Origin of the sequence: Chlorobium phaeovibrioides (assembly GCF_003968655.1) — a bacterium.
In the GTDB taxonomy this organism is placed as follows: Bacteria; Bacteroidota; Chlorobiia; order Chlorobiales; family Chlorobiaceae; genus Chlorobium; species Chlorobium phaeovibrioides.
Window position 1 is genome coordinate 1 of sequence record NZ_RXYK01000005.1, and the last position, 57,542, is coordinate 57,542.

Sequence of the window (57,542 nt, forward strand, 5' to 3'; positions counted from 1 at the left end):
TGACTTCAGCGATGCTCCTGCCTTCCGGTGGCAGCACTTTCTTTAAAACACTGTGCCTTACGGCATGCGAGTAACCCATAGTTCGCCTCCTTGTTGGACGCGACATCTATGTTAACACATAGGGATCGATTATAAAACAGGCAATCTGTAACCCTGTTACCTCTTCAAACCATGACTCAACCTGACCAGCAGACCCATCATGAAATCCAATAATTGCTACTTTATTTTCGGAACTCATGTATTAAAGCGATCACTTTACTTATATTTTCAATCGGCTGTTCAGGGCCGGATGGCAAGTATACTCCGGCACGTCCGAACGGCAACGATTGTGGATAATTACCATCATTTTTTAAATAACTGGCATAATTCAAATCAGGATAAAAAGGACGACACTGAACACCCTTATCCGCGAGAAAATCAATAAGCTCTTGTCGAGATTCGCACAAGGCCTCTACATAAACAGGAATTTCACCTCCGGCAAGATCAACAGGAATAAGCTTGATGAATGAAAGCCCGGCCAGTCCTTCCGCATACATCTGATAAATTGCTTTAACTTTTTCTATCCTTTCTGGAAGCAGCTTCAGTTGCTGTATCCCGATCGCCGCAAGAATGTCGGTAAATCGAAAGTTGAAGCCCGGTTGTTCCCAAGACGCATTGACAACATCACCAACTCCCTGGGTGCGCATTGCAACAAGTTTTCGATAAATCACATCGTTTCTTGTCGTAATAAAGCCTCCTTGACCTGTAGAAATGATCTTTGCAACAGAGAACGAAAAACACCCCATAGCTGACTGGGTACCAAGATATCCATCAGCATTCCGTGAACCAAGGGCTTGAGCAGCATCTTCAATAACCACAAGATTGTTCCGCTGAGCTATCTCGTTGATAGCACGCATATCCGCTGATCGGCCACACATATGCACAGGGATAATTGCCCGTGTTTTTGCAGTTATAGCCCTCTCGATCAAAGCTGCATTAATAATTGGACGACCTTCTTCAACATCTACCAACGTCACTGTAGCTCCAAGTAAATGAGAAGCATGTGCAGTAGCAATCCATGTCCTGTTTGGCACAATGACCTCATCTCCCGGACCTATTCCCGCTGCCAAAAGACTCATCAAAAGAGCCATACTTCCGCTTGTGGTTGCTACGACATAAGGCATTCCAAGATATGCCGACAACTGGCGCTCAAATTCTGCAACTATTGGGCCTTGGCTGACATACTCGTTTGCAATCGCCTGAGCAATTGCTTCAGATTCACCATTGTTGAAAGTTGTTCTCCACCAAGGTATATTTAGTCTTTCCTCTCTACTCATTGATCCATTACTGTTTATAATTTATTCATTTGAGGCTGTTGTCGATTTTCAAACATGTTCACTCACAACCTTAAATAGCGGAACCGGAACCACAAAAGCCCCACCTTCCATTACATAAGCTTGATTATTCTTGATGAAAGGTTCCGCAAATCGCCAAGCCAGAATAACTACATAATCAGGTTTACGCTCATACAAGGCCGATGTCGGAAGAACAGGGAGATGAAACCCAGGGCTGAATCGACCCTGTTTGGCAAGGTTGTCATCAACCAGATAATCAAGATATTCACCAATTTCAAAGTGATAAATCAACGTTGTTCCAGTGATTGATGCACCAAAACCAGCGATACTTTTGCCTTCACTTTTAGCCTGAATCAAAAAGCGCTTTGTTTCATCTTTAAGGGCATTCACCTTGTCAGCAAAGGCGATATACGTCTCTTTGCGATACAGTCCCATGCTCTCTTCCTCTTGAAGCAACTTTTCAACCGAACCATCGTTCGCTATAGGCCCACCGGGGCGCTGAACGAAATAGCGCAATGAACCACCCTTTGTTGCCACACGCTCTACCACGACTAATTCTAAACCTATACTTTGAAACAATGCCTGAATTGGCTTGACTGAAAATGCTGAAAGATGTTCATGATAGATAAAATCGAAGACCATATTATGAACCAAGTCCGCAAGGTAGTAGCTTTCAAATACAAATACACCGTCAACAGCCAAGAGTTGATTGACACCCTCAACCCAAGAACGCAGGTCATCAATATTGGCAAAAACGTTATTTGCCGTGACAAGCTTTGCAGGTCCGTAGGTGGCAACAATCTCCCTGGCAAGATCGGGTGTGAAAAACTTGCCTATGGTTGTTATACCGTTAGCAGTTGCTTGGGCGGCGATGTGAGAAGCTGGTTCAATGCCCAAGACATTCATACCTGAGGCATGAAAGTATCTTAGAAAAGTACTATCGTTCCCGCAGCGAAGACCACCCCTGAAAGCATCATTACTACAAATATTAATAACATGATCTCCCGCTGAAAGTCTGCATCTTTTTATGACACTTGAGGCGTACTCCTGAAAATGCTGTAAAAAACCCAATGAAGAGGCCTTGACATCAAGGTATTCTCCATACAGAATCTCTGGTTTTATGATATCAATGATTTGAGCTAAACCACACTGAGGACACATAAAGAGATCAATAGGATAGCTTAGCTGTGGCTCAGTCAACCGATCAGATTGCACGTAAGCATCACCGATAGGAGATGGCTTTAAACGGAAAACTAGCATAAGATTTTTACACCCACAAGCCCTGCAATCGGTACGTCGATGAATTACATCTGACATATTTTTCTTTTTCTGATTTTATGTAATATTTGCGACCTTTTCGCTCAACTCAGACATAAATACCGATACGGCTGCTCTATCATCATCGGCAGGCGCCCAAGGAGCAAACACTGTATCCTTGCGGTTAAAGGGACCATTGGTTGCTTCGTGAAATACTAAAACCTCTGACCGAATTATCAATGTATGAAAGATCGGTGCTGCCATTCGATAATAAAAAGCCCTTCCAGATGAGTAGTCGCCCATTCGAATGATACTATCAATCCCGCCAGTGTTATCAAAAACAACTACATCGGCGATCCCCTCTATAATGTGTGTTGACTCACTTTTTCCGGGATGCATATGTGGGCGCACATAAGCTTCACACCCATGAACGATTATCATTTCATGCAGCGAATTATCAGAACTAAGATGGGTACATAGCCTGACTCGATTTCTTAAATTATTCGACGACAACTGTTTGAAATAATTAACATCAGACTGGTCAACCTTAGTAATTGCATCTTTTGCATATAATACTTCAGAATTCTCTATGAGATATCGATCAATCATTTGAAATGTTCGCCTAACAGTGAAAGGTAACTCAATTATCCTCTATACTTTGGTGTAACACATAAGGCTAACAGATAATGTGCCATTTTAGAAAATCCAGTATGTACGACCTCATCATTCATCGAGAATAAAAAAACATGTTCAAAATATTGACATAAAAAATCTTGGAATTCATTTCCACTCTTACAGTTAACATGACCAGCCCGACTACCGAAGGAAGCATATTTTTGGGACTCCAAACTTGGCATACCAATTATGGCGGAACCGTTATCGCGTAATGAAAGGCAAAGGTTATTGATAAAAATTTTTTCTAACTCTTGATGTATATGCTCTATTACATCAAGAGAGTAAATTGCATCAACTTTTTTGTGCAATGGTCCCGCAAGTATATCATGCACTTTAGCTTCAATTGGCCATTTTTCTGATATTTGTTGTTTAAATTTTTCGATAAAAAATGAATCATAATCCGTAATAAGCAATTTTTCTACTTCTTGCCGAACAATACGTGCGCCAAAACCATCGCCACAACCAATTTCGGCAACATCTGATTTACCTGAAAACATCTTAGCTATAAATTTGTATCGGGCAAGAGTAAAAACCAATCTTTTTGGATCTTCGTACCAAACAGCATTGTTCATAACTCCTAAAGATTGCAAACCAATTGTTTCTTCAAGATCGATTAAAGATTGATTTACAGGGTCTTTTGTATGCTTTGGCATTCTATATTATTTTGTAAACTTGAAAAGTTTTTGAATATCAATATCACTCAAAATAGATAAACTCATAATCGCTACGATATCCAAAATGCTTGTATAACCATATCCACTCCTCTTTATCAAAAAACGATTCACAGGTGAGTGCCCAGCACTGCAGATTGAAGAGTTCCTGTTCATTCCGGTAGCTTTCGAGCATCACATAGCCCTGCTTGCCAACCCGTTCAATCTCATACAACGCTGCTTTGAGTTCAAATAAACGCAAATTGTGCAAGGTACCCAGTGAAAGAACAAGGTCAAACTCCTTGTCAGCAAAAGGATAGGGTTCTTGAGCTTGATGCAAGAAAAGATGTGGCCTGACAAGATCCGTTGAACTGTTCATGCCATGCTCTGAAATATCAAAACCTGTTACCTGCAATTCTGGCTCAAGGAGAAGCATTTCATGCAGCAGAAACCCTTTCCCACATCCAACATCAAGCACCTTTGAGCCTGCGACAAGCCCGTAGGTTTGAATCAAGGCCTTAGCAACAGGTTTCCATCGACCTGGCATATAGCTATAACCGCCGTACCCATACCTGCGATCACCATCCCAGTAGTCTGGACCATACTCTTTGGCAACTTTCATGCAATGCACTTTGTCATCAACCATGCGAGCAAGGTAATCGCGTTTCGTTGCCTGGTGAAGAGATGTTACGAAATTTCGAAGTTGCCCCATTACTTTGCTCCTGTAATAGAGCGACTGAGAACAGGATCGCTTTTAAGACTGATGAAGGCGGGCCCTTCAGATGCGTATGCTTCCGTGAGCATTGCCTCGGTTTCATCACCATCAGCGGGAAAATAAGCGGTGATGTTGCGGAACAAACGCATCAGTTCCTTGCCGTTCAATTCCGTATGGGTAGGACCAAGATGTGGGTAGTCGGCAAAACCAACCAGCTTTACATTGACCTTTTGCTGATCAATATCAAGCTTCACCTGCTCAAAAGGGCGCTCAATCAGAAACGGCGTAATGGTGTAGACCCATGGCTTTAAGCCCTCAAGCGCCATGCCAGCGGCCACACCAATCATGCTCTGTTCACAGATGCCCATATTGATAAAGCGATCCGGGAACCTTTCACGAAATTCGTCAAAGACCCGATACCCAATGTCACCTGCTATCACATAGATTTTTTCATCCCGGGCAGCAAGCTCCGCAATAATTGTTCCAAAGCGTCTTCTCATATCATCCCCAGCTCTTTTTTTCCTGTTTCCATCTCTTCACCTTTAATTTTTCGCGCGTGCCAAGCCGGGTCGTTCTCAAACGATTTGATTCCTTTGCCTTTAACCGTATGAGCAATAATTACTAAAGGTTTCCCTCTTTGAGGCTTATGACGGAGAGCAGGAATGAGTTTTTCATAGGAATGACCATCATCCACTTCAACGCACTCCCAATTGAACGCCCTGAATTTTGCCGCCAAGTCATCAAGTGGAAGCACTTCGCTGATTGGGGCCAAGGCCTGGATTTTGTTGTAGTCGATGATCACCCGAAGGTTGTCGAGCTTGTGGGCGGCGCCGATAAGCAGTGATTCCCATGTGGTGCCCTCCTGACACTCTCCATCACTCATCAACACCACAATATTTCCCTGTTGTTGCTGAAGCTTTCTGGCAAGAGCCATTCCTGTTGCCATCGGAAGGCCGTGACCAAGGCTGCCGGTTGTACAGTGAATGCCATTCGCTGGATCACGTTCAAGATGTGTGGTCAGCGCAGGATTGAACCCTTTCTCTCTAAGTAGAAGGCAAAAAGGAAATGATGCGTGGGCCTTGCTCAGGATGAATTTATCCCTCGGCTGCAGGACTATCTCATAGAGGGAAATCAGCGCCTCAATAATGGAAAAACTGCCACCAAGATGCGCCTCTCCATGCTCAATGAAGGCCTGAAACGTATCTCTGCGCAACTGTACGGCTTTTTCGACAAGCGAATTGTAATCAATCTGCATTGGCTTCACATTTGTAACCCCCGTCAAACAGTCGGGGCAGAATATTTCAATGCCTTCACGAGAGACAAATACTCTCGAGCCTTCTCCAGTTGCCTTGAGCGGAGAAGCTCCTCTTCCCGCATATCGGCACCCGTCGCAACGAGACGCTTTCTTGCGACTCCCGGCAAGAATTCATTGAGCAAAATCATAATCCAGCGCATCCCATAAAGGGGCATAGCGGCATCAAGACGAGCGGAAAAGTCATCATCATTAGTTTCAAACAAGCGAGTCATTGCTTCTCGCCACATTCCGGATAGGTCTTGACTAAGTTCGAATGCCGGATGCCATAAAAAGTCTGCGGTAAGCTTGACCGGATCATCCCACCCAAAATACTCGAAGTCCAGAAAGTAGAGCTGCCCTTTACTCTTTATTGCATTGTGAAATCCGAAATCAGAGGGGCTGAGTATACGGAGTTCAGAGTTCAGCTCCTGATAGCGCGAGCGTTCAGGCCAAGCAGTCAAACACTGCCCTTTACCACTATCCCATACAGGGAGAAATTCATCATGAAGAAATTCGGACAATGCACGGCTACCGGAACGAACATCACGTAACCGTTGCAACCGCCTCTCTATTTGGGATATCAGCTCAGAGCCTGAAAGGCAGGCTTCAGTAGCCAACCCGGCGTACTTTACGCCAAAATCACGGGATACCCGATACAATGAACGGATAAAGCGAATTGCCTGCGAAAAATCATCATGAGCAGGAGTCCCAAGACCATCACCATCGATCCATGAGTAGAGTCCATAACCGTAATCATCGTTGCGACCCAGGGGCTCCGGAACATTCAGGATTCCATTCTGGCGGAGAAAAAGCAGCGCATCGAATTCATTCTTCAGCCGTGACCCCTTACTACCACCCTGAAGAGGATACAACTTCAACGCACAGTCGTTTCCCTGCTGAGCACTGAGCTTGAAAATCCGGCTGTTTCCACGACCCGAAACAGGCTCAATGGCATCAATGGGAAAACCGGTCATGCACTTAATAACACGGCAATTCTCTTCCTCATCGGTTTGACCAAGGAGATGCTCGGCAATGGCTTGCCATGAGTTGAATGAGAGTTGAGCACAACTCCCATCATGCGATCCGTGTTCATCGAAAAGAATCTTTTCTACTGAAGCCGGGAAGCCCTTCTCAGCGAAAACCTCCGGAAGATCATCAACAAAGCAGTCCAGATCAAGCCCGGCTATCCGCGCCACCTTTTCCTCCCTGGTGGCACAATAAAACACATTGTCTTTTTCAAGGCCAAGAGAGGCCTTGTCAAAAAATCCTTTTGATTCCATCCACTGTGTTGCCGCATCACGCAAGGAGATGCAGGCCTCATCAAAGTGGCCGAACTCGGTCTTGTGGCTGACAATGAATACCTCAACACCCCGAAGCCGGCAGCGAAGGAGAAACTCAAGAAATCCAGACATGGCCTCAGCCTTACACATGTACCGCCCATATACCTGGCCCTGCAAACGCATCCACAGCCTTTCGCCATTGGGCATTGCCAGCAAGTCCCCCTTTAAAGCAGTCTTGCCACAATACTCGTACTCATCCGGAATCAGCCCGTCACCTCTTGCAGCTTCGACAAACACACGATCATAGCGAGCGATCGTATTATCGAAATCCAGACCGATCTTCATCTGGAAACACTCAGATGATGCACATAATGGCATTCACACGAAATACCCATGCTCTTCATCAAGATTCAAATAATCAAGGATGGCAAGGTTCTTCGTGTGACTGACACAATGGTGGCCACAACTGGCTGAAGGATTGAACGACTTCAGAAAATCCCTATTCCTGGAAGAAAACCAGAAGTCTCTGAACGAACGCCCATCAAGAGAGCCCATTTTCCCGGAAGCGGTATAGGCCTTGTCCTGACAGGTATACACCTGCTGGTCTGCACCGACAACTACCAGAAACTGTAGGAACGGGCAGGTCGTGTAACGCTTTTCAAACAGTTCCTCAAGATCATGGTAATGGTTCAGGACGGCAAACGACTCATCCTGAAGATCATTGGCCCTGGTGATCTGACGTGCGACTTCATCCTTTATCGAAGCATGATAGGCATTGTTCCCTGCCGCATTGTCGCTGACCACCGCGCCTGAAACCTTCACATGGTTAACACCGCAACGTTTAAGCATGGTAACCACATCAAAAATATGCCCATGATTTTCATGGGTCACAATGAAGCTTATCCCAAGGACACAGTTGCTTTTTCTGGCAATAAAGCTCTCAATATTACTCACAAGCGCCGAGAAAGCCCCAGGCCTTGCCCCTCGGCTCTTGACATAGCTTGCATCGTTCCATGCATCCATGGAGATCCTGACCCAGGTTCCATGTTCAGCAAATGAATCGGCAACAGCATCCTTGAGAAAGGCTCCATTGGTCAATGCCGCGACCTTTACCCCACCGTTAGCCAAGACATCAATCACTTCCGGAAGAGGCCGATAGAGCAGTGGCTCACCCCCACCTGAAAAGGTTACCGCCTTGACACCCATCTCGACAAACTCATGGGCAAGCTCGATCATTTTCTCTCCAGGAATGCTGTCCTGCAGGCTCATCTCTTCGCCTAAGGTCAAATCGCCCGTTCGATAGCAGCAATACCAGCAGTTGTGGTTGCACCGATTGGTTGGCTTGACACGGATATGGACCGGCGCTGCCAAGTCACCCTTTTTCAAGGCTTCGAGCCTGTCCTGAAATCGCAGAAACTTCAGAGAACTGTAATACACCGACATTGGTTCGATCAGATAAAATTCACATGCGGGACCCGCTTTTCAACAAGGTCGGCAAGATAGACATTGATATGATCCATGTGACAGTTCCTGCGACACTCGGAAACATCAAGACCGTGACGCACGAACTCCCAATTCTCCCTTCGCTTCTCACTTTCCCATACTTCCTTGAACCCTGATTCGAAGACATTGCCGAGCGAAAAAAGCGGATCCTCCAGATAGGAGGGGCAGGAGCAAAGTTCTCCTGAAGTCATGATATGGGCCTGAAGAAATGGGATCGAATAGCAGGTATTGTAGCGCTCACCGATCGACTGGGAATACTTTTTCATGGTATTCGCCCGGAAAATGACCTGGAAGTCTTCGGTAGAATAGGCCGTCAAAACATCTTCGAGATACAGGTACTCGCTGTAATCAATATTCTCGTATTCCTTTGTGCTGCTTCCCATATGCTGGGAGTATGGCTTGATCACAAGGTAATCAAGCCCGATCTCATCACGGCATATTCTGGCAAGGGCTTCCATGCCATCGACATTGTCAGGAAGAAGCAAAGACTGGGCCCCTATCGTGGTTTGCAGCCCATGCGATCTCTTCCATTTGACCGAGCGGGCAAGGTTATCGATGACTTTCGAAAACCCGCCGGCACCACATCGATGAATCCGCTCATAATCCTCTGCCGTTCCGGCATTGATAGAGACTTTCATCCATGTGACCTGATGAAGGGCCTCTTGAATAAAGCGGTCGGAAATCCTTGATCCATTGGTCGTAATCCCGAAGTCGAGACCTGCCTCATAACCGGAATTGATAGCCTCTACAATTTGTTTGTGCAAGAGAGGCTCTCCCTCACCGGCTAGGTGGATGCTCTTGACACCCAGAGACGCCATCTCTTTCAGCAAAGAAATCATGGCCGCCCCGTCCATCGCCCCGCCCTTATAGCCTACGTAATCATAGGCACAGAATTTACACCGGTAATTGCAAACGCCGACAGGTGACAATTCCACATAAATGGGATACATGGAACGAACATTGTCCCAGTGGTCATATCCTTTCAGGAAATCCGCAACCCAAAGCGGGTGATAAATGAGCTTGTGGCTGTCTATTCTGAATTTATCCGACATAGATGAACAACTTAGAAGCAAACGAGTTGATTAACCTTTCGCTGTACGGGATGCTGATGAAACACTTGAAGCCAGGCATCATCCGTATCGGCTATCCGAGAAACCTTATCCCTCTGCGCCACTGCTAATGATTCCGGCGTACCGATGTCCCTGTGTATCCCGTCGTTATGCCATGTGGCAATCCTGCCGATGAAATGCGGAATGACCTGCGTGCTGAAATCGCTGACGTCCGGTCGTTCAACCACCCACTTCACCACTTCAGGCTCCAGAATATAGACCGCCGCATTGGCATGGGTACTTTTTGGATGTGAGGGCTTTTCCTGATATCCAACGACAACCCCGCCCCCATCCTGTTCAATGATTCCGCAGCTCTCCGGCGTATCGGTCGTAAAGGTCATCATGGTCATGACCGTTCCTTCCGGCCGGTTACACCTATGGTAATCGGCAAACGCCCTGAAATCGCAAACGCACCAGTTGTCGGCATGAACCAGTACAACAGCCTCGTTCCTGTAATGCTCGCGGTTGGCACGGAGCGTACCGGCGGTACCGAGCAGTTCCCCTTCATAGACCGGATGGACAAACTCTTCGAATTTCGGCCTCGCAAGAAATGCGTCCACAACATCCGCCATGTAATGGGTGTTGACGATTGCCCTGTCTGCCCCCATCAACCGAACGGCATCGATCCAGTATTCAAGAAGCGGAACCCCGCCGATCGGCATGAGGCATTTCGGCCAGATATCTGTCAGGGGTTTGAGTCTGGTGCCGAAGCCGGCAGCAAGAAGCAGGGCCTTCATCGCTGAATTTCCTTAACCAGTTCCATCTGATTGAGAGGTGTGTTTCCAACACGGCCGACCTGTACAGCTGCAGCAATGGAGCCAAGCACGGAGGCTTCCCAGATATCCGCCCCTGCACGGAGTGCCATAGAAGCAACTATAAGCATGGAGTCACCAGCACCTGCTACGTCCCTTGGTGCAGCGTTCAGTGCGGCAATGCGGTCGGTTTCGTATCCCCCAACCACAGAGGGCTCATCTGCATGAATCAGCACACCCTCCTCTGCCAGCGTCAGGAAAAGATGTTTTGCTTTTGAGTACTTTTTCAGTTTGTCGGCAAGCACCACAAGACCCGATTCCTTGTCCCTGACTGCCAGCCGGGCTTCGTGCTCGGTGGGGGTCAGCAGGTCCATATCGGCAAACCTGCCGACATCACCAACCTGCGAAGAGCTCTGGCTGTCGGCTACCATCATGACCCGGTGTTCCTTTGCCAGCCTTGCAATGCTGTTGATGAGGGTAGTCGGGAGACAGCCATAGTTGAAATCCGAGAACACCAACAGTTCCGTCCGGGGCAACAGCTGCCTGCATGTATCCAGTATCTTTGTCTGTATGGATTCAGGGATGCTCCCTTCATGGAGATGATTGACCCTCAGGAGTGTTTTCCCCCGGCTGCGGAACCGCTGCTTCAATGTTGTGGGACGGGATTCATCAATAAACAGTGTTGCCTCCACCTTCCGGTTACCGAGGACTTCAAGCGCATACTCCCGCATCGCATCATTTCCACCAACACTGAGCAGCTGCACTTGTGCGCCAAGGCCTGCCGCATGGGCGGCAACGATGCCCGCCCCCCCGACAAAAAGCTTCTTGTCGACCGGAGAGACCACAATGGTCGGATCTTCCTGCGACATGCCCAAAGGGTCGCAGGTGATGTATTCGTCGACGATGCTGTCTCCTATGACAAGAACATTCTGACCGGAAAAACCTTGTAAACGATCAATCAATCCGGCACGGGTAATTGCATGCCGCGCCATATAGTCCTCCGGAAGCCTGACTGAAGCATCGGCAAGTTCACTGAACTCCCTCCTCAAGACATCAATAGAGGAAAACATCCGTTCGCCAGAACTGAACAGCAACCTGCCGCCATATTCATCAAGCACGGCCTGTTCCGGATTACTGTGCGCCTCATGCTCGCGGCCCTTGACCACAATGGCCGGCTTGAGCCGCCTCAGCACATCTTCCAGGGGTTCATCGATGATAAAGGAATCGTCAACAAACACATTGCTACGGATACCCTCAAGGCGATAGTTCTCTGCTATATGCGCTGCGTTGCCGGCAATCCTGTCGGAAAAGACGCCCACCGTCAATGCATTGCCACACTCACGGGCAAAGCGGAGAAGACGTAGATGGCCCGGATGGAGGATATTGAACACGCCCGATACAAAAACTTTCGTCATACCTGCTTACTTCAATTCCTGCCGCTCGGCAAGAAACCGGTCGGAAATGTTGTGGAGAAGAAACTGATGGCCGACTTCGACGATGCCGTAATCGGCAGAGGGAAGCCAGAAGTTGAGGTCACCGAGAGAACGCAGAGGGTTGCTTTCAGTGAACCCGCTGAGGGTTATCACGCCGGCAGACCGCTCCTTCGACTTGGCGACAGCGTTGAGGATGTTCGCCGACTTGCCCGAACTGCTGATGGCAATCAGGATGTCTCCATCAGATGCGAAGCAATCCAGCACCCGAGCAAAACCCTGCTCATATCCATAATCGTTGGCCATGCAGGTCATCACGGCAGAATCATGAAGCGTATGGGCCGCAATACCCGCAACGTTGAGGAAATCAATGACGGCATGGCTCGCGATCGCAGCACTACCGCCGTTGCCGATGATGAACAGCCGGTTACCGCTGGAGCGCAATTGCTTCAGCATACCGAAAGACTGCACCAGCGCATCTTCAGTCTGCAGACTACCGCCATTCTGGTCAGTGGCAACGGTTTTCTGAAGAACCTCCTGAAAAGCCCTCAGTCTCTGCTCAAACTCCATACGTTCTATGAATCCGGTTAATCAAGGTATTTGAACCATGCCTCGGTCGCCTTGCCGATTGACTTCTGGTCCCAGACCGGAGCCTCCCGCCAGAGATCGAGGTGCTCAAGCATCGTAGCCACGCCCTCTTCGAATGTGACCCGGGGCTCCCAGTCAAGGGCACTTCTGATGCTTGCCGTATCGGCAAACGTGCAGTCCGGCTCTCCCGGCCTTTTTGGCAGGTGAACCACCTCACCCTTAAGCAACTCGACAAGTCGGTTGACGCTGTAGTGGTTGCCGCTGCCGACGTTGAAAGCCTCATTCGAAATATCCGACTGTGCCGCAGCGATGAAGGCCCGAGCCACATCGGTCACGAAGGTGAAATCCCTGGTTTGGGTACCGTCCCCGACAACGGTGAACGGCCTGCCGTTGATCTTCTGGGCAAGGAAGACACCGAACACGGCACCATACGCTCCGGTCGTCCGGGAACGCGGGCCGTAGACGTTGAAGAGACGAAGCGAAAGCGCAGGCAGTTTATAGACTTTCGCCCAGTGCAGCACGAGCTCCTCTCCCATGTACTTGGTCAGGGCATAGGGGTACTGTGGCTGGATCGGGGCTGTTTCCAGGGTCGGATAGGTATCGGGTATACCGTAACTGGACGATGACGCCGCATAGACAAGCCTCTTGACACCGGCATCCTTTGCACATTGCAGCACATTGAAGGTACCCTGCACGTTGACCGAGAAGTACTGTTCCGGCTGCTCGATTGATGGCACGATATCGGCAAGACCGGCAAGATGGAAGACCCAGTCGGCACTCTCGAAGCATGGCGTGATATGCTCCATATCCCTGATATCCGCCTTATGGAAAGTCAGGCGGGGGTTGTCCCGAAAGCTCTTGATATTGTCGAGCCTGCCGCAGGCGAGGTTGTCGACAATAACGACTTCGTGGCCCTGTTCAAGCAATATTTCAGAGAGGTGACTGCCGATGAATCCGCAGCCGCCGGTTACTATGGCTTTCATCAAATGCGTAATTTGGTTTTCAATTGGATTATTGCGTCGAGCTCCGTCACGCAACTATACTCGGGAATGCCACGCCCGCTAACACCCAGACTTACGTAAGGAACAGCCGGGGTCCGAACAGCCGAAGTCCGGAACAGCCGGGGTCCGGTGAAGCTTTCGTGATGCTGCATACGGGGACGGACTACGGCTGTTCCTTACATTGCATCACGGCTTCGCCGCATTCAGTCACAGTGGATGGAGGTTTGCCCTTATGAACGCTCTCTTCACGGCAGGGAGTGGGAGTATGGCATCCGGCTGAGCAGAGCGGGTCACTTCCCCTCCCTGGCCGGGTAAAGTGTAATATAGGAAATCCAATGGTAGTAAGTATGCTGAAAGAGTACAGATAGGTGTTTTTTTTTAGGCGGGGCCAGAAGGCCCCTCCATTGCTACCTTCAAAGCCGAAAGCAGATTGGTGTCAAGAATGATCATTCAACATCATCCTCACGCTACCTGCATCAACCCTGGTCACCGTCTGCGGCAGGCTCGCTTCCCGGAGCAGCTGAGCGATTTTCAGGATCCCCCTCCCCCAGGCCTCAATGAGGCCCCGACGGTAAAAGGCGGTGGCAATGAGCGGGTTCCAGGGCTTCGACTCATGCGGCTGCAGGAGCTTTTCGAGGCAGTCTGACCGAAATGAAAGATCCAATTGAAGGAGATCAACACTCCCACGGGTTGACTACTGCGACACTCAAGTCGCTGAAGTGGCGGATATTTCGTGTAGCAATCGTAGCACTATTGGCCAAAGCAATGCCTGCAATAAAGGTATCACGCATATCTATAGGCCGACCGGCTTCTTTTCGTTCAGCCGCCAACAGGGCTGCCGCTTTAGCAGCATCGGCATCAAAGAGAAGGATGCGGTGCTGCATTTCATCACTCAATAGCTCTTCAAATCGATTTTCCAGCAAGCTTTTTCGCTGGCCCGATGGTAAGAGAGCCAAACCATATCGGGCTTCAAACAGGGTAATGCTAGAGAGCCAGATTGATTCAGAGGGCTGACTGTCCACCCATTTCACAACCTTCGGGTCGGGCTGCTGCTGCATCAAAGCCGAAAGCACATTGGTGTCAAGAATGATCATTCAACAAAGCCCATTGGCTCAATTGTCTGACCGTGCAGTTCCGGAAGTGGTCCCTGCAAACCAACACCTGCAAAACGGGCAGCAATCCTAGAGCCAAGCATTTGGCGTTTTGGTGAAGTTTCAGTGACCGCACTGCGCAATATCTGGTATACTTCCTCCTCAAGGCTACGGCCATGCTGGCTGGCGCGGACTGCAAGACGGATTTTCAAATCCTCTTCAATATTGCGGATAATCATAGCTGCAATAGTCTTTTCTTTAGGTTACGATATGTACTGAAACAAACCGTATTGAAGGAAATATTCGTTCACCTATGCCGGCATTATGCAAAAGGGTTCATGATTGCCCCCTCAACTCATCAATTTATACCGCTCTTCGGACAGCGTGTACTATAAGAAACCAGAGAGCAGGATGCTCTCCCAAACAGCCGAGAGAGATGTATTTTCAGGGAAAGAACAGCCGCGTTCAAACGACAGAGAAGCTCTCGAGAGGACATGGAACCCGCCGGTTTTCGGTGCACCGCGAAACTCGATCGATCCCACAGCCCTGAGTTTACCGAGCCTTCTGGTCGCGGTCCTGATGCTGATCCCGAGAGGCGCTGCCCGCGTTTTGGCAATGATACCGGGGTGCTGACTGATAGCGGTCAGCAGCTCATTTACTCCCTCACGCCGGTCCGGAAAGGCAAACATCACCCTCACGCTACCTGCATCCACTCTGGTCACCGTCTGCGGCAGGCTCGCCTCGCGAAGCAGCCAGGCGATTTTCAGCCGATCGTCGTAGAGCGTCAAACCATATCGTGGTCACCTTTCCGGTAACGAAAGCGGTTTCGTTACCAACGACGCCCTGAAACACCAACTCCTTTTTTTTGTGTCAGTTGTGACTCATACCACCATAAACCCCAACAGCAGTGCATCTCAAAGCTCTATCTGAAAACGGGGTGCGAACGATAGCCCGCTCACACGCGCCGACACCATGCCTTCAACCCGCAAGACGCGGTGCCCATCCTTCTCTATGTCATGGACATGCAGGAGCACCTTGCCCGCCCTGCTGCGCCGCAGCGAATAGGGTTCAACCAGCCGCCGGCTGAGGGTCCCGTTCAGGGCGCGGTAGTCGATTTCGACGCACATGCGGGGCATGCTGTCGATAGAGATGGATGACGTCATAGAGGTCGCGCGGCCGGGTCCGTTCCCCCAGCGCCCGGACTTTTTCACCGAAAACCTCGGCATAGGAGTATGCCAGCACACGGATACCCTCTCGAGGCATATCGCTGTATGGATGCAGAACCGGCATCCGCTGAGGCTCCTCGACCACGCACTCGTCTGCACTCAAGTCAATCTTGATGCGGGGAAGGTTTTTCCCGGTCGGAGAAATCGGCCCCCGATAGGAGAGTTTTCCCTGGCAGACAAGTTTGCCTCGTGGATTTCTGTACAGCTCGATAGACTGCATGGCCTCAGGAAATTCGATACCGGTCTCATCATAGATCCAGCGCCCGAGTGAGGCCGGGATTTTCCGAAGAAAGACTTCATCAAGATGCGCCGGATCAAGCAGCGTGAAATCGAGATCCTCTGAAAACCGATAGGTCTCGAACAGGCATTTCTTCAGGCAGGTCCCCCCTTTGAACACCCAGGAATCCGCAACCTCTTCCTGACAGGCAAGTCCGGCAAGCACCCAGCCAAGAACGTAGTCCTTCTCGACAACATGAGGCGAGAGCGATACGCGTGAGGCCATATCAAGGAGTTCAGCACGTCCGATCATCGCTCGCCCCTCTTCAGCCAGTGCTCCGGAACACGGAGGCGCCAGCGGCTGACGACCTTGGGACAGGGCGCTCCCGGGTCGAGCTTAGCGAGACCCTGCGTCATGCGCAGATGTGCCTCACGCGGCAACTGGCCGGCAAGAGGGTTGCCCTCAAGCAGGAATCCGAGCCGTTTGAAAACAGCTCCGTTGCCCAGGCGCAGGGCGTACTCCAGCAAGGCTCCGTCATCACGGTCCGGATGAGCCAGATAGGACTGCAGACAATCTGCGACATGCTGCACCCCGCCGCCAATCTCCGGCAGGGCGAGCATATCGACAATGGTACGCGGCACGTCAGAGACCATGATGCGGGTACGGTGCCGCCAGACCGGTCGCAGCCCGAACAGGTGGCCTTCAGGAACATGCGTCAGCAAAAACCGGGCTCCATGAGCACTCAGCTCTTTCCTGCCGACCCGCCTTGCGCTCAGTACGACAATGTCGGTAAAAATCTGCTCGGTCAGGTCCCAATGCTCGGCGGCAGTCCGACCACCGATATAGGCCGGAGCGAACAGTTCGGGAACAAGAACCCATGGATCGTCAAGAACCTGCGCCTTGCCGAGCGACTCCAGCGGCACCGGAACATACCGGCCGGGACCCACCCGGCTAAGCCATCCCTGCTCCCTCCATCGCGACAACTGCTGCACCGCGGCCTTTCGCGACATTCCCAGAACAGCTACGGCGTCATCGATGGCAATAACATCACCGCCTGCTGCAACCAATCTGGCCAGCAAAGCCTTCTTTCCCTTCGGAACGGCTGATAGAGAAGCCTGTACCATCATCGGACAAAAACCTGGTGTACGTATTCATCGACCACTTGCATACACCAAGATACAATAAAAACGCAAATAATGCGATTTTTTAGTAACTGAGTATACTGGACAGAGAATCACATCGGATAGATCGGAAGCGGGTCTGGCCATGCACGGAACCACTCGGGCAGGGTGAGTTTTACTCCCTCATTTACTCCGCAATTTACTCCGCCATTAAGGAGCCAGGCAAGGACATAGTCCCGCTCGATGACACTCTCAAGAATGCGCCGCCCTCCAGTGCGCATAAGTCCGTTTGCTACGAGGGAGATGTTGCGTTGCGGGATCATCAGCTGCTCCTCACCATGTCAAGCTCTTCCTCACTCACATTCAACTGCAGCCTCCATCGCGCCAACGAAGATCCCTCTTGAGGAAGCAGCGGATCAAGGCGCTGATAGGTATCGGTGAGGCTCTCACGCAAAGGCTGCAACACATCCTCTTCAGCCATTCCGTAGTATTCAAGCAGGTAACCGAGCCGGCGGACAACCGCCCCGACATCCAGCTGAAGAGCGTACTGTACAAGCTGGCTGCTGTTGATTGCCGCCCTGCGCATCCACATGGCCTTGGCCACTTCGGTGATACCGCCCGAGAAATCGGGGCGGCGGAGGCAGTCAACAATGGTGCGCTCCCTATCGCTCACGATGACGAATCGTTCCTTGTCGACCCAATACTTCATGACACCGAAGAACTGTTCTGGACGCAACTGCACAAATCGGAAATCATAGCCACCGACCGCTTTGACACGAAGGCGCCGCGTACAGGAAACGGTGATGGTAAGGCTCGGCTGTGTCACCATGCGATGCAACTCCATCGCACTGCCATGCGAGATGAAGTAGGGAGCCTCACCGGCCAGCTCGCGCGCAATGATGTATGGACTGTCGACATGTTCGGTTGCCCGGCCGAGCTCAAAGGGCACCAGGCAGAAGAGCCCGGGCTTGAGTCGCGTCACAACGCCCCGCTGCTGTGCTTTGTGCACCAGACTTCGTGAAGCTGAAGCGCTAAGGCCGGTGATAGCGGCTACATCACCCAATGTGAATGTAGACCGCTGCCGTTCATGCAATCCGGTGAGAAGTTGAGCAACCCGGGGCCCGAGAGTTTTGGCCATTACATGATATTTTTTGGTCTATTCGTTACCCATAAAGGAACGAAACTACCAAAAAATATCAATATCCGCAATACATGTTGTTTATGTGCGCAGCCGTTCTTGCCGACGGTGGCGGAAGTATCAAGAGGCTTTCCTGACGCTATGGATGGTCCGTGGCAGGATTCCTTATGCGCTTTCTGCAGCTCGTCAGAAAAAACCGCACTCATAAGCGGCAATGATATCGAGCACCTCCGCATAAAACATATCCCGCACGGAATCAGTGCGTCCCAACTTCAGTACCTTCCGGTATTCCCTGGTTTTTTTACGGAGTATGTCAGCCAGTCGTCATAGAGCGCTATAGCGACCACGCCGGCAGCGAGCATGGTCGACAAATCGAGACCCGACTGCAACAAGGCACCGATATCCAACAAATACCTATATTGTCCCTACGAACACCGTACTTCCAGAGAAAAAAACGCGCCTGCATGCAGAAAAGCGATGAGACACGCCAACGGTTCCTGGAGCTGATTGAACGGCTCGACGGGGCCTATGCACCCAATACCATCCGGGCATACCGTGCCGATATGGAGGAGTTCATCGGGTACTGTGAACTGCACGGCCTCCCTGCCCTTCCGGCCGAGCCCTCAACCATCGCCCGGTTTCTGGAGAGTGTCACCGACATCGGCATCAAGAGCAGCTCCATCAGAAGAAAATCCTGCTCGATCAGCATCATCCACCAGCTCAGCGACCTTGAAGACCCGACGAAGAGTGAGGCGGTGAAGATCGCCCTGCGGAAAGTATACCGCAAACTCGGGCGGCGGTTCACAGAAGCCCGGCCCATCACCCGCCCCATGCTTGAAGCGATGCTTCCGGAGCCGGACGGTGACCTTCGCTCGAAACGCGACCGGGCCCTGCTCCTCATCGCCTATGACAGCCTGCGACGCCGTCAGGAACTCACCAGCCTCCGCACGGAAGACATTGCCTATCATGAGGACTTCGCCATCGTACAGCTCCGTAAAAACAAAGACGACCGCCTCTGCACCGGCCACTGGATCCGGCTCGGAAGCGAGGCCACCCTTGCCCTGAAAGCATGGCTGGAGGCTGCCGGAATCGAGGAGGGCTACATCATCCGCGGCGTCACGAACAAGGGAGAGATCACCCCGGAGCTCGGTGCTCGCCAGATAGGCCGCATCGTCAACCGCCTTGCCCGTGCCGCCGGGTTCGAAGCGGAGATGGTGCAGTCAATCAGCAGCAACTCCCTCCGCATCGGCGGCGCCCAGGACCTGCTCCGCAGCGGAGCGACATTCGCCCAGATCATGCAGAAAGGCGGCTGGGATAAAACCGACACCCTCCTGCGCTATCTGGAACGGATCCGCCAACCGGGCATGATCTGCGAAGAGGGCATACCATACAGGACGGCAGCGGGCGGAGCGGAAGACATTGGGGACGGAGCAGACAACGGGGAGCAGTGTTCATGCCCCGGATACCGGGACACTCTGGCGCGCCGGCGGTTCCAGTCGACGCTTGAGCAGATGGAAGGGGCGTACGCTCCCGGCACCCTCGTCGGCTACCACTCCGGCATGGAGTCGTTCATCCGCTACTGTGAAGAACACCGCCTGGCGGCCCTTCCCGCCTCGCCGATGACGGTCGCGGACTTTATCGGAAGCCTTTCGGAAAGCGGCATGAAGAGCCGCACCATCCAGAAGAAAGTTGAAGCCATCAGCGTCTTCCACCGGCTCGGCGACCACGACGATCCCACCAGAGCCTCATATACGCGCATCGCCCTGCGGAAAGTCTACCGCAAACTCGGCCGTCAGGCCCGGCAGGCATACGGCATCACCCGTCCCATGCTGGAAGGAATGCTGCAGGCTGCCGGAGACAGAGGCATACACACCCTGCGCGACCGTGCCCTGCTTCTTCTCGCTTACGACAGCCTGCGCCGCCGTCAGGAACTTGTAGGACTCAGGATAGAGGATCTCGAGTACACAGAGGACGGCGCAGTCCTGCTGCTCCGCAAAAGCAAGACGGACCAGTACGGCGTCGGCCACTGGATCCACCTCAACCCCCAAACCGCTCTTGCCCTGAAGGCGTGGATTGAGGCCGCAGGCCTTACGGAGGGGTTCATCCTCCGCACCGTTGATCGGAAAGGCGAAATCAAAACATCACTCCGCAACGAAGAGATCTCGGCGATCTATAAACGGCTGGCCGAAGCGGCCGGTCTGGATGCCGCCATCGTCGGCCGCATCAGCAGCCACTCCATGCGGGTAGGGGCCGCACAGGACATGCTCAATAGCGGCGCAACCCTTACCGAGATCATGCAGAAAGGGGGATGGATGAAATCCGATACCGTCATGCGCTATATCGACCGTACCCGCCCTCCGGGGCTTGTCTGCGAGGAGGACGACAATGACGGCACAAGATAACCGGGCGGGGCTCTGTTCGGTTCAACCCGCCGCACTGACGCCCATAACACCTTCGGCCCCGACTATCTCCCGGTAACTTCCCATCCGCCCGACCCTTCCATGCTCAAGCTCAACGACCCTGTCGCAGTTCCTGAGGGTTGTAAGCCGGTGGGCGATGATGAGCACGGTAAGGTCTTCATGGAGGTTTTCGATGGCCTGCATCACGGCCTCTTCGGTTTTGTTGTCGAGCGCACTGGTGGCTTCATCGAAGATGATGACATCCGCCTGCTTGTAGAGCGCCCGGGCGATGCCGATGCGCTGGCGCTGGCCGCCGGAGAGGCGGACACCCCGTTCGCCGACAAAGGTCTGATACTGTTTCGGCCAGGACTCTATGATGCCGGCAATCTGAGCCTGCTGTGCTGCACGCCTGACCCGTTCATGGTCAATCTCTTTCTTCGGCACGCCGAAAGCTATATTCTCTTCAATGCTGGTATCCGCAAGAAAGATCGCCTGGGGGACATGCGCTATATGAGCCTGCCATGCGCGGTGGTTCGTGTCCGTGACCGGCACTCCATCGATACGAAGTTCTCCGCCTGTTGGCTTGAGCAGACCCATGATGATGTCGAGCAGGGTGCTTTTGCCGCTGCCGGTGGCTCCGATAAAGCCTACCCGGCTGCCCTTCGGTATCGTAAGATCAACACCATCCAGCACCATAGGGGCTTCTGGCACATACCGGAAACTGAGATTGCTGAGGGTTATTGAATCAGCAAACGCAATGGGCTCCGCAACAGGTTCGTCGGCATGAGCCGGCATCGGCTGCTCAAGAAGGTCAAGGGAGTCCCGCAGAGATGCCTCACGGGCCAGAATGCCGGACCATGATGCATAGAGCGCCTGCAGTACCGGTAAAAGGCGTTGCGCCCCGAGAGCAAGCGCACCGAGCACTGGAATGGCCTTTGCGATGTGCTCGGAATCATGGGCAAGGATATAGGCAAGAGCCGCGATCAGCATCACTGCAAACGCCTCGATGGCGAAGCGCGGGCTCTGGCTGATGAACTCGCTCTTGGCAATGGCCTGCCGGTAAGCCCCGTCAGCTCTCCGGTAGATGCCGCAGTATATTGGCTGCGTACCATCAATGAGGACATCCCGTATCCCGCCAAGACCCTCCTGCAGGGACTTGACCACATGCACCTGTTCTTTGGCGATCACTCCGCCATACGCCCTCTGGCGCTTGCGCGTTGCCTTGATGATGATGGCATAGATGGCGCCGAACCCTCCGATGCCCACAAACGCAACAAAAGGATCAATGACAAACAGTGCGAGCAGGATGCCCGAAAGAAGAAACAGCGAACTCAGGATGGTCAGTACATCGCCAATCGAAGCTGTCACGGAGTTAGTTTTCGAGGTGATGCCGCTGATGAGTTCGCTGCTGTTGCGGGACACATGCATCGCATAGGGCTGGTAGAGCGTCTTCCGGTAGACATCGATGCTGAGATCGGCACCTGTTGCGTGTGAGAGCCGTGTCCTGACCCATTGGAGAAGTAGCCTGATAGCCCCGGAGATAAATACCGCCCCGGCAAACCCGATGGTAAGCGGAAGCAGCAGCTGGCCCGGAGAGGTGAAGCCGAACAACCCGATGATGGGCTGCATACGCGAATGGGCGAACAGGGTCTCGGGATCCATCAAGACGCCAAGGAACGGCAAAAGCGCTCCGATGCTGATGATTTCAGCAAACGAGCTCACGATCATCAGGATGAACAACAGTCCGAACTGCACCCTGCGCCGCTGGCTGATGTGGACCCAAAGCCGACTAAAAAGCCTCAGGAGGCCGTCTTTCTGTCTATCAGTCATCAGAAGAGTTCATGCATGAATCAGGAGTACCCGTCAACACCCAATAGAGAGCACTGTAAAGCAGGAACCCCGCGATAAAACACCCGACAAGCATCATCTTGTCAGCGTAAAACGATACTGCCGCCGCAGACAAAGCCAAAGAGAACAGCCAGCAGAACGGTGACACCATCGCATTGCGAAGACCCGGCGGAAAGCTGCCGAACAGGCGCCGGACAACCTTCACCTTGATCAGGCTGTGCAGGTGGTCGCTGTCGGGCTGGCCGGGGTCGGAGTTGTTCAGGTATCGGCGGCCCATACTGAAAAGAGTCTCTATGAGCGGGTAGCCGCAGGCCACCAGGGAAGCCCATTTGGATACCGAGAGGTTGCGCATGGGAAGCATGACAGCGACCCATGCTAGCAGGAACCCCATGAAGTAGGCTCCCCCGTCTCCCATGAAGAGTTTGCCGAACGGAAAGTTGAGGAGCATGAACCCCGCGAGAACGGCAATCATCAGTGAACAGATCCAGACCAGCTCAAGGTCCCCTACCCGGAACGCGATCATTCCGAGGGTCGTAAAGCCGATGATAAGCGTTCCGCCTGCAAGACCGTTGAAGCCGTCGATGATATTGATGGAGTTGGCGATTCCTCCCACGGCGAATGCGGTGAAGGCTATGGAAACCGGCAGATAGGCAAGAAGCAGGTCAACGCCGAGAATCTCCACCCTGTTGAGTGCATAGCCGGTAAGCCACCATGCAAAGAGACCGCTGAGTATGGTGGCCAGCAGGCGCTCACGCACGCCAACCTTTTTGGTAAGGTCTTCAAGCAGACCCGCCGCGAATGCAGGCAATCCCGCAAGAAGCATGAGGGCAAGGAGAGTTCCTGAAGGGCCGGAACTAAGCCGCCAAGCCACAAGAAGGCCTGCAAAGAGAGCAACGCCGCCTATCCTCGGGGTTGGGGCATGGTGAAACTTCTGCACCCCATCAAACGAATCAAGGGAGTGCCGGCCATGCCATGACTTCGTCAGCACCAGCAACAGCGAAACAGCTGCCGTGGCGATAAAGGGAATAAGTACTGTAGGATTAAGAAGTAGGGAAAGGGGCATTGTTGAATGGCAGGCAAAGAGAAAGAATTATACGGCTTCGCCTCTTCCAGTCACAATAAATAAGTAAAACCAGAAGGGCTCTATCGCTCCCCCATGGGAGCAGGTGACTGAAATATAAACAAAACGGGCTGAACGGTCACAAAAAACACACCAGAAAGGTGGAATTGCGTCAGCAACACAGGAATATGCCGCTGATGAACAGCGGCTCAATATATATTTTTGACCATGCTGCGTATAGACTCTATATATTTCTTTATTACAATGTCTTCATCAAACACCATCTCAACTTTCTGTCGCCCTGCAGTGCCCATAGCGCGTCTGTCGTCAGGTGAGAGCGCCAGCATAGCCATCATCCTGCCGGCAAGATGCTGTGAGTCCTGTGGCCGGCAGAGAAAGCCGTTCAGTCCATCGTCAACCACCTCCCGGCATCCTGTCGTATCGGTGGTAATGATGGGGCAACCCATTGCTGCGGCTTCGAGAAGGCTCTTTGGTACACCCTCTTTGTAATAGGAGGGCAGCACCACGCAATCGGCGTTGCGCAACTCACTGCGCACATCATCCGAGTGGCCGAGATAGCGAACGACTCCTTCGTCAACCCAGAGTGCTATTTGATCAGTGGAAATAGCTCCTGCCTCATTGCCATCAAGAAAACCGAGTAGGCTGCATTCAACATCGGGAAAGTTCCGTTTGAGGATTCTTGCTGCGTCAACATAAACGCCGACCCCTTTTTCCCAGAGCATTCTGGCATGAAGAAGAAAACGGAAGTTGCCTGAGGGTGAGGGCGACTGCGCCTCAAACTGAAATTTTTTGAGATCAATTCCCGAACCCGGAAGGCGATCGGTTTTATCAGGGTTAACAAGACGCCTTGCAATGAACTCTCCCCGGTCTTCCTCGTTCTGGAAAAACACTTTCGAGGAGAATGAGAGCGAGAGACGATACAGCCGGCCGGCAAGGAAGCTCAACCAGCCAGACTCTGAAAATGCCCTGCCGAGCCCGGAGATATTGTTGATGACAGGAATACCGAGCAGGTGGGCGGCCAGAGAGCCGTATATATTGGGCTTTATGGTATAGCCAAGGAACACTGCCGGGCGTTCTTTCCGCAAAATCCGCACATAGCCGATAAACAGCCGAAAGTCCCTGCCGGGATGCATACCATGGTTGTCCATGGGGAGAGGGATATAACGGCACCCAAGATCATTGAGCCCGCTGCCATAGTTGTCGGAAGGGGCAACTGCAACAACATCAAATCCTTCTTCAATAAGGCCACGAATGAGCCCTGCACGGAAGTTATGGAGGTTCCACGCGGTGTTGAGCGCTATAAGAATTTTTGGTTTCATGTGTTCTGCTCCCTTTCAAGCCATGCCTGAAACATTACTATTGCCCAAAGCTGGTGAGGATGGCTTCGCCGGCCTGAAACATGCTCCTGCCATAAGGCTCTAACAGCCTCGGCGTCAAAGAACCCTTCGTTCCTCAGACGGCCGGCCCGAAGCAGATGCTCAGCCCACTCTTTCAGGGGGCCGCTCAGCCAGTTGCCGATGGGTACGGCAAATCCGGTTTTAGGTCGTTCAATCAGCTCATCGGGAACATAGCGGCCAAGCACCTTACGGAGCAGCAACTTTCCCCGGCCCCTGCGGATTTTCATGTAGAGCGGAAGGTGCAAGGCAAACTCTACAACTCGGTGATCAAGGAAAGGTGCCCTGGTTTCAAGACTTGCGCCCATGGAAGCCCTGTCGAGCTTGACGAGAATGTCGTTGGGGAGATATGTCAGTGCGTCACATGCCATCATTCGAAGTTCGGGGTCATGCAGAAAATCGGAAATCGCCAAGCAGGGGTTCTGGTTTGCAGGCGTATCCCCTCTTGCCTTAAGGAGATGATAAGGGTTCCGTATTGTTGTTATGAGTCGTTGATAATACTCATCGGCATCACGGGCGGCAAGCACATTGGCAAACTTTCTCATTTTGAGTGCCGTTTCCGCCATACCGAGAGGGCGACCAAGAAAGTCAAGTGCGGTATCGGGCAATGCGTTGACCTTGTCTGCCACTCTCCGCCTTATTGATAAAGGGATACGGGCGGTTTTCGACAAGATGGAGCTGGCTGCAAGGTACCGGTTATACCCCCCAAAGAGCTCATCTGCACCATCGCCAGAAAGCGCCACCGTCACATGATGGCGGGTGAGGCGGGCAATCAAAGCGGTTGGAATTTGTGAGGAATCTGAAAACGGTTCATCATAGAGTTCCGGAAGCTCGGGAATGATAGCGAGAGCATCCTGTGCTGTGACCAAAAGTTCAGTATGATCCGTTCCAAGATGACGGGCAACATCCTTTGCATGGTGAGCCTCATTGAATGCCTGCTCTTGGAATCCTACCGTAAAAGTTTTAACGGGCCCTCTGGCCTGCGCCTGCATCAGCGCCACGATTGTTGAAGAGTCGATACCGCCCGAAAGAAAGGCTCCAAGCGGAACATCTGATTCCATCTGCCGACCCACCGCATCAGTAAGCAACCCCTCCAGCTGAAGGGCGGCTTCGACTTCATCAACAATAAAGGAGTTGCCGGCTGCTTCGGCAATAACAGCACGGAGCGACCAGTATGGAATAGGCTCTGGAAGTTCCGTTGCTCCTGTGCCAACGCCATGGAGACTGAGGCGGGTGCCGGGCATCAGTTTCCACACCCGGCGGTAGATGGAATGGGGGGCAGGGATAGAGGAGTACCGCAACTGCATGGCAACAGCGCCAGAATCAATCACACCCTGAAATGCCGGGTGTGGTTTCAAGGCCTTGAGTTCGGAACCAAAGAGAACGATGCCATTCTGCAAGCCGTAGTAGAGGGGCTTTTCACCCATCCGGTCGCGGGCGAGTGTAAGGGTGCGGGAAGCTCGGTCCCAGAGGGCGAAAGCGAACATGCCCGTCAACCTCTTCAGTGTATCTTCAATACCCCACCTCTCCACACAGGCAAGAAGCACTTCAGTATCTGAATGGCCGGCCCACTGCATTGCAGAGGAAGAGGCTCTCTCAAGCTCTTTTTTGAGGTCATGGTGGTTGTATATCTCTCCATTATAGGTAATCGCATAGCGACCCGAACGGGAGTGCATGGGCTGATGGCCTGAGGGGGAGAGGTCAAGAACGGAAAGACGACGATGCGCCAATGCAATGCCGGCTTCCGCATCAACCCACACTCCAGAATCATCGGGGCCTCTGTGCCTGATTGCGTTCGCCATCCTGTTGGCAGTGGCTGCAGCTTCATCGGCGTTGAAGCCTGCTGGATCAAAAAAACCTGCAATCCCGCACATGCTCAGCCACACTCCTCAATCAGCGAAAGGGCCTCATCAACAACTGCTTCCGGGCTGATGCTGCCAAGGCACTGATACTGTTCATGGTTATTGCATACCGGACGGCTGAAACCATTGTAACAGGGGAAACTGCTGCAGGAAGAACCGCCACCGAGCACCCTGATATGTGCCGCCAGTTCTGAATCAAGCGGTATCCGCTGCTTTCCTCCCACGCATCCGAAAATGACAACAGAAGCTGGGGCGGAAAGGACAGCAATATGGGAAAGTCCGGCATCGTTGCCGAGAAAAATCCTTGATTGTGCAATGATACCTGCTACCTCGGCAATGGTGGTTCTTCCCACAAGGTTAACTGCTCCACCTTGAGCAAGTTCTTCCGCCATAGCCAGTTCAGCAGGAGCTCTTCCCCCTATGAGCACAACAGGAAAATACTTCTGGAGAGCTTTTATCACCTGAGCCCATGAGTCTTTGGGATACTGGCGTTCAGGCCAGTTGGAATATGGGGCAATACAGCAATAGGTTTCAGGAAGTTCAACTGCCCTGAACGGCTCTTGCATGATTACCGGATATTCGGGGCCGGCTGAAGGCGAAGCCCATAGGGCATCAAGTATGGAGGAAATCGGAAATGTCCTATCAAAATAATGGCTCTGCCGTGCATTATAGCGAACCGTGCTCCGGGTGAAGTTGCACATAAGATGGTCGGAGAGGAAATACCCCAAGACCCATCCTGCATGCAACAAATACCGGGCATGCTTCCATGATAGTGTCGGGGAGAGGACCAATGCATGTTCGCATCGCCCGGCCGTCAACTCTTCAGGACCAATCCACTGTGCATTGGGAATGGTGAAGAACTCAGGGTATTCAGTCACGATGAAGACGGGAAGTGCATGGGAGCGGGCGGAGAGTTCCAAGAGAAACGGGGAGAGCATGAGAAGATCTCCCAGTCCGAGAGGCTTTTGGAGTAGAACATAGATGGCCTGCGGGCTGAAATGGCTCTTTTGTCGTAAAGCCAAAAGTGGGGCCATGCTGCGAGCACATAGGAGAGCGGTAGATTTCAAAAAGGGATACACCCTCGTCATGAACCGTATTTCTTGTATCTTTCGTTTATAATTCATAATCCTTGCTCCTTTAGCCAAACGCTCCCCAGCATGTCCAAAAACAATCCCCTTACTGAAGAAGAGTTTGCCGGCTTCAAGCCGGCCAGACGGATTCTGCAATACATAGAAACATTCCGCCTGAACAGCGGACTCAGTAAAGAAGATATCAACATTCTGGACTGGGGATGCGGAAGGGGAAGAAGCGTTCTATGGCTACAGGATGAAGGATATAACGCATTCGGAGTAGATGTTGACCAAGGCCCGATTGACAATGCGTCCGCCCTGTTTCAATCAAAAGGGCACAATCCATCCGTACTGCAGTTGCTTACACAGGAAGGGAAAACGGAATTTCCTTCCAACTATTTCCATATCACCTTTTCGAGCCAGGTTTTGGAGCATGTGGAAAACCTTGATGCGGTGGCAGCTGAGCTTTTCAGAATCACCAAGCCTGAAGGCATCGGCTTTCATACCTATCCTGCCCGAAAACACCTGGTAGAAGCCCACTTGAAAATGCCGTTCATCCACTGGCTGCCAAAAAACATACTGCGCCATCAGCTGATTGCGCTTTTTGTGCTTGCAGGCAGGGAACCCCGCTGGCCGGGGCTCCGGTCCCCGGCTGAGAAAACTGAAGCCTATTACCGCTACAGCATCGGGAAAACCTTTTACAGGAAACAGGCCGAAACAAAAGCCGTGTTCAGCAGAAACGGGTTCAGGGTCAGCTTTGAATGCATCAACGATCCTCTGTTGGCCCGCTATGTTGGCTCGAGTGCCAAAGGAAGTGCGATGAAAACTGCCATAAACCAGTTACTGACAGAATTCCTCAAGGTTGAGCTACTTATCACCAAACCTTGAACGAACTACCAGAGCCTACAGAAGTAGGAGTTGCTCTTGGTAAACAGGAATGAAAGCTTGCGGGTCAGCATGCTGCGTGAAAGCAACCACCCCTTAATTGAAACCGTTCGGCTTGAAGAGACCCTGCCGCTCAACAGGCTCATACCAGCATCCTGATGGGAAGCAAGAAGGGGAAACGCCCCATAACCCTCCAGCAAACCGATAAAAACAGCCCTGCCGAGCAGCGCATCGGCAGCCAGCCTGAGAGGACTGGCAAGATCAACCAGCTTGCGGGCGGCTGCATTGGTCACAACATAGGAGACCGCACTACCCGGAACTGAACGGAATGATACCAGGTTATTGTCAGCTCTCTCTATATCTCCTCGATGGTAAAGATAGAAGACATCCCAGCCATCCGGCAATGAACGAATGGCCTGCAACAAAGCATCCTGCTTGCACAGAAACACGGCATCATCTTCAGAAACCACGGCAACATCAACCCCGTCTTCAATGATCTGCCTGTAGACCTTCAAGTGTGAGAGGGCGCACGCCTGTTCATTGCGACTGAGACCTCGCTTCCCGTATATGTTCCGCAGTTTTCGTCCCTGCTCTTCGCTATAGCCTTCAAGAACAAAATCAGACGGTGACTTCGCCCCATCAATTGCCGCTATGGACTGAAATGGCAGTCCAAGGCGTTCCTGCTCAACAAGTGCCTGACGCCGTCTCTCGCTGGCCCGTTCAAGGCTGATGACATACGATTTGATGTTCATGAGCGCCTATCTGAATTCATCATATACCGCAATAACGGTATCGGCATACCGTTGCCATGAATATGATTTCATATGTTCCCGTGCGTTTTCTCCCATTTCGGCTATGGTTGCAGGGCTCCTCTTGAAACTGAGCATCCGCTCCTTCAATGTGGCGCTGTCTCCCGCTTCAATACTATAGCCGTCAATGCCCTCACGCACCACCGATCCGGTGCTACTTGAAACAATTGCAGGCAACCCCATAGCCATTGCCTCAAAAACTGCCTTCGAAGAACCCTCCATCCATGAGGGCATAACGAACACATGGCACCGGTTCAGGTAGTCGGCAGGGTTGACAAACCCCGGCGTGAGGACATTCTGTCCCGCCCTTTTCAAGAGGGCGCTGACTTCCGGGTTTACCCGGCCGCAGAGGTGGAGGGTATCTTCAGCGAAAACGGGATCGCGCCATACTTCAAGGAGTTCACCAACCCCTTTACGGTAGTTGACATTGCCAAGCATCACCCAGTTGATACCGGTGGCCAGTCCATCCCGCTCCTTCATGCCGGGTTTCGGAGAAGGACGCAAAGAGGAAACATCTACCCCGAAATGTACAACCCGCATCTTTTGCCGATTAACCCCGAGCCGCTCAAGTTCATCAGCAACAAAATCAGATGGAACCAAAAGCCGATCTGCCAACGCATAGGCCTCCTGCTCCACAGCCGCCTGAGCGGGATTGGGTAGACAATGAGGGCACCTGCCTTCCAGAAAAAGCCTTTCCGCATAGGCTGTAGGAGCAATGGGAACATCCAGGACCACGGGAATACCCCGAGCTTTGAGGTTGCGGATAAGGTTCGGAGCGACATCCCACACATGGGCAAGCCTGATCCGCCTCCCTTTGACAGGCAGCAGGGCAACCCGGCAGAAGGTGCTGAAGAGGCTGATATCCAGTGCCCGGTGGTTGAAAGCGGGAAATAGAAAAATCCGTATGGCGTTGAGAATGCGGGGCAGATGGCCAAGTGGTCCCATACCAACAATCCTGATCCCCTCCCGGTCAACCACCTGCCCTCCTCTGGCGATGCAGTAAACCTCGCCGTCTCTCTCCGGGTCAATCGCCCGGAGGACTCTGGCCGTCCGGGTACCGATGTTGCCGGGACGGTCAAGGAAGGAGTTGAGCAATTCGAGAATCACGGTAGTGCCTGCTTTTTCTCTGCAACCACTACGAACGAAAAAAAGGCGTCCGGCAAATAGGTTATAGCGAGAATAGTATACCCGAAGCGGTTTTTAAGCTCATCCTCAACGGTGAGCGGATCGGGATTCCATTTGTGGAACGGCAGGTTTTCTGTTGTCCACATCTCGCAGGCGGGATGGGGAAGGTAGAGCATCAGAATTCCGCCGGGGCGGAGCACTCTGGTCCACTCCCCAAGGGCATCCCACGGACGGTCGAGATGCTCAAGTGTATGGGAGGAAAACAGGAAATCAAGACATCCATCCGCTTCATGGATGCGATATGCGTTTTCATCAGGGCCGTCATCGATGGCCCGTGCCCCTTCAAGCGGCCAGCGGCTTGCACCGACATCTACACCCTTGCCCCGGCAGTACTTCCGGGCCAGCGGCCTCACTGCCTCAATCGCCGCGCCGCTTTTCAGGTAACCGGGATAATGCGACATGGCCCTGTACGCGGCAAAATCTTTTGCTGTTGCACGAACCCGAAGAGAATCAATGACAAACAGCCGGACATCATGAAAAAAGCTCATGAGGATGCGCAGCATACCACGGATACGCTGAAAGGTACTATGCATTGCGTTCAGACCGTTCCACCCTGCCTCCGATTATGTTGATGTTCTCCCGAATCTTCTTTACCCACTCCTCCGGGTCTTCGATAGCCTCTACCAGCATCGAGGGGTCGGCTATAGCCTCCGGAAGGCCCCCTCTATGTGAGGCCACAACGGGAATGCCGAGCGCTTGTGCCTCAACAACAACCCTTGGAAATGCCTCGTTCACGCGGGAAGCCACCATGACCATATCAGCGTAGCGATACAACACACCAGCCTGAGACTGCCAGGGCATGAAGGTCATGTTGCCATCAACAACAGGTACAGTATACTTGCGGTCAAAAAGGTAGAACCGCCGCTCGGGCATAAGCCGTGCAACTCTGCGGACAATATCTCCCCCCTTGAGGATATTGTCGCCTACGGCGACAACGCCCCGGCGGCCGGGAGGAATCAATGGGGCTCGCTCATATTCATCAGTAAGCTGCGCTGCATCGATCTGCGGCGGAATGATTCTGATGCTGGAGGCGGGCGCAAGCTGCTCAAGACCGGCTGCGATAAAGCACGAGTTTGCTATCAGTTCAGATGAACTGGCGACTTTCCGCAGGTCCCTCATCCATACCATACGGAACGGAACCTCAACCAGGAAATAGAGGCGCTGCACGAGGGCCCGGAATCCTTTATAGTAGTTCCTGTTCCACCCCAGACCGTACTCATCGCGGACAAGGTACACCCTTTTCCGTGGAAAACCCCGAAGGACTCCCGGAGCCAGTGTCCCATAGGAATACAGCTGATCAACATCCTGCATACCGCGCATGATGCCCTGCAGGGCAACACGGCAGAGAAGGTACTCCACAAACCTGAAGCGCGTCCAGTCGACCGGCAGGGAAAACTCCCTGACAACCCAGCTCCCGGGCAACTCGAAGCGCCTCTCTCCGGCACCGTAGTGCTTCGGGGTGCGGTTTACATAGGCCACAATCTCATGGCCTTCCGCTTCAAGAGCACGCATCAAGGCAAGCATGCTGCGCTCGGCACCTCCAACATTGTAGCCGAAGTATTTCGAAAAGACTGCAATTCTCGCCATGCTACACTATCGGGGAATCAAGGTATGCCAATGAGTACCAAGCATGACAGCCGCAAAAACAGGCACCTTCACCAGTAGAAGCACCCGAAGCCCCTGTTCGGAGAGAAACAGCGGAAGCAGCATCATGGGAAAAACGAAAAGCCGTTGAGCAAGACCGAACTCCGGAAAGAAGAGAAGCGCACAGCCTGTGACAACAAGCACAATGTCAAACATACAGCGAGGGGAGGCGATACTCTTCCCTGCAACCTCTCCGCTCTTCTCATTCAGGATGACCGAGCGCATACCGCCAGCTATCAATGTAACTGGAACGAGAATGGCAAGCAGAATCTGGACGAGCATGCTGAACGAGAGGGGAAAGCCTCGATGCACCCCTTCGAAGATATTGTCGTAGGGATAGGCGCCGACAGTCTCCGGCTGAAGCCCAAACAATGCCAACAGTGCTGTAATGGGATACGGATACACCAAACGGAGCAGAAAGACCGTTACGGCAATGAGAAAAAAAGAGAGGAGCCACTGCCGCCTGATGCGGACGAGCAGGCTGAGCAGGGCTGCTGCCGCCGTCATCAGGAACATTTTCCCATGGAATCCAAAGGAGGCGAGCAGGGCAGGCAGCAGTAACGGCCACCCTCCGGTAAACAGGCCGATGATGAACATGGAAGCGCTGAGGGTACCGCGGGTAGCATTGAAGATGGCATCGACAAACAGCCTGTCACAAAAAACGCACAGCAGGACAAGCGGAATAAGCTTGAGCTGAAGAAACCCATGTCTTGCTACCAGGAGCAGGACCCCGAGATAAAGCAGCACGACAGAAGCCATAAAGACAGCAGAGAACCACATAAAGCTCATGCCGTCAGGCAGGATCAGATAATGCAAAACGGAGAGGAGATCATCGAAAATAAGGTCGTGCGACCAGGCAACATGCCGCCATAACCATCCCCAGTCTGCTGCCTGGTAAAATCCGTAATAGCTTGTCCTGTCCTGCGCAACCTGCGGGCTGACTGTCAAGTACATGAGCACATAGCCAATAGAGAGCGCCGCTATGGCCGCAACGGAATCTCTTGAAGAGGGCGCCCTCTTCAGCGCAAGGAATCCACCAACGCCGAGAAACAGTATGGAAAACATAACCATAATTGCCGGAAAAACGCTCATGCTTGAGATATCAAGAGTGTACGAAACATGGAGGCATACTCGCCCGCATCCACTTTCCAGTCTCGTAGGCCACTGTGTGCAGGCATCAATCGTTCGGGACTGTCCTCCTGCATTGTTGCTGTAACGATGCCTGCGAGTGTCTCCACATCACCGTAGTCGACCAGATAGCCGTTGCCTGAGAGAATGGCCTCGGCGTTTCCCGAATCACGCGTTCCGACCGTAAGGGTCCCGCAGGCATTGGCTTCAAGGTGAACAAGCCCGAACCCTTCGAAGTATTCAGGTTCTGAGAATGAGGGGAGGATGTTGAGCTTCGCCCGCCGGTAGTACCCGACAAGCTCTTCTGTTGACACCGGGCCTGTCAGCTCGATATCAAGTCCGGCCTTGAGCCCCTTGTTGATCAGACCTTCTTCGTCATTGCCGATGCGACCCACCACCGCAAGACGAAATGCGGCACCGTCCTGCCGGGCCTTCAATAGAGCTTCAAGCAGAAACGGAAAGCCTTTCCTCCGCTTCAGGTTGCCGATAAAGGTAATCGGGTTCTCTTTTTTTGCTGGGTTACCTGGACTGAACACGGTGGTATCAACCCCATTATGGATAACCTTATAGTGAGCGTTTATACCCTCATTCTGCACCCGCTGAGCGGTATAGTCGCTTACGCAGATAAGCGCGGCCGCCCGTTCAAAGGAGGTCTTGAACATGCGTTTTCTCCGCGGGAGGACCACTCCGTAGGTACCGTGCACGGTAACCGTATAGGGAACACGCCAGCGCGTTGAAAGCAGCATCGCCACAGGGGCGAAATGCTCGACATTGCAATGAATCAGATCATACTCCCGCCCCCTGCATTTGAAAAGGAGCAACAAGACATCATGGAGCGTGGCAACCCACCCGAAACGAAGGACGGAAATCGATCCGAGGCAGTTGCGGTCAGTAATGGAGGGATTGTTGACGGCTAAGGCATAGGTATCGACCTCCATACCACCATCTTTAACAAGGCCGCGAGCGACATTGGCGCCGACTACATCGTAGCCGTTGTCGGGGCGACCCGAGTATGTGAGAAAGAGGATCCTCATGCTACCTCTACCCTTGCAATAAGGGCCGCACCGAACAGTGCCGGCCAGATCCTGTTCAGGACCGGAATCCCCTGATAAGCATTAATGCGTGAGCCTTTGAGCAGCCCCAGCTCGCCAAGCCACCAGTGAAGGTCGCGCCATGTCCAGAATCGCAGGTGCTCACCGGGATTGACCCTCCATTGCACAGGGAAACGCCCGAACAGCATCCTTAGCCGATAGGATATATAGCCCGTATTGGGTACACTGAAAATGACCGATTTCCTGGCTTTCGCCATGACATTAAGCAAGAGCTCTTCAGGCTGGGGAAGGTGTTCTAGAGTCTCCAGGAGAAGGATGTGGTCTACTTGGGGCAGTGTCTTTAGGGCGGCAGGGTCTGACAGGTCGCATTTAAGGGCATGGATGCCGTTGTCGCCCAGGTGGCTGAGGGCATAGTCGGAGATGTCCGCCCCTGAAACCTCAACGGCAACGAGTTCGCGAAGTGCGATAAGAACGGCTCCGTCCCCGCAACCGAGGTCGAGCACCGAATCCCCGGGTTTGACGACTCCGGCAATCCACCGAGCCCGGTCAAGCTGGTACTCATTGGCGACGCCCATGCTCACACCGCGTTTTTTCAGCCAGTAATCATCGTAGGACCAGCTCTCCGCATTGAACGACGGGGTGGTGACAACCTGCAGGACGAGTTCCTTCAAGGGGGAGATGATGTTCATACCAAGGAAAATCCTTCTTGTGCAAGAATTGACGATACAAATCCGGGATTGAATGGGGCTAGCTGAGCCAAGGGCGAAAGCTGCACTTGCTCTTTGTGTTCAGGATGCCCGTCCAGCAATCCATTCAACAGGCCAAGTAGTTCGTCAGGGCTGTCACATGCATGAACCAGACGATCTGCCACCAATTCCTCACCGTAACCCAACCCTGTCCGGATGCTGACAGGAACAGCGCCGAACAGATGAGCTTCAAGTAGAGCCGTTGAATGGCTTCCTACAACGGCCATTGCACGGTGGGTTACAACCGACTCGTAAAAGCTTGTTGCAGTGTCCAACTGACAGCCCATTTCCATAAGTGCTGCTTCGGGTCGCCTACCGGGCTTGAGCCTGACGATAACCGAAAGATCCTGCGCCACGGCCATCGCCTTGAGATATGGGGCTACTTGTGAAAACGAGATTAGATCCTCATCAAGCCAAAGCACACAAGGGCGAGGCGGAAGTCGCTTTGCTGCCCAGCCGGCAGCATCGGCCCTGATCAGACCTACAATGCCGATCTGCCCTGGATACTGCCCACCCCAGAGTTCCTGGATTTTTCCTGCGAAATATCCATTCCAGACGAGGTAGTAATCAAACGGCTCGACCAAAAGGCCCACATGAAAGCGGTTGAACTTGCCATGCATGTATCCAACCGTTCTGATGCCCTGGCGGCGTGCTGCTAAGCAGAGCACTGCAACATTGCGCAGGTCATCAATCATCAGGAGTCGCCGGAGACGAACATAGCGGAATACCTGTTCAGCAACAGCAACCGACAATGCACCCTGCAACCCCTCACGATGCATGAACTCCGGAAGTCCACTCTTCCGGGCCAAACTGGATGCCTGGAAGCGGTGCAAGGGACGCAGGAAAACCAATACCAATGCAACAAGGGACTCAATATAGACCGGTGCCTCCTTCCTCCTCAGTGACTTTACGCTACCCCAAAGGTTACCTGAATGGAAAAAAACAGCTGTGCGGCTGGGAGCAAGGAGGTTGTCAATGGCAGCCGACCGGTAATCAATCCCTGTTGTTGCAAGCAGATCAACTTGAAAATGGCCGGAACAGTCATGGCAGGAAAGCCGCAAACGAATCAGTGAAACCATTGATACCAATGCGAGCACCATGTGCGCAAGGAAAGCAGACACAGATTTCAACCGCACCCAGGATGCTGTGGCTCCCGACCCATTAGTGCGGATGAGATGGAAAATTTGATGCGAACGAACCCGTATACCGTGATTCGTGCATCCGACCATGAGTGACTGAAACCGCTCCAGCGCTTCATCATAGGAAAGGCTGGCCACTATCTTTCACTACCTTCGTTGCAGAAGTCGATGATCCGTTGCGCCCTGACGCCCCAGGAATACTTCTTGCGAGCCTGTTGCAACGCTGTTGCGGACTTCCGATTCGCTAGCGCTGTATCCCTCCGAAAGTCAGCAATGGAGGCTCTGATGCCATCCGGACGCTCCGGGCTGAAACACCATGCATTATTCTCATTGAGTATTTCCTTTATTGAACCGATGCAGGAACCAAGAATCGGGGTTCCACTCGCCATATACTCAAACAGCTTCAACGGCGAGCAACACCAGTAGGTTGGGGTATCAGTAGTGATCATGTAAAACAATAGGTCGGCAGCCACCTGATAGCGTCTAACAGTATCGGACGGCTGACGGTCAACAAACTGGATGTTTGAAAGCCCTCGCTGTTGATAGTAGCGTTTCCAGTAGAAAATATCATCCGGCTCGCCACCAACCTGCACGAACAGCACATCCTCGCCGCTACGCACCACCTGCTCAAAAAGCTCTGCTCCCCGTCCCCGGTAGAGGCTTCCGGTATGAACGACGATGAAAGCGTTCAACGGTAATCCGAGATCGGAACGCAGCACGGACTTTGGGATACTCTGAAGGGATTCATAAGACCCAGGAAACACGCCCGAATGTGCAACAAGGAGTCGGGCGTCAGGAATGCCGTAACGCTTTGCATAATAATCCGCAAGGACCCCGGAGATTACCACCAGGCGAAAACGCTTTGAAGCACCGAGCCAGCGGAGTATGCGGGCTGGCACGCTCCCCACAGGCGCCTTGTGTGCCTCATATACAGCCTGTTTTCCAAGGAGAATCGCCGTGAACGCCACAGCAATATCGCGCGTATAAACAACGGTATCCCGTCTGTCAGTCAATGACAGGCGTACCGCCGAGAGACATGCGGCCAAGTGTCGTTGCGATCCGCTTCCATCCAAAGCAAGCATCCTGCGACTATAGGGCTCATCCCCCACCGGCTTACCACCGCACTGCAAAAAAAAATCATCACCCAACTCTTCAGCAAAAGCTTTTGCCATGCTAGCTATCTGCATGGACTGTGCTGCCCTTGATGGTACCAGGACCCGCGTGATATAGGCTAAACGCATTTTCAATTCAATTGCTCCGCCCCTTCAGTTACATGAAGTAAGGCACACCATATGGAAGCTTTCACTGTTGATTTCAGGTACATAGGCGTATAATATACCACATTTCGCTCAACATACGATACGCTTCAGCCAGCCTTCACTGACATGGGATCAACATCACCAGGCCTAGTCCGCTTCCACCGGTTATGCAGCCAGAACCACTCTTCCGGGTAGCGGTAGATATACGCCTCAAGTTCCTTGGTGTAGCGGCGGGCAAGTTCCTCTACATCCTCTTTGGCTGTTGTAAGGCCATCGGTTGGGATTTCTTTCATCTCAACCGTGTAACGGCCCTTGCCGGTGCGGTAGCTGACCCCGAGAAACAAGGGGACCTCTGCTTTGAGAGCAAAGAAAGCCGGTCCGAGAACAACTGAGGTTGTGCGACCAAGAAAAGGGGCAAAAAAGGTCTCCTCCGGGTCGGACTGATCGGCAAGGATGGCTAGAATACCACCGCTTTTGAGGGTTCTGAGCCCTTCACGAAGAGAGTTGTGGGTATGGACCATGCGGTTGCCCCGGAGGCTTCGCCACTCGTTTATCTTGAGGTCTATCTCGCGGTTACGAAGCCGCTTCACTATAATGGTGAGCGGAGAGATGAGCATACCGACACAGAGGCCAAGCAGTTCCCAGTTACCAAAGTGAGCTGATACCAGAACCGCGCCTTTGCCCCGGTCGCGGGTCAGCCTGAGAAAATCACCCGCATCAATAGTAATAAGACGCTTAGCATCCTCTCTGTTTTTTACAAGAGGAATGCGAAGCACCTCAATGAAGTTCTCGGCCTGGTTGCGATACACCTGCCGCGCCATCCGGCGGGTCTCTTTTTGCTGTTTATCAGGGAAGGAAAGGGCAAGGTTCCCCTCAACAAGAGCACGACGAATACGAAGCACACTGAACGCAAAGTCGCCGATACGATGCGCAACACTGTTCGATACACCCCTCGGCACAGCACGAACCAGCACCCCGAGCAGCATAAAAAGTCTATACGCCGCTTTCGCGCCCACCTGCCCAACAAAGCTGTTCCGGTTACTCATACGACAACTGCAAACTTGTTAACGGTAAATCATTCAAGGAAAAATATGCATTCCCCCACACCAAACAAACCCCAACCCCCAACAAAACAACAACTAAAAGTTGGGGACACTCATGACTGAGTGTACTTACTGCACCGATGGGAGCCGGCGGAACTGCTATAGCTTAAAAACCAGAGTGTAGAGCCAAGGGGGGGGAGGGTCACAGTGCAGGCCGGGAAGTATTTGCTTGCGGCGCACTCGCGCCTCATGGATATGAGAGCCCAGAGTACGCAATACTTGACAAACAGCGGGTGATGGGAGATGGGGGCCGATATGGGTGGGTGGGGAGCAAAAAAAAAGAGGCCGACCCCATTATAAGGTCAGCCTCTTTTAATCACAAGACTCCGTATAAGGGAATCTTATTAGTTGCCTTCAGCAGCAGGTGCAGCTTCTTCAGCAGCAGGTGCTTCCATCTCAGGAGCGGCCTCTTCTGTTGCAGGTGCGTCCATAGCAGGAGCAGCCTCTTCGGTTGCCGGAGCTTCTACAGGTGCTTCGGTTTTTGCGCAGCCCACAAATGAAACTGAGCTAAGGAGGAACAGGAAAATGAAAAGTTTTTTCATTGTTCGTTTGTCGTTTGTGTTAGTTGATTGATAGACAGCTTCTTCAGCTATAGAATAGTAAAAAAAAACAGTGAGATAAAAAACCCACTGTATGGCGGAATATGCAAAATATTCCATATCCCGCCACAAATCTTTTTTTTAATTTTATCAGTCAACCAGCATCTCAAGTTCCTCTTTTCCAAGCTTGTGGAAGTTCAGGTACTGGTAGATGTCTTCAGCCTTGTCGCCGGAGAGCTGACGGCTGTGAATCTCCAGATATTCATCCCGGTTCGGCAAGTGGCCAAGCAGTGCGGACACGGCGGCAAGTTCGGCTGAACCAAGATAGACCTGTGCTCCTGCACCCATTCTGTTGTCGAAGTTTCTGGTGCTGGTGGAAAAAACAACTGCGTTGTCGGCAACTCTGGCCTGGTTACCCATGCAGAGCGAGCATCCGGGTATTTCAGTACGGGCTCCGGCTGCGCCGAAGACTGAATAATATCCTTCTTCAATCAGCTGCTTCATGTCCATTTTGGTGGGTGGAACAACCCAGAGCTTTGAGGCTGCCGGCCCTCTGCCTCTGAGTACCTCGCCAAGTGCACGGAAGTGACCGATGTTGGTCATGCAGCTACCTACAAACACTTCGTCAATCTGTTTTGGGCGGCTATCATCAAGAAGAATTTCGCCAAGCGTCATGACATCGTCCGGATCGTTCGGGCAGCAGAGGATCGGCTCGGTGATGTCGCTCATGTTGACTTCAATCACTGCAGCATACTCTGCATCGGCATCCGGCTCCAGAAGTGAGGGGCTGTCAAGCCATTCCTGCATTTTGCCGATGCGGCGGCGGATGGTGTCGGCGTCACCGTAACCATCTTCAATCATCTGTTCGAGCAGCTTCACATTGGAGCTGAGATACTCGATCACCGGTTCTTTGTCAAGCCTGACTGTACAGGCAGCCGCACTCCGCTCTGCTGATGCGTCGCTGAGCTCAAATGCCTGCTCAACCTTGAGCTGCGGAAGTCCTTCGATTTCAAGGACACGACCTGCAAAAACATTCTTCTTCCCTTTCTTTTCAACTGTCAGGAGACCCTGCTTGATGGCAACATAGGGAATGGCATTGACGAGATCGCGAAGAGTGATTCCCGGCTGCATTTCACCGCTGAAACGGACAAGAACGGACTCGGGAACATTCAGGGGCATGGTTCCGGTAACACCGGCAAATGCAACAAGGCCAGAACCTGCAGGGAAGGATACGCCAATCGGGAAACGGGTATGGGAGTCGCCACCGGTACCGAGCGTATCGGGCAGTACCATGCGGTTCAGCCATGTGTGGATGACGCCATCACCCGGGCGAAGGGCAACACCGCCGCGGCTCATAACGAAATAGGGCAGACTGCGGTGCAGTTTGATGTCGGAGGGTTTGGGGTAGGCTGCCGTGTGGCAGAAGCTCTGCATGAAGAGATCGGAACTGAAGCTGAGGGCGGCAAGTTCCTTGACTTCATCACGGGTCATGGCGCCGGTTGTGTCCTGTGAACCGACCGTGAGGGTTTCAGGCTCTACATACATGCCCGGCCTTACACCTTTCAGACCGCATGCTTTTCCTATCATTTTCTGTGCAAGCGTGTATCCCTTGCCGGTGTCGGCTGGCTGTTCGGGCGACTGGAAAATGTCGTCGTCACCAAGGCCAAGGGCCAGTCGTGCTTTTTTCGTCAGTGTGCGCCCTATGATGAGAGCAATACGGCCACCGGCACGAACCTCGTCGCCAAGGGTGTTGGGGGACATGCTGAAACTGGCAATCACTTTGCCGTTCTTCTCTATGGCTCCGGCATAAGGGAATACATCAATCACATCGCCGGTTTCCATGTCGGACACATCAGCCTGAATCGGCAGTGCTCCGGAGTCTTCGGCTGTGTTGAAGAAAATGGGAGCAATGATGCTTCCGATGACAACACCGGCGGTCCGTTTGTTGGGTACGGCGGGAATATCTTCTCCAAGATGCCACTGTACTGAATTGATGCCTGATTTACGGCTTGAACCGGTACCGACCACATCACCTACATAGGCGAGCGGATGGCCTTTTTCTTTCAGTCCGGCAATGACACCGATGGGATCATCCATTTTGGAACCGAGCATGCTCAATGCATGGAGGGGAATATCGCTACGGGTGAAGGCCTCACCGGCAGGAGAAAGATCGTCGGTATTGGTTTCACCCGGTACCTTGAAGACGGTCAGGGTCAGTTTTTCAGCAACCTTGGGTCTTGAGGTGAACCACTCGGCCCGTCCCCACGATTCCAGCACCTCTTTGGCATAGCTGTTGGTTTTGGCAAGCCCGACGACTACATCGAATGAATCATAAACCAGAAGCGTTTTCTTGAGCATTTCGGCAGCTTCGGCGGCAATGGCTGAGTCGCTGTGGGAAAGCGCGTCAATGAGCGGCTTGACATTGTAGCCGCCAAGCATTGTGCCCAGAATCCGGACAGCTTCCACTCCGCTGATGACGGTGCATGGTGCCTCGCCTTTGAGGACAGCATCAAGAAAGGCGGCTTTTTCAAATGCAGCGTCATCAACACCGGGGCTGATGTGCTCGCGGAAGAGTTCCAGGAGATAGTCTTTTTCTGCAACGGCGGGCTGTTTCAGCAGCTCCACAAGTTCACGGGTCTGGTCGGCTGTGAGCGGAAGCGGAGGAATCCCCTGCTGTGCGCGCTCCTGGGTATGTGCTCGGTACTGGCTTACAAGACTCATAAAGTCAATCTCCGGATAGTATGGTTGAAAGTCGTAGAGAGGAATGAAATAAACTGAACCTTGAAAATACGACCGCGATTCTGGAAAACCAAGAATTACCGGCATTGGCCGGATGCCCCGGTCCTTACATCGTAAGGCTGGAGAGACCTGTTGGCATCTCTTTTTTAAGCCTTCTCGCGCATGGGCATCAAGAGATGAGCATACTGTCGCCGTAACTGAGGAAGTCATACCGCTTTTCAACCGCTTCACGGTATGCGGCACGAAGATGATCAGCTCCGGCAAAGGCGGCGGTGAGCATGAGTACGGTGGAACGGGGGGCGTGAAAATTGGTGAGCAGCGCGTCGATTGTCTGGAAAGAATATCCGGGATGAATGAATATGTCCGCTTCACCCACAAGCGGGTCAGAACCTGAAAACGCTGATATCCGGGTGGCTGCATGTTCAAGAGCTCTCGTAACGGTGGTTCCAAGGGCAACTACCCTTCCGCCTGAGCGGCGCGTTTCGTGTATCTGCTCAATTGTCCGGGCGGGGATTGAGTAGAATTCACGATGCATGACATGCTCTTCCATCGTCTCGGTCCTGATGGGGAGAAAGGTTCCAAGCCCTACATGCAGGGTCATGCCGGCGGTTGCCACTCCGCCCTTTTCCAGCTTCAGGAGAAGCTCTGGCGTCATGTTGAGTGAGGCTGTGGGGGCGGCTACGGAACCGGGATGCTCGGCGAAAACGGTCTGGTAGCGTTCCCGGTCGACTGCCTCGGCGTCGCGCTTCAGGTATGGCGGAATGGGCACCTCGGCATAGTTCTGAAAGAGGGCGTGCACGCTCTCGATGCCTTCAACAGAAAGACGGGCAACGCCCTGGCCTGCAAGTTCCTCGACAATGAGTTCATGTCCGTGGGCGAGCAGCCTGTCGCCTTGTTTCAGACGGCCACGGTAGAGGGCGAGGTTCTGGGGTCCTTCATGTTTTTCAAGGAGCATCAGCTCAATTGCGGCTCCTGTCTGTTTGACTGCGAACAGCCTCGCCCGCACCACCTTGGTGGTATTGATGACAAGCAGGTCACCGTGCCCAAGGAAAGCCTCCAGGTTGGAGTATCGGGCATGCTGCACACTGCCGGTATGGCGGTTGAGCACGAGAAGGCGTGTGGCCCCCCTGTTGTCGGGGGGATATTTTGCAATCCTCTCTTCTGGCAGGGAATAATCGAAATCCGAAACCTTCATTTTCCTGCAAGCCTTATTCTGACTGCCTCGGCGTGAGCCTGAAGCCCTTCGCGATCGGCAAAGTCGGCTATCCGCTCCCCGCAGCGAAGCAGCTGCTGCTGTGAATATGCGATAATGGAGGTGTGCTTCACAAAATCACGCACGGAGAGTGGTGAAAAGAAGCGTGCTGTTCCGTTGGTGGGAAGGGTATGGTTGGGCCCTGCATAGTAGTCGCCTACGGTTTCGCATGAAGAGCTGCCCATGAAAATTGCTCCAGCATGATTGAGTGAGGGGAGCAGCTCCCAGGGGTGGTTCACATGCAGCTCCAGATGCTCGGGAGCAAGCATGTCGGAGACCCGTGCGGCTTCATCAAGGGAGTCGACAAGAATAATGGCGCCGTTCTGGCGAAGCGAAGCTTCAATAACCTCCCGGCGGAGCATCCCCCCTATCCGTTCGCCTGCAATGGCGGCTACGCGCTCTGCAAGAGAAGCGGACGGTGTAATAAGAACAGAAGAGGCGTCAGCATCATGTTCCGCCTGCGCGAACAGGTCAAGCACAATATAGTCGGGGTTGGCATTGGCATCAGCAATAATGACAACCTCTGAGGGGCCGGCAATGCTGTCGATTGCAACATGACCGAACACCTCTTTCTTTGCCAGAGCCACGAATTTGTTGCCGGGGCCTGTAATGATGTCGACCTTTTCGATGCTCTGTGTCCCATATGCAAATGCGGCAATGGCCTGCGCTCCGCCAAGTTTGTAGACGGAGGAAATGCCGGCAACAGAAGCAGCTGCAAGAATATGGCTGCTGACCTCTCCTGTGCTGTCGCAGGGCGTTGTCATTGCAATCTCGCCCACTCCCGCTACCCGGGCAGGAGCGGCATTCATCAGAACCGATGAAGGATAGGCCGCTTTGCCTCCGGGCACATAGAGCAGTGCCCGCTGCATCGGGGTAACCCGCTGGCCGAGCAGCACACCGCCCTCGCCTTCATAGAAGAAACTCTTTTCCACCTCATGGCGGTGAAATTCCAGAATATTGCCGTAGGCTTCCTTGAGGGTGCTGATGAATTCCGGATCCGCCTCCTCCCGGGCGCGCCGTATGGCTTCGGGCGATACCTTCATGCTTTCGGGCCTGAAGCCCTGAAACTTCTCGGTATAATCAAGAACCGCCTCGTCGCCCCTCTGGCGCACAGCCTGGAGAATCTCATCAACAGCCTTCTGTACCGTGTCGTCAAAAGAGACAGTGCGGGAGAGGTGCGCCATCAGCGCATCGGGGTTGTCGGCAAAAGGGAAAATTTTCAGCACAGGTTTCTTGTTTGGTGACTCTATGGGGGCCGGTTCATTGCCCATAATGTAAGCAATGCGGTCATTTATCGAAATACCCGCTGCCGGAGAGCGGATGATGATGAAAACACCTTTTTGATTTGGAAAAAAAACAGCATTACATACTTTAGTAGTTTATTATATTTATAGTACCATTATAGCTGAAAACTGCTGGAGCAGTAAGCCACGCAAACAAACAGAACAATTCCTTCATCACGATCCAACCCCGCCATGAGCCTTTTCAATACCCTGTTCCGCGATGTCGCCATTGACCTCGGAACGGCAAATACCCTTATATTCATACGCGATAAAGGTGTGGTTCTCAATGAGCCCTCAATAGTAGCCCGCGACCGCAACACAGGAAAAGTGGTTGCCATTGGCCAGGAGGCCCTGCTCATGCATGAAAAAACCCATCCCGGAATTGTCACCATCCGCCCTCTTGCCAGTGGCGTCATTGCTGATTATGAAGCAACTGAAGAGCTCATCAAGGGTCTCATTCTGAAAACAAAAAGTCAGTTCTCCCTCGGCATACGGCGCATGGTGATCGGCATTCCTTCTGGCATCACTGAGGTTGAAAAACGGGCTGTACGGGACTCGGCCGAGCATGTGGGGGCAAAAGAGGTCTACCTGGTGGCTGAGCCTATGGCGGCAGCTATCGGCATAGGACTGGATGTGAAGGAACCGATGGGAAACATGATTGTTGATATCGGCGGAGGAACAACGGAAATTGCTGTCATCTCGCTTGGCGGCATTGCATCGGGAGAGTCGCTCAGAGTTGCGGGAACTGATATCACCAGTGCAATCATACGGCATTTCCGCAAAGCCTACAACCTTGCCATTGGCGAACGGACTGCAGAGGATGTGAAAATAAAGATTGCTTCGGCCTACAAGCTTGACAAGGAGCTGACCATGACGGTGAGGGGAAGGAACCTCGTCACGGCACTTCCTGAAGAGCGCGAAGTCAACTCCCCCACCATAAGGGAGGCAATTGCCACACCAATAAGCCAGATTATCGCCTCCATCAAGAAAAGTCTTGAGGTCACAAAACCGGAACTCTCCTCCGACATTCTTGAAAGAGGTCTCTTTCTTGCTGGCGGCGGCGCACTCATCAAGGGGCTTGACAAAAAAATCAATGAAGAGACCAACCTTGCGGTTCACATCAGCGAAGACCCGCTGACTGCAGTTGCCCGGGGAACGGGAGAGGTTCTTGAGAACCTTGAAAAGTACCGGCCGGTCCTGCTTTCAACAAAGCGGTACTGAGTACTGCTGCTCCGGCAGATACAGCGTCCCCATCAGCCTGAAGCATATGCTCTCCGGCTGATGAGGATTTTTTCTTCCTATCCGAGGAGCCGCTCATAAAAGGCTTCGTACCGGTCAACCAGCCTTACCGTCTCAAACTGCTTTGCCTGCTGAACGCATGCCTCTGAACACTCCTGCCAGTGCTTTCCGTCAGCAAGCAGCAGCAGGGCTTTTTCCGTCATGGCCTCTCTGTCTCCCGGCGGGCAGAGATATCCGTGCCGCCCCTGTTCAATAAATTCCGGAAAGCCGCCGGCACTGGTAACAATCACCGGAACACCGCATGCCATGGCCTCAAGGGCTGCCAGTCCGAAAGATTCCGCATCGCTTGGCATCAGCATAAGATCTGATACCGAAAGCAGTGGAACGATATCGTCGATTTTCCCCAAAAAATGCACTCTGTCTGCTATACCCAGACGGCGAACCTCTGTTTCTGCCTCACTTCGTTCAGGGCCGTCACCAACCATCAGCAAGGTGGCATCAAGCTGCTGCGTCAGTCGGTGGAACACGCTGACTATATCTGAAATCCGTTTCACCGGACGGAAGTTCGAAATGTGTATCACCGTTTTTCCCTTTCCCGGCACAAGCTGGCGAAGAATATCGGGGGCCGCTATCCGCCGGAAAACCTCCGTATCGACGAAATTGTGAATGACCTCTATCTCCTGCTTCGGGCTGAACATTTTCACAGTCTCATCCTTGAGATACTGCGACACCGCCGTCACTCCGTCCGACTTGTTGATGACAAGGCGAACCGCGTCGTGCATTCCCCTGTCGGCTCCCACAACGGTTATGTCGGTTCCGTGCAGTGTGGTTGCGAGACGAAAACAGTCGCGTTGGGGGCACTTGTCCTCCAGCATCTGGCGGGCAAGCATTGCACTCATGGCGTGGGGAATGGCGTAATGGGCATGAACGACATCGAGCTTTTCATAAAAAGCCACTTCCGCAATTTTAGATGCAAGTGCAAGTGAGTGGAAGGGGCACTCAAAGAGCGGATAATGCATCGCCTCCACTTCATGGTAGTGGATGTTGGAGGAAAATGCACCCAGCCGGAACGGGGCCGACTGACTGAAAAAATGGACTGTATGTCCTTTAAGGGCAAGAGCCTTGCCCAGTTCTGTGGCAACAGCGCCGCTGCCTCCATAGGTATGCTGGCACGAGATTCCAATCTTCATCTTCCTCGGGGTAAAAAATTTGATAACCATTTGCAATGGTCTGAAAATCAAAATAGTAAAAAAAATTCCTCCCCCCCCCCCTCACCCCCAATGGGAGCTCCGAAACTGGAGCCGCCGGCAGATTATGATGGGTGAGGGAATAATAGTATTATGGGTCACCATGGACGCAAACAAGAAAAAAAAGCGGGTCGCATTCAGTTCAGTTCTGGCCAGCGCATTGCTCACTGTCCTGAAACTGGTGGCCGGTCTTATGACGGGCAGTATCGGCATTCTTTCGGAAGCGGCACACTCGCTGCTTGATTTCGGGGCCGCCGCAATGACCTGGGTTGCCGTTGGTATGAGCAGCAAGCCTGCCGACCGCAAACACCATTATGGCCATGCCAAAGTGGAAAGCATTACTGCCCTTGTTGAAACGGGGTTGCTCCTTCTGACAAGCGGCTGGATCATTTCCGCAGCAACAGAACGGCTGCTTGGAGGAGAGGCTGAAGTTGAGGTGACATGGTATGCCATAGCCGTCATGCTCACTTCCATCGTTGTCGACTTTTCAAGAGCCCGGGCACTCAGTAGAGTGGCAAAGGAAACCAACAGCACAGCCCTTGAGGCGGATGCGCTTCACTTCAGCTCCGATATTCTCAGTTCCGCGGTGGTTCTCATCGGGCTTTTCTTTGTCTCGAACGGCATATTCTGGGCTGATGCTGCCGCCGGTATCGTTGTGGCGGTTGTTGTGGCCCGGGCCGCATTCCAGTTAGGGAAAAAAACCATCGACATTCTGACCGATGCTGCGCCTGTTGGCATTGCGGAACGGGCCGAAGAGCTTGCAAAAACGGTTCCCGGCGTCATAGGAATAAAAAAAATCCGTGTCAAGCCTACGGGTCCGCAGGTGTTCATTGAAATGAGCGTTGCCGTCAACAGAACGCTTTCGGTTGAAAAGGTCCGGGACATCTGTACGGCCATTGAAGAAAAAGTGCATGGTGCCTTCCCTGTGGCGGACATGACCATCCATACCCATCCAGTTGCCCTGACGGGAGAATCCATTGCTGAACGGGTGCATGTCATCGGCCTGAACCATGGGCTGCATGCCCATAACATTGCCACCAATTTCAACGACGGGGCACGCCATATTACCTTTGATGTTGAAGTTGACCAACGCCTGAAAATAAAAGAGGCGCATCAGGCGGTCACCCTCCTTGAAGATGAATTGCGGAGGGAGTTTGATGGCAACCCTGAAATCTGCATCCATCTCGACCCTCTCCGCTGTGAAGAACGGCGTACCACCCCCCTGCCTGAAGATGAAGAGGCTGCATTGAGAAAAGTTATCGTTGATGCGGCAGCCACCATCCCGGCCATTGCCGATGTGCACGACATCACGATTCTGAAAACGGAAAAAGAGAAACGGTTCATCACCCTGCACTGTTCGTTTCAGGAAGATGTTCTCATGGAAGATGTCCATGAGCTGACAAGCCGTCTTGAGGGGGCTCTTTATCAGGCCATTCCTCTGGCCTGCAGGGTCATCATCCATGCCGAGCCTCTCGGAGGCTGAAAACCGGGATGCATTTCCTCCCTCTCAACTCCCCTGAAATGCCGTGAGCGCAAGGTAGGATATGTAGGCTATGTAGACGGAGAGCAGAATAGCCCCTTCAAGACGGTTGATTTTCCCTGTTCCGGGGCCGCGAAAGCCGAACCCAAAGAAAAACAACGAGATTGTCAGAAGTCCCATCACGGGTATATCGCGGTCAATAACTTCAGGGTTGACAGGAAACGGATGGATGACTCCGGCAATACCTACCACAATCATCAGGTTGAACATATTGGAACCAAGAACATTGCCAAGCGCAATGTCGTGCTGGCCTTTTCGTGCTGCAATAATTGAGGTAACCAGCTCCGGCAGCGATGTGCCCACTGCCACAACAGTGAGGCCGATAACCAGATTGCTCACTCCAAGTATATCGGCAATGCCGACTGCGCCCCATACAAGCATTCGTGAGCTTGCAATAAGAAGAACCAGACCGCTGCCAACCAGCAGGAGCGACTTGCTGAGCGGCATGCAGTGTTCCTGAAGTTCCTGCTCAATCTCTTCGCTGAGAGCGTCCCGTTTTTTCCGCAACCCGACTACGAATGTCCACCCCAGCATGCTGCAGAAAAGGGTGAGGAGCACAAGAGCATCAATCATGGAGAGTTCTCCATCATAGAGCTGGAGCGCTGAAACAGCTGCAATGGCGGCAAGCAGGGGAAGTTCTTTTCGAAGAATGCCGGACTCGACCACAATCGGGCTGATGAGTGCCGTGAGTCCCAGAACAAGCGCTATATTGGTGATGTTTGAACCATAGGCGTTGCCCAGAGCCAGATCGGGGTTCCCCTCAAGCGAGGCGAGAACCGACACTGCAATTTCAGGAGCTGAAGTACCAAAGCCCACAACCAGCATACCGATGAGCAGAGACGGCATCCCGAAATGGTCGGCAAGCGCTGCTGATCCATCGATGAACTTGTCGGCACTCCACATAAGAATGAAGAGTCCGCAGATGATTGCTACAGAAAAAAGAAGCATGGCGAGAGAGAGGGTAACGATGATTGAAAATTTGTTCGGGTGAAACAAGGTAGATGCATCTCAATTAAAAACCAACTTACAAAAGGACGACTATGCAACACACCGTCTGTGTAACCGGCGCATCTGGCTATATTGCCGCCCATATCATTCAGAAACTGCTTGCAGCCGGTTGCCTCGTAAGGGGTACCGTCAGAAAAAGCCCGGACGCATATCCATTTCTTTCCAGTATGCCGGGAGCCGGCACGCACCTTCAGCTCTTTACAGCCGACCTGCTCACCGAAGGTTCTTTCAACAAGGCCCTGCAGGGCTGCAGTACCGTGATGCATACAGCCAGCCCCTATGTCATCAATGTCAAAAACCCGCAACGGGATCTGGTGGATCCGGCCATAAAAGGAACTCTGCAGGTGCTTGCCTCTGCAATGAAGACTCCCTCTGTCAGGAGAGTCGTCTTGACCTCATCGGTCGCTGCAATTACCGATGAGCCCGACAGCTCAAGGGTTATAAATGAAGAGGATTGGAACACCCGGTCCTCCCTCAAGAGAAATCCCTACCATTTCGCCAAAACAATGGCAGAACGGGCTGCATGGGAGTTCATGGAAAAGGAAAAGCCGGGGTTCAGCCTTGTGTGCATCAACCCCTCGATGGTGACGGGCCCGTCCCTTGGCCCCGGCCTCAATACAACCAACGGCATGATCCGCGATATCATGAGCGGAGTCTATCCCGGCATCATGGACCTCAACTGGGGGTTTGTTGATGTTCGCGATACGGCCGAAGCCCATATTCTTGCCATGCAGACCCCTGAAGCTTCCGGGCGCTATATCTGTTCCGCAAAAGAGCTGCACATGCGCGACCTTGTCCATCTGCTCCGTTCTTCGGGATTCAGCAGCTACCCGCTCCCGAAACTTGATTTGTCGGGGCGTGCGGGAACGGCAGTGATGAGGGTACTTTCATGGACACAGCCGAAAAACACGGGGACATTCATCCGGACCCATATAGGGCGCAGCGTGCATTACAGCAATGCTAAAATTCAGCAGGAACTGGGGTTGACCTTCAAGCCGGTCGAAGAGAGTATTGTTGAGGCGGCCGAAGACCTGATACGGCATGCTCATCTCCCCAAGAAGAACTGAGATGCCTCAGCGGCGGAGCAGCTGAAAGAATGGCATGCGGGAAAAAATGGCATGTTCCCCGACTGTTCTCATGGACTGAACACGGCGCCGTTTTCGGAGCGTTTCCGGGATGAGAAGCATCGCCTCCCCCATTGCCCTGAAAACGGAGCCGGCTTTCCTGAGCCCCCCGGGGTAACGGGTGAGATAATAGGCGGCAGCGGCCAGTTCCATAAAAAAACGAAGCAGGAGAATTCCCGGCAGTGCCGCGCCTCCCCGATTTTTCAGGAGCATCAGCAGGTTGTTGCGATGGTTGAAAAACACTTTTTCAGGAGAGCCCTCACCAAGCGATGCACCGCCCTCATGCAGCACTACTGAATCGGGGGCAGAGCGGACCTTGTACCCTGCAAGCTGGAGCCGCCAGGCCAAATCAATCTCTTCCATGTGCATGAAAAAGTCCTCGTCAAAACCGCCAACTTCCACCACAGCCGAGCGACGGACAAACATTGCGGCTCCCGATGCCCAGAAAATATCCCGTGGCTCGTCATATTGGCCGCGGTCGGTTTCAGCCCCGGTCATTGTCCGTCCAAGACAGTAGGGATAGCCAAGACGGTCCAGCATACCTCCAGCAGCACCGGCATAGTCAAACATCCGTTTTGGCCCGGCCACTCGTTTGGTGGAAAGAATTTTTGGCTGCAGTGCGGCAACGGACGGGTCGGCAAGTGCCGCTTCAACCAGAGGATGGAGCCAGTTGGGCCGGGGAAGCGTGTCGTCGTTCAGCAATACTGCAAAGTCTGCCGTAGCGTGCCTCAGCCCTTCATTGCAGCCCCCGGCATACCCCCTGTTTTCGGGAAGCCTGAAAAGGGATGCATTGGGATAGTCATCAATAAGGGGAGCCAGGCCGGGAAGGCTCCCGCCATTGTCAACAACAATAATGTGCATTGACGGGTAGCCGGTGTCACGAAGCGCCTTCAGACAGCGTTCCAGCATGTCGCGCCTTAGATAGTGGGGAATGATGATGTCGACGGTCGGCAAACCGGCAGCGGTTTTTTCCATTGAAATGCCAGCCCCCCTCAGCGCAATGTGCGCCAGAACTCTCCGGCAAGACGGGCGGCCTCCTGAGGCGTTCCGGCCGAAGCAATGTTCTGCAAGAGTGCGGTTCCAACAACTGCTCCATCGGCAAACCTCCACATATGCTCTACCCTTTCGCGGTCTTTGATGCCGAACCCGACTACAAATTTCTTTTTCGTGTGCCGGCGAACCCGTTTCAGGTATTCATCAACAGAAGCTTCAGTGTCGCCTTCCGACAGCTTGGCGGTTCCTGTTGTGGCGTTGACTGCCAGACAGTAGGAAAAATCAGTGGACATGCCATCAATCATTTCGATTCGTTCCGGTGGGGTGACGGGTGAAATCAGGAACACCACCGTCATACTGAACGCTTTGGCCCGTTCCAGGAACTCACCGGCCTCTTCGGGGGGAAGGTCGGGCAGAAGCAGTCCGTCAACACCCGCTTCGGTGGCATCGGTGAGAAAACAGTCCCCGCCATAGGCAATCAGCGGGTTGCAGTACCCCATCAGAAGAATGGGAACGGTTATTTTCCTGCACCCCTCTCCCCTGCGTGCCCGGCCAACAATATCAAGCAGCCGGTGAAGACTCACCCCGTTGGCTATCGACCTGTGGGCCGCCTCCTGTATCACCGGCCCGTCGCCGACCGGATCAGAAAACGGGATGCCCAGCTCGATGATGTCCGCCCCGCTCTCCTGAAGTGCTTCAAGCACCGGAAGCGTTGCACCCGCAACGGGGAACTCAGGCATATAATAGGCAAGCAGAAGCTTTTTATCCTGACGGAGCAGTGCGGTAATTCTGTTTTCGGTCATGAGTGGAGCTCGGTCAGGGATTAAAGAGAAGTTGCGGAATTACAAAAATGTCAAGGACCATGGCGACCATGGTTATCATATGGACAATAACGCTTCCCCATACATTTCGGGTTTTAAGGACAAGGTAGCCACCAAGCACACCAATGGGAACAGCCATCATGGCCATGAGCGCCCGTTCCCTCATGCCAACCGGCGCAACGGCAAAATGGTTCAGCGCATAGAGGATGGTGGTCAACAGGACGGTGAGATGGGGGTTGACGCCTTTTTCAATCAGCGATGAAAACATCACCCCGCGCCAGAGAAACTCTTCGGCAAGAATAAGAATCGGGAAAAGATAGAGCAGTGAACGGTGCACGAGAAGCCTCTCCATCTCCACCATCGGTGCTCCGCCGCTTTTGTAGTAAAGGATGGTATTGGTTATGTCCATAATGAAGAGCACGGCTCCGGCAAGGGTTCCCCAGTAAAGGGAGCGGCCCGCATTGCCGCCCGCCAGCCATATCTCTTGACGGCCTGTACCGGTTCTGCCGAGAAACAGCACCAGACCCAATGAGCCTGCCACATACACAAACAGTGCCGGCCACTCAAGCCATGGAGTGAAATGGCCCGCAAGGCCCGTAAGCCATATCAGCCCCACAAGTGCGAAGGAGAGTGAGAAACGCAGAGCCAATGAAGAGGATGGCGGAGGAGAAAGCGTGGGAGAATTCATAAGAAGGGGCGGTTTACTTCCTGACGAAACTATCCAATAAGGCGACTATGTGACTATGACATCAATGAATATACTGTGGACGGACATTATAGTCAATCGGGTCACGAACCCCCACAAGTTCAAAAGCCCTGAGACGGCGGGCACAGCTGTCGCATACACCGCAGGCTTTTCCTTCACTTTTATAACACGACCAGCTGTAATGGAACGGTGCGTCGAGCTCCATCCCTTTTTCAACAATACCGGCCTTCTGCATGGCAATCAGCGGGGTCAGGATTTCTATTCCGGTTTCGGGTTTTGTGCCCAGCTCAATAACTTTGTTGAAGGCGTCGTAAAACACTTTCCGGCAGTCGGGATAGCCGGAAGAGTCCTCCTCAACCGCGCCGATGTAAAGCTTCTGTGCACCGATAACCTCCGCCCAGCTGACAGCCATGGAGAGAAAACATGCATTACGGAAGGGGACATAGCTTGTCGGGATGGCGGTGCCCTGTAGGTCGGCTCCGCTGACAGCCATGGTGTGGTCCGTCAGTGAGGAGCCGCCTATGGTTCCGAGAAAATCGGCATTGACTTCAAGCAGTTCCCCGATACCGTAATGGCCGGCGATGCTCCGGAACGATTCCAGCTCCCGCTGCCAGGTCCGCTGGCCATAGTTGACATGCATGGCGGCAAGCTGAAGCCCCTCATTATGGGCTATGGCGGTGGTGACAAGGCTGTCCATCCCTCCGCTGAGAAGTACTACTGCTTTCATATGCTGCTGAAAACTGAATTGGTCAAGGATTTACGGAATGAAAATAACAAAAAAAAGGCCAGCCCGAAGGCTGGCCTGTAAGAGAACAATGGGAAAAGCGGGATCAGTACATGCCGCCCATTCCACCCATTCCGCCCGGAGGCATTGCCGGCATGTCAGGAGTGTTTTCCTTGATGTCGGTAATGCAGGCTTCAGTGGTCAGAAGAATGCTTGCAACTGATGCTGCATTCTCAAGAGCGCTGCGGGTCACCTTGGTCGGGTCGACAACGCCGGCCTCAACAAGGTTCTCGTACTGCTCGGTTCTGGCGTTGAAGCCATAATCACCCTCGCCGTTCTTCACATGCTCAAGCACAACAGCGCCGTCGGTGGTGCCGGTGTTGGCAACAATCTGGCGAAGCGGCTCTTCAAGAGCGCGGCGGATGATTTCAATACCGGTCTTCTGGTCGTCATTGTCGGGCTTTGCATTGTCCAGGCCTTTGATGGCACGGATGAGCGCAACACCGCCACCAACAACAATGCCTTCCTGTACGGCAGCGCGGGTTGCATGCAGCGCATCTTCAACGCGGGCCTTCTTCTCTTTCATCTCAACTTCGGTGGATGCACCGATATTGAGGACGGCAACGCCGCCTGAAAGTTTTGCAAGGCGCTCCTGCAGCTTCTCGGTGTCGTAGTCGGAAGTCGACTTGTCGATCTGGCCTTTAATCTCGTTGATGCGGGCCTTGATCTCTTCCTGGGTACCTTTGCCTTCAACAATGGTGGTGTTGTCCTTGTCGAGAGAGACGCGGGCAGCCTGGCCAAGGTAGTTGATTGTGGCGTTCTCCAGCTTGTAGCCTTTCTCCTCGGAAATGACGGTACCGCCGGTCAGAATGGCAATATCATCAAGCATGGCCTTGCGGCGGTCGCCGAAGCCAGGAGCCTTGACGGCGCATACTTTCAGAGTGCCGCGCAGCTTGTTGACCACAAGCGTTGCAAGTGCCTCGCCCTCGATGTCTTCTGCAATGATAAGCAGCGGACGGCCGGACTGTGCACCTTTCTCAAGAATCGGAAGAAGCTCTTTCATGTTGCTGATCTTCTTGTCGTAAATGAGAATCAGCGCATCGTCGAGCTCGGCTTCCATTGACTCCGAATTGGTGACGAAGTAGGGGGAGAGGTAGCCGCGGTCGAACTGCATGCCTTCAACAACTTTCAGCTCGGTGTCCATTCCCTTTGCTTCTTCAACGGTGATGACGCCGTCTTTGCCGACTTTGTCCATGGCCTCGGCAATGAGCTCGCCGATTTCAGGATCGTTGTTGGCGGAAATGGTACCTACCTGTGCAATCTCCTTCTTTCCGGAAATGCTGCGGCTGATGGTACGGAGCTCGGCAACAACCTCTTTGACGGCACGATCGATGCCTCTTTTAAGATCAATCGGGCGGGCGCCTGCGGCAACATTCTTCAGGCCCTCACGGTAGATTGCCTGTGCAAGAACGGTTGCAGTGGTGGTTCCGTCACCGGCTACATCGCTGGTTTTGGAAGCAACTTCACGAACCATCTGTGCTCCCATGTTCTCGATTGCGTCTTCAAGCTCAACCTCTTTGGCAACGGTAACGCCATCTTTGGTTGAGGTCGGTGCACCGAATTTTTTGTCGATAAGCACATTGCGGCCGGCAGGTCCGAGGGTTACTTTCACGGCATTGGCCAGTTTGTCCACGCCAACTTTAAGTTTTGCCCTGGCGTCGGCGTCGAAAAGAATATCTTTGGCAGTCATTGTTTAACTTTCCTCCAGTAAAGGTTGTTGAATTTCAAAAAACTGTTCTATCAGCCCAGAATTGCAAAAATGTCCGACTCACGCATGATGAGGTAATCTTCCCCCTCAACACTCACTTCGGTTCCGGAATATTTACCATAGAGTACTTTGTCGCCGGCCTTCACAGGCATTTCAAGCAGCTGCCCGCTATCGGACATTTTTCCCGCGCCTACGGCAACAACTTCACCGTACATCGGTTTTTCCTTTCCGGTATCGGGAATGTACAGGCCACCTTTTGTTTTTTCCTCTGCGGGGGCGGGCTTCACAATAACTCGATCAGCTAAAGGTTTCAGGTTCATTGTCTTTCTCTTGTTTGAGTTTCAGATTAATCGTACGATACTATCAGGTATTGTTACTGACTGTTCCCTTTTGTTAGCACTCGGAAACGATGAGTGCTAAAAGAACATTCAAGTATACACAAAAAGAGATTTCCTCCAAACAAGCAACCACAAATTTATTATGTCTATAGAAGAAACAGAACACAGCACCACAAGACTCTACTGGAGCATAGGAAAGGTGGCAACGGAAAAAATGGAGAGCCTTTTGTCGAAAATGAGCGACGACACGGCAACACAGGAGGACCGTCTTCATGCCGCTATTCTGCAGGAGATAACGGCACTGGCGAAAAACCGCCTCTCGGTGGAGGAGAACGAAACCGGATTCGAAAAAGGAAGTGATGTCTGGGTGGAACGGACCTCGGAATCACATTTTCCGCACATACGGCTTCATGGGGGCGCGCTTGAGGATGACCCCATACTCGACTGACCCCCCCTTATTCCTTCTTCGTCCGGCCGCTCCCTATGAAGGGGCGGAGATGGACGCCTGTCAGGGAATGGTCCATTCCGGCAATTTCTTCCGGCGTCCCTTCTCCGACAATACTTCCCCCACGGTCTCCGGCTCCCGGCCCCAGGTCAATCACCCAATCGGCCTGAAGGATGATGTCGGGGTTGTGCTCAATAACAACAAGCGTATTCTGCTGCTGCAGCAGTTTTTCAAAACATCTGGTCAGTTTCAGGATATCTTCAAAATGAAGACCGGTTGTGGGTTCGTCAAAAATGAAGAGGGTATGCTCAACATCGGCTCTGGCAATGAAACTGGCCAGTTTCAGCCGCTGGGCTTCACCGCCTGAAAGGGTGCTTGATGACTGGCCGAGACGGATGTAGCCAAGACCGACCTCGTCAAGAACGGCAAGTTTTCGGGAAATGGCTTTTTCCGTACGGAAAACATCAATGGCTTCAAGAACGGTAAGGTCGAGCACTTCGGCAATTGAGAGCCCCTTGTACTTTACCTCAAGGGTTTCAGGCTTGTATCGGAGCCCTCCGCAATCTTCACAGACTGCTTCAATATCGGCCAGAAACTGCATTTCAATGCGCACGCTCCCCTCTCCTGCACAGGCTTCGCAACGGCCTCCGGGAATATTGAACGAGAAATATCCTGCTTTCCATCCACGGGCCTTCGCGTCCGGGGTTGCAGCAAAAAGAGCACGGATATCGTCAAAAATTTTCAGATAGGTAACGGGATTGCTGCGGCTTGAACGCCCGATGGGCGATTGG

The 57,542-nt window shown here is 52.8% G+C and carries 57 protein-coding genes (1 of these 57 running past the window's edge); 6 read left to right on the top strand and 51 right to left on the bottom strand.

Going from position 1 to position 57,542, the window contains the following annotated elements; all coding sequences use genetic code 11:
* Nucleotides 1-221: 221 nt before the first annotated feature.
* The 23 genes from EKD02_RS04455 to EKD02_RS04565 all read right to left on the bottom strand — a co-directional run bounded on the left by EKD02_RS04455 (nt 222) and on the right by EKD02_RS04565 (nt 18,381).
* Entirely contained in the window at nt 222-1,316 is a 1,095-nt protein-coding gene (locus tag EKD02_RS04455) for a DegT/DnrJ/EryC1/StrS family aminotransferase (protein ID WP_126383958.1), read from the bottom strand.
* 48 nt (nt 1,317-1,364) lie between these two features.
* Entirely contained in the window at nt 1,365-2,651 is a 1,287-nt protein-coding gene (locus tag EKD02_RS04460; RefSeq protein WP_126383961.1) for a class I SAM-dependent methyltransferase, read from the bottom strand.
* 18 nt (nt 2,652-2,669) lie between these two features.
* On the bottom strand, nt 2,670-3,200 hold the full coding sequence (locus EKD02_RS04465; protein ID WP_126383964.1) for a WbuC family cupin fold metalloprotein: 531 nt from the start codon (nt 3,198-3,200) through the stop codon (nt 2,670-2,672).
* Between the two features lie 35 nt (nt 3,201-3,235).
* Nucleotides 3,236-3,919 carry a class I SAM-dependent methyltransferase gene (locus EKD02_RS04470; RefSeq protein WP_126383967.1) on the bottom strand — a complete coding sequence of 228 codons (684 nt, stop codon included), beginning with the start codon at nt 3,917-3,919 and terminating at the stop codon, nt 3,236-3,238.
* A gap of 43 nt (nt 3,920-3,962) precedes the next feature.
* Entirely contained in the window at nt 3,963-4,628 is a 666-nt protein-coding gene (locus tag EKD02_RS04475) for a class I SAM-dependent methyltransferase (protein ID WP_126383970.1), read from the bottom strand.
* Nucleotides 4,628-5,131 carry a transketolase family protein gene (locus EKD02_RS04480; RefSeq protein ID WP_126383973.1) on the bottom strand — a complete coding sequence of 168 codons (504 nt, stop codon included), beginning with the start codon at nt 5,129-5,131 and terminating at the stop codon, nt 4,628-4,630. Before EKD02_RS04480 ends, EKD02_RS04475 begins: the two co-directional genes overlap by 1 nt.
* Nucleotides 5,128-5,886 carry a thiamine pyrophosphate-binding protein gene (locus EKD02_RS04485; RefSeq protein ID WP_221762982.1) on the bottom strand — a complete coding sequence of 253 codons (759 nt, stop codon included), beginning with the start codon at nt 5,884-5,886 and terminating at the stop codon, nt 5,128-5,130. The genes EKD02_RS04480 and EKD02_RS04485 overlap by 4 nt, the downstream gene beginning before the upstream one ends.
* A gap of 23 nt (nt 5,887-5,909) precedes the next feature.
* Nucleotides 5,910-7,205, bottom strand: a complete 1,296-nt coding sequence (locus EKD02_RS04490) for a phosphotransferase (RefSeq protein WP_185805695.1) — start codon at nt 7,203-7,205, stop codon at nt 5,910-5,912.
* A 378-nt stretch (nt 7,206-7,583) separates the two neighbouring features.
* Entirely contained in the window at nt 7,584-8,648 is a 1,065-nt protein-coding gene (locus tag EKD02_RS04495; protein WP_126383980.1) for a radical SAM/SPASM domain-containing protein, read from the bottom strand.
* 8 nt (nt 8,649-8,656) lie between these two features.
* Nucleotides 8,657-9,760: a radical SAM/SPASM domain-containing protein gene (locus tag EKD02_RS04500; protein WP_126383983.1), complete on the bottom strand. Its 1,104-nt coding sequence runs from the start codon at nt 9,758-9,760 to the stop codon at nt 8,657-8,659.
* Nucleotides 9,761-9,771: 11 nt separating this feature from the next.
* Nucleotides 9,772-10,554, bottom strand: coding sequence for a nucleotidyltransferase family protein (locus EKD02_RS04505; RefSeq protein ID WP_126383986.1), 783 nt, complete (start codon nt 10,552-10,554; stop codon nt 9,772-9,774).
* Nucleotides 10,551-11,984 carry a PfkB family carbohydrate kinase gene (locus EKD02_RS04510; protein WP_126383989.1) on the bottom strand — a complete coding sequence of 478 codons (1,434 nt, stop codon included), beginning with the start codon at nt 11,982-11,984 and terminating at the stop codon, nt 10,551-10,553. Before EKD02_RS04510 ends, EKD02_RS04505 begins: the two co-directional genes overlap by 4 nt.
* 6 nt (nt 11,985-11,990) lie before the next feature.
* Nucleotides 11,991-12,569 carry an SIS domain-containing protein gene (locus tag EKD02_RS04515; protein WP_126383992.1) on the bottom strand — a complete coding sequence of 193 codons (579 nt, stop codon included), beginning with the start codon at nt 12,567-12,569 and terminating at the stop codon, nt 11,991-11,993.
* 17 nt (nt 12,570-12,586) lie between these two features.
* Nucleotides 12,587-13,570, bottom strand: a complete 984-nt coding sequence (locus tag EKD02_RS04520; RefSeq protein ID WP_126384255.1) for an SDR family oxidoreductase — start codon at nt 13,568-13,570, stop codon at nt 12,587-12,589.
* Between the two features lie 454 nt (nt 13,571-14,024).
* Nucleotides 14,025-14,252 (bottom strand): ATP-binding protein, encoded by a 228-nt coding sequence (locus EKD02_RS04525; protein ID WP_126383994.1) that lies wholly within the window; start codon nt 14,250-14,252, stop codon nt 14,025-14,027.
* 10 nt (nt 14,253-14,262) lie between these two features.
* Complete coding sequence (locus tag EKD02_RS04530) at nt 14,263-14,682, bottom strand: type II toxin-antitoxin system VapC family toxin (protein ID WP_011358594.1); 420 nt, start codon at nt 14,680-14,682, stop codon at nt 14,263-14,265.
* Nucleotides 14,679-14,918, bottom strand: coding sequence for a FitA-like ribbon-helix-helix domain-containing protein (locus EKD02_RS04535; RefSeq protein WP_011358595.1), 240 nt, complete (start codon nt 14,916-14,918; stop codon nt 14,679-14,681). Before EKD02_RS04535 ends, EKD02_RS04530 begins: the two co-directional genes overlap by 4 nt.
* A 150-nt stretch (nt 14,919-15,068) precedes the next feature.
* Nucleotides 15,069-15,467 (bottom strand): transcriptional regulator, encoded by a 399-nt coding sequence (locus EKD02_RS04540; RefSeq protein ID WP_126383997.1) that lies wholly within the window; start codon nt 15,465-15,467, stop codon nt 15,069-15,071.
* Between the two features lie 126 nt (nt 15,468-15,593).
* A complete protein-coding gene (locus tag EKD02_RS04545; protein ID WP_126384000.1) occupies nt 15,594-15,815 on the bottom strand; it encodes a WYL domain-containing protein in 222 nt (73 codons plus the stop codon).
* The gene (locus EKD02_RS04550; protein WP_126384003.1) at nt 15,748-16,434 is read right to left on the bottom strand and encodes a nucleotidyl transferase AbiEii/AbiGii toxin family protein; all 687 of its coding nucleotides are present in this window, start codon (nt 16,432-16,434) and stop codon (nt 15,748-15,750) included. The genes EKD02_RS04545 and EKD02_RS04550 overlap by 68 nt, the downstream gene beginning before the upstream one ends.
* A complete protein-coding gene (locus tag EKD02_RS04555) occupies nt 16,431-17,249 on the bottom strand; it encodes a type IV toxin-antitoxin system AbiEi family antitoxin domain-containing protein (protein ID WP_126384006.1) in 819 nt (272 codons plus the stop codon). The genes EKD02_RS04550 and EKD02_RS04555 overlap by 4 nt, the downstream gene beginning before the upstream one ends.
* A gap of 107 nt (nt 17,250-17,356) precedes the next feature.
* The gene (locus EKD02_RS04560) at nt 17,357-17,566 is read right to left on the bottom strand and encodes a hypothetical protein (protein ID WP_126384009.1); all 210 of its coding nucleotides are present in this window, start codon (nt 17,564-17,566) and stop codon (nt 17,357-17,359) included.
* Nucleotides 17,566-18,381, bottom strand: a complete 816-nt coding sequence (locus EKD02_RS04565) for a type IV toxin-antitoxin system AbiEi family antitoxin domain-containing protein (protein ID WP_126384012.1) — start codon at nt 18,379-18,381, stop codon at nt 17,566-17,568. The genes EKD02_RS04560 and EKD02_RS04565 overlap by 1 nt, the downstream gene beginning before the upstream one ends.
* Nucleotides 18,382-18,845: 464 nt before the next feature.
* Here EKD02_RS04565 and EKD02_RS04570 point away from each other — a divergent pair, with 464 nt between their 5' ends.
* Complete coding sequence (locus EKD02_RS04570) at nt 18,846-20,783, top strand: tyrosine-type recombinase/integrase (RefSeq protein ID WP_126384015.1); 1,938 nt, start codon at nt 18,846-18,848, stop codon at nt 20,781-20,783.
* Between the two features lie 21 nt (nt 20,784-20,804).
* On the opposite strand, the gene EKD02_RS04575 is transcribed toward EKD02_RS04570, so the two are convergent.
* From EKD02_RS04575 to EKD02_RS04595, 5 genes are all read right to left on the bottom strand, one after another.
* Nucleotides 20,805-22,610, bottom strand: a complete 1,806-nt coding sequence (locus tag EKD02_RS04575; RefSeq protein ID WP_244924396.1) for an ABC transporter ATP-binding protein — start codon at nt 22,608-22,610, stop codon at nt 20,805-20,807.
* Nucleotides 22,603-23,691 (bottom strand): MraY family glycosyltransferase, encoded by a 1,089-nt coding sequence (locus EKD02_RS04580; protein WP_126384018.1) that lies wholly within the window; start codon nt 23,689-23,691, stop codon nt 22,603-22,605. Before EKD02_RS04580 ends, EKD02_RS04575 begins: the two co-directional genes overlap by 8 nt.
* 206 nt (nt 23,692-23,897) lie before the next feature.
* The gene (locus EKD02_RS04585; protein WP_126384021.1) at nt 23,898-25,028 is read right to left on the bottom strand and encodes a glycosyltransferase family 4 protein; all 1,131 of its coding nucleotides are present in this window, start codon (nt 25,026-25,028) and stop codon (nt 23,898-23,900) included.
* Nucleotides 25,025-26,977 carry an asparagine synthase (glutamine-hydrolyzing) gene (asnB, locus tag EKD02_RS04590; RefSeq protein ID WP_126384024.1) on the bottom strand — a complete coding sequence of 651 codons (1,953 nt, stop codon included), beginning with the start codon at nt 26,975-26,977 and terminating at the stop codon, nt 25,025-25,027. Before asnB ends, EKD02_RS04585 begins: the two co-directional genes overlap by 4 nt.
* Before the next feature lie 2 nt (nt 26,978-26,979).
* Nucleotides 26,980-27,999 (bottom strand): glycosyltransferase family 9 protein, encoded by a 1,020-nt coding sequence (locus EKD02_RS04595; RefSeq protein WP_185805696.1) that lies wholly within the window; start codon nt 27,997-27,999, stop codon nt 26,980-26,982.
* Nucleotides 28,000-28,122: 123 nt separating this feature from the next.
* On the opposite strand from EKD02_RS04595, the gene EKD02_RS04600 reads away from it, so the two are divergent.
* Nucleotides 28,123-28,923 (top strand): class I SAM-dependent methyltransferase, encoded by an 801-nt coding sequence (locus EKD02_RS04600; RefSeq protein ID WP_126384030.1) that lies wholly within the window; start codon nt 28,123-28,125, stop codon nt 28,921-28,923.
* Nucleotides 28,924-28,928: 5 nt separating this feature from the next.
* Here the strand turns inward: EKD02_RS04600 and EKD02_RS04605 are convergent, their stop codons facing one another.
* From EKD02_RS04605 to hisD, 14 genes are all read right to left on the bottom strand, one after another.
* Nucleotides 28,929-29,672: a glycosyltransferase family 25 protein gene (locus tag EKD02_RS04605; protein ID WP_126384033.1), complete on the bottom strand. Its 744-nt coding sequence runs from the start codon at nt 29,670-29,672 to the stop codon at nt 28,929-28,931.
* A 6-nt stretch (nt 29,673-29,678) separates the two neighbouring features.
* The gene (locus EKD02_RS04610) at nt 29,679-30,836 is read right to left on the bottom strand and encodes a glycosyltransferase family 4 protein (RefSeq protein WP_126384036.1); all 1,158 of its coding nucleotides are present in this window, start codon (nt 30,834-30,836) and stop codon (nt 29,679-29,681) included.
* A complete protein-coding gene (locus EKD02_RS04615) occupies nt 30,833-31,447 on the bottom strand; it encodes a methyltransferase domain-containing protein (protein ID WP_126384039.1) in 615 nt (204 codons plus the stop codon). Before EKD02_RS04615 ends, EKD02_RS04610 begins: the two co-directional genes overlap by 4 nt.
* Nucleotides 31,440-32,501, bottom strand: a complete 1,062-nt coding sequence (locus EKD02_RS10210) for a glycosyltransferase family 4 protein (RefSeq protein ID WP_126384042.1) — start codon at nt 32,499-32,501, stop codon at nt 31,440-31,442. Before EKD02_RS10210 ends, EKD02_RS04615 begins: the two co-directional genes overlap by 8 nt.
* Nucleotides 32,502-32,507: 6 nt before the next feature.
* Entirely contained in the window at nt 32,508-33,650 is a 1,143-nt protein-coding gene (locus EKD02_RS04625; RefSeq protein WP_126384045.1) for a hypothetical protein, read from the bottom strand.
* On the bottom strand, nt 33,647-34,720 hold the full coding sequence (locus EKD02_RS04630) for a glycosyltransferase family 4 protein (protein WP_126384048.1): 1,074 nt from the start codon (nt 34,718-34,720) through the stop codon (nt 33,647-33,649). The genes EKD02_RS04625 and EKD02_RS04630 overlap by 4 nt, the downstream gene beginning before the upstream one ends.
* Nucleotides 34,717-35,427, bottom strand: a complete 711-nt coding sequence (locus EKD02_RS04635) for a class I SAM-dependent methyltransferase (RefSeq protein ID WP_126384051.1) — start codon at nt 35,425-35,427, stop codon at nt 34,717-34,719. Before EKD02_RS04635 ends, EKD02_RS04630 begins: the two co-directional genes overlap by 4 nt.
* Nucleotides 35,424-36,761 carry a hypothetical protein gene (locus EKD02_RS04640; RefSeq protein WP_126384054.1) on the bottom strand — a complete coding sequence of 446 codons (1,338 nt, stop codon included), beginning with the start codon at nt 36,759-36,761 and terminating at the stop codon, nt 35,424-35,426. Before EKD02_RS04640 ends, EKD02_RS04635 begins: the two co-directional genes overlap by 4 nt.
* Entirely contained in the window at nt 36,761-37,810 is a 1,050-nt protein-coding gene (locus tag EKD02_RS04645; protein ID WP_185805697.1) for a glycosyltransferase family 4 protein, read from the bottom strand. Before EKD02_RS04645 ends, EKD02_RS04640 begins: the two co-directional genes overlap by 1 nt.
* 179 nt (nt 37,811-37,989) lie before the next feature.
* On the bottom strand, nt 37,990-38,928 hold the full coding sequence (locus EKD02_RS04650) for a lysophospholipid acyltransferase family protein (RefSeq protein WP_126384061.1): 939 nt from the start codon (nt 38,926-38,928) through the stop codon (nt 37,990-37,992).
* Between the two features lie 401 nt (nt 38,929-39,329).
* Entirely contained in the window at nt 39,330-39,644 is a 315-nt protein-coding gene (locus tag EKD02_RS10150) for a hypothetical protein (RefSeq protein WP_244924397.1), read from the bottom strand.
* Nucleotides 39,645-39,674: 30 nt separating this feature from the next.
* On the bottom strand, nt 39,675-42,245 hold the full coding sequence (gene acnB / locus EKD02_RS04660; protein WP_126384067.1) for a bifunctional aconitate hydratase 2/2-methylisocitrate dehydratase: 2,571 nt from the start codon (nt 42,243-42,245) through the stop codon (nt 39,675-39,677).
* A 187-nt stretch (nt 42,246-42,432) separates the two neighbouring features.
* Nucleotides 42,433-43,458, bottom strand: coding sequence for a tRNA preQ1(34) S-adenosylmethionine ribosyltransferase-isomerase QueA (gene queA / locus EKD02_RS04665; RefSeq protein ID WP_126384070.1), 1,026 nt, complete (start codon nt 43,456-43,458; stop codon nt 42,433-42,435).
* The gene (gene hisD, locus EKD02_RS04670) at nt 43,455-44,741 is read right to left on the bottom strand and encodes a histidinol dehydrogenase (protein WP_439329065.1); all 1,287 of its coding nucleotides are present in this window, start codon (nt 44,739-44,741) and stop codon (nt 43,455-43,457) included. Before hisD ends, queA begins: the two co-directional genes overlap by 4 nt.
* A 249-nt stretch (nt 44,742-44,990) precedes the next feature.
* Between hisD and EKD02_RS04675 the strand changes: the two genes are divergently transcribed.
* Nucleotides 44,991-46,019 (top strand): rod shape-determining protein, encoded by a 1,029-nt coding sequence (locus EKD02_RS04675; protein ID WP_011889845.1) that lies wholly within the window; start codon nt 44,991-44,993, stop codon nt 46,017-46,019.
* Between the two features lie 77 nt (nt 46,020-46,096).
* On the opposite strand, the gene bshA is transcribed toward EKD02_RS04675, so the two are convergent.
* Entirely contained in the window at nt 46,097-47,227 is a 1,131-nt protein-coding gene (gene bshA, locus EKD02_RS04680) for an N-acetyl-alpha-D-glucosaminyl L-malate synthase BshA (RefSeq protein WP_126384076.1), read from the bottom strand.
* A 124-nt stretch (nt 47,228-47,351) separates the two neighbouring features.
* Between bshA and EKD02_RS04685 the strand changes: the two genes are divergently transcribed.
* Complete coding sequence (locus EKD02_RS04685; protein ID WP_342352898.1) at nt 47,352-48,767, top strand: cation diffusion facilitator family transporter; 1,416 nt, start codon at nt 47,352-47,354, stop codon at nt 48,765-48,767.
* 24 nt (nt 48,768-48,791) lie between these two features.
* Here EKD02_RS04685 and EKD02_RS04690 read toward each other — a convergent pair whose 3' ends face one another.
* A complete protein-coding gene (locus EKD02_RS04690) occupies nt 48,792-49,820 on the bottom strand; it encodes a calcium/sodium antiporter (protein ID WP_244924398.1) in 1,029 nt (342 codons plus the stop codon).
* A gap of 44 nt (nt 49,821-49,864) precedes the next feature.
* Between EKD02_RS04690 and EKD02_RS04695 the strand changes: the two genes are divergently transcribed.
* The gene (locus EKD02_RS04695; protein WP_126384082.1) at nt 49,865-50,899 is read left to right on the top strand and encodes an SDR family oxidoreductase; all 1,035 of its coding nucleotides are present in this window, start codon (nt 49,865-49,867) and stop codon (nt 50,897-50,899) included.
* Between the two features lie 6 nt (nt 50,900-50,905).
* On the opposite strand, the gene EKD02_RS04700 is transcribed toward EKD02_RS04695, so the two are convergent.
* From EKD02_RS04700 to groES, 6 genes are all read right to left on the bottom strand, one after another.
* Complete coding sequence (locus tag EKD02_RS04700; RefSeq protein ID WP_126384085.1) at nt 50,906-51,931, bottom strand: glycosyltransferase family 2 protein; 1,026 nt, start codon at nt 51,929-51,931, stop codon at nt 50,906-50,908.
* 17 nt (nt 51,932-51,948) lie between these two features.
* The gene (trpA, locus tag EKD02_RS04705) at nt 51,949-52,752 is read right to left on the bottom strand and encodes a tryptophan synthase subunit alpha (protein WP_126342476.1); all 804 of its coding nucleotides are present in this window, start codon (nt 52,750-52,752) and stop codon (nt 51,949-51,951) included.
* A 13-nt stretch (nt 52,753-52,765) separates the two neighbouring features.
* Entirely contained in the window at nt 52,766-53,458 is a 693-nt protein-coding gene (locus tag EKD02_RS04710) for a CPBP family intramembrane glutamic endopeptidase (protein ID WP_126384088.1), read from the bottom strand.
* A gap of 61 nt (nt 53,459-53,519) precedes the next feature.
* Nucleotides 53,520-54,203: a 7-cyano-7-deazaguanine synthase QueC gene (gene queC / locus EKD02_RS04715; protein ID WP_126384091.1), complete on the bottom strand. Its 684-nt coding sequence runs from the start codon at nt 54,201-54,203 to the stop codon at nt 53,520-53,522.
* A gap of 103 nt (nt 54,204-54,306) precedes the next feature.
* On the bottom strand, nt 54,307-55,950 hold the full coding sequence (gene groL, locus EKD02_RS04720; RefSeq protein WP_011889836.1) for a chaperonin GroEL: 1,644 nt from the start codon (nt 55,948-55,950) through the stop codon (nt 54,307-54,309).
* A gap of 50 nt (nt 55,951-56,000) precedes the next feature.
* A complete protein-coding gene (gene groES / locus EKD02_RS04725) occupies nt 56,001-56,288 on the bottom strand; it encodes a co-chaperone GroES (RefSeq protein ID WP_011889835.1) in 288 nt (95 codons plus the stop codon).
* A 160-nt stretch (nt 56,289-56,448) separates the two neighbouring features.
* Between groES and EKD02_RS04730 the strand changes: the two genes are divergently transcribed.
* Nucleotides 56,449-56,754 (top strand): hypothetical protein, encoded by a 306-nt coding sequence (locus EKD02_RS04730; RefSeq protein ID WP_011889834.1) that lies wholly within the window; start codon nt 56,449-56,451, stop codon nt 56,752-56,754.
* A 7-nt stretch (nt 56,755-56,761) separates the two neighbouring features.
* On the opposite strand, the gene uvrA is transcribed toward EKD02_RS04730, so the two are convergent.
* Nucleotides 56,762-57,542: the final stretch of an excinuclease ABC subunit UvrA gene (gene uvrA / locus EKD02_RS04735; protein ID WP_126384094.1), read on the bottom strand. The gene runs 2,084 nt beyond the window's last position; 781 of the gene's 2,865 nt are visible here — the last part of the coding sequence; its start codon lies beyond the right edge, outside the window; its stop codon occupies nt 56,762-56,764.

Coding starts and splice junctions, on each gene's coding strand:
- EKD02_RS04455 (WP_126383958.1), bottom strand. CDS start 1,316: ATGAGTAGAGAGGAAAGACTAAATATACCTTGGTGGAGAACAACTTTC.
- EKD02_RS04460 (WP_126383961.1), bottom strand. CDS start 2,651: ATGTCAGATGTAATTCATCGACGTACCGATTGCAGGGCTTGTGGGTGT.
- EKD02_RS04465 (WP_126383964.1), bottom strand. CDS start 3,200: ATGATTGATCGATATCTCATAGAGAATTCTGAAGTATTATATGCAAAA.
- EKD02_RS04470 (WP_126383967.1), bottom strand. CDS start 3,919: ATGCCAAAGCATACAAAAGACCCTGTAAATCAATCTTTAATCGATCTT.
- EKD02_RS04475 (WP_126383970.1), bottom strand. CDS start 4,628: ATGGGGCAACTTCGAAATTTCGTAACATCTCTTCACCAGGCAACGAAA.
- EKD02_RS04480 (WP_126383973.1), bottom strand. CDS start 5,131: ATGAGAAGACGCTTTGGAACAATTATTGCGGAGCTTGCTGCCCGGGAT.
- EKD02_RS04485 (WP_221762982.1), bottom strand. CDS start 5,886: ATGCAGATTGATTACAATTCGCTTGTCGAAAAAGCCGTACAGTTGCGC.
- EKD02_RS04490 (WP_185805695.1), bottom strand. CDS start 7,205: ATGGAATCAAAAGGATTTTTTGACAAGGCCTCTCTTGGCCTTGAAAAA.
- EKD02_RS04495 (WP_126383980.1), bottom strand. CDS start 8,648: ATGTCGGTGTATTACAGTTCTCTGAAGTTTCTGCGATTTCAGGACAGG.
- EKD02_RS04500 (WP_126383983.1), bottom strand. CDS start 9,760: ATGTCGGATAAATTCAGAATAGACAGCCACAAGCTCATTTATCACCCG.
- EKD02_RS04505 (WP_126383986.1), bottom strand. CDS start 10,554: ATGAAGGCCCTGCTTCTTGCTGCCGGCTTCGGCACCAGACTCAAACCC.
- EKD02_RS04510 (WP_126383989.1), bottom strand. CDS start 11,984: ATGACGAAAGTTTTTGTATCGGGCGTGTTCAATATCCTCCATCCGGGC.
- EKD02_RS04515 (WP_126383992.1), bottom strand. CDS start 12,569: ATGGAGTTTGAGCAGAGACTGAGGGCTTTTCAGGAGGTTCTTCAGAAA.
- EKD02_RS04520 (WP_126384255.1), bottom strand. CDS start 13,570: ATGAAAGCCATAGTAACCGGCGGCTGCGGATTCATCGGCAGTCACCTC.
- EKD02_RS04530 (WP_011358594.1), bottom strand. CDS start 14,682: ATGATCATTCTTGACACCAATGTGCTTTCGGCTTTGATGCAGCAGCAG.
- EKD02_RS04535 (WP_011358595.1), bottom strand. CDS start 14,918: ATGATTATCCGCAATATTGAAGAGGATTTGAAAATCCGTCTTGCAGTC.
- EKD02_RS04545 (WP_126384000.1), bottom strand. CDS start 15,815: ATGCCCCGCATGTGCGTCGAAATCGACTACCGCGCCCTGAACGGGACC.
- EKD02_RS04550 (WP_126384003.1), bottom strand. CDS start 16,434: ATGATCGGACGTGCTGAACTCCTTGATATGGCCTCACGCGTATCGCTC.
- EKD02_RS04555 (WP_126384006.1), bottom strand. CDS start 17,249: ATGATGGTACAGGCTTCTCTATCAGCCGTTCCGAAGGGAAAGAAGGCT.
- EKD02_RS04560 (WP_126384009.1), bottom strand. CDS start 17,566: ATGATCCCGCAACGCAACATCTCCCTCGTAGCAAACGGACTTATGCGC.
- EKD02_RS04565 (WP_126384012.1), bottom strand. CDS start 18,381: ATGGCCAAAACTCTCGGGCCCCGGGTTGCTCAACTTCTCACCGGATTG.
- EKD02_RS04570 (WP_126384015.1), top strand. CDS start 18,846: ATGCAGAAAAGCGATGAGACACGCCAACGGTTCCTGGAGCTGATTGAA.
- EKD02_RS04575 (WP_244924396.1), bottom strand. CDS start 22,610: ATGACTGATAGACAGAAAGACGGCCTCCTGAGGCTTTTTAGTCGGCTT.
- EKD02_RS04580 (WP_126384018.1), bottom strand. CDS start 23,691: ATGCCCCTTTCCCTACTTCTTAATCCTACAGTACTTATTCCCTTTATC.
- EKD02_RS04585 (WP_126384021.1), bottom strand. CDS start 25,028: ATGAAACCAAAAATTCTTATAGCGCTCAACACCGCGTGGAACCTCCAT.
- asnB (WP_126384024.1), bottom strand. CDS start 26,977: ATGTGCGGGATTGCAGGTTTTTTTGATCCAGCAGGCTTCAACGCCGAT.
- EKD02_RS04595 (WP_185805696.1), bottom strand. CDS start 27,999: ATGGCCCCACTTTTGGCTTTACGACAAAAGAGCCATTTCAGCCCGCAG.
- EKD02_RS04600 (WP_126384030.1), top strand. CDS start 28,123: ATGTCCAAAAACAATCCCCTTACTGAAGAAGAGTTTGCCGGCTTCAAG.
- EKD02_RS04605 (WP_126384033.1), bottom strand. CDS start 29,672: ATGAACATCAAATCGTATGTCATCAGCCTTGAACGGGCCAGCGAGAGA.
- EKD02_RS04615 (WP_126384039.1), bottom strand. CDS start 31,447: ATGCATAGTACCTTTCAGCGTATCCGTGGTATGCTGCGCATCCTCATG.
- EKD02_RS10210 (WP_126384042.1), bottom strand. CDS start 32,501: ATGGCGAGAATTGCAGTCTTTTCGAAATACTTCGGCTACAATGTTGGA.
- EKD02_RS04625 (WP_126384045.1), bottom strand. CDS start 33,650: ATGAGCGTTTTTCCGGCAATTATGGTTATGTTTTCCATACTGTTTCTC.
- EKD02_RS04630 (WP_126384048.1), bottom strand. CDS start 34,720: ATGAGGATCCTCTTTCTCACATACTCGGGTCGCCCCGACAACGGCTAC.
- EKD02_RS04635 (WP_126384051.1), bottom strand. CDS start 35,427: ATGAACATCATCTCCCCCTTGAAGGAACTCGTCCTGCAGGTTGTCACC.
- EKD02_RS04645 (WP_185805697.1), bottom strand. CDS start 37,810: ATGCAGATAGCTAGCATGGCAAAAGCTTTTGCTGAAGAGTTGGGTGAT.
- EKD02_RS04650 (WP_126384061.1), bottom strand. CDS start 38,928: ATGAGTAACCGGAACAGCTTTGTTGGGCAGGTGGGCGCGAAAGCGGCG.
- EKD02_RS10150 (WP_244924397.1), bottom strand. CDS start 39,644: ATGGAATATTTTGCATATTCCGCCATACAGTGGGTTTTTTATCTCACT.
- acnB (WP_126384067.1), bottom strand. CDS start 42,245: ATGAGTCTTGTAAGCCAGTACCGAGCACATACCCAGGAGCGCGCACAG.
- queA (WP_126384070.1), bottom strand. CDS start 43,458: ATGAAGGTTTCGGATTTCGATTATTCCCTGCCAGAAGAGAGGATTGCA.
- EKD02_RS04675 (WP_011889845.1), top strand. CDS start 44,991: ATGAGCCTTTTCAATACCCTGTTCCGCGATGTCGCCATTGACCTCGGA.
- bshA (WP_126384076.1), bottom strand. CDS start 47,227: ATGAAGATTGGAATCTCGTGCCAGCATACCTATGGAGGCAGCGGCGCT.
- EKD02_RS04685 (WP_342352898.1), top strand. CDS start 47,352: ATGATGGGTGAGGGAATAATAGTATTATGGGTCACCATGGACGCAAAC.
- EKD02_RS04695 (WP_126384082.1), top strand. CDS start 49,865: ATGCAACACACCGTCTGTGTAACCGGCGCATCTGGCTATATTGCCGCC.
- EKD02_RS04700 (WP_126384085.1), bottom strand. CDS start 51,931: ATGGAAAAAACCGCTGCCGGTTTGCCGACCGTCGACATCATCATTCCC.
- trpA (WP_126342476.1), bottom strand. CDS start 52,752: ATGACCGAAAACAGAATTACCGCACTGCTCCGTCAGGATAAAAAGCTT.
- EKD02_RS04710 (WP_126384088.1), bottom strand. CDS start 53,458: ATGAATTCTCCCACGCTTTCTCCTCCGCCATCCTCTTCATTGGCTCTG.
- queC (WP_126384091.1), bottom strand. CDS start 54,203: ATGAAAGCAGTAGTACTTCTCAGCGGAGGGATGGACAGCCTTGTCACC.
- groL (WP_011889836.1), bottom strand. CDS start 55,950: ATGACTGCCAAAGATATTCTTTTCGACGCCGACGCCAGGGCAAAACTT.
- groES (WP_011889835.1), bottom strand. CDS start 56,288: ATGAACCTGAAACCTTTAGCTGATCGAGTTATTGTGAAGCCCGCCCCC.
- EKD02_RS04730 (WP_011889834.1), top strand. CDS start 56,449: ATGTCTATAGAAGAAACAGAACACAGCACCACAAGACTCTACTGGAGC.